Here is a 41,429-nt window from a genome sequence, read left to right on the forward strand (position 1 = left end):
TGTCTTGCACCACCATGTTGGGGCTGCGTGCTCCAGTCTCCAGCGCCGCTAAGGCCATGAATGGTTTGTAGGTGGAGCCAGGCGGGTAGGTGCCACGCAGGGCGCGGTTGAACAAGGGGCGATCGATGGATTCGTTTAGTGCCTGCCAATTCTCATGGTCAATGCCTTCGACGAAGAGGTTCGGGTCGTAGGTGGGCATACTGACCATAGCCAGAATTTCACCGTTGTTCGGGTCAATGGCCACGAGCGCCCCGCGGCGGTTGCCGTACAACTCCTCCACTAGCTTTTGCAGTTTCACGTCCAGCGACAACACCACTGTATTGCCTGAGCGCGCGGGCGAGGTGTCCATGACACGAATCGGGCGACCAGCCGACGACTTCTCCAGCTCTTCAACCCCGGTAATGCCATGTAATTCGCTTTCGTAGCGGTCTTCAATGCCTGTTTTGCCAATATGGGTGGAGCCGCGGTAGTTGGCTTCCTCTCCGCGTTCTTCTATCCGCTCTTCGTCACGTTGGTTGATGCGTCCGATGTAGCCCACGATGTGGCTGGCCGTCGTGCCCATGGGATAAGAGCGGAACAGGCGCGCGGCAATTTGAACGCCAGGGAAGCGATAGCTTTGCGAGGTGAAGCGCGCCACTTCTTCGTCGGTCAATTGGGTGCGTATGGGCAGCGAATCGTAGGGCCCGGCCTCGCTGCGCAAGCGGTCGAAACGGCGGCGGTGAATCGGTTGGATATCGACGATTTTGGCTAATTCGTTGATGGTGTTTTCCAGATTGCGCACGCGTGAGGGCCAAATCTCCAGCGTATAGGCGGAATAATTGCTGGCCAACAACACACCATTGCGGTCCACGATATTGCCGCGGTAGGGAATGATGGGCACCACTGCTGTGCGGTTGCTTTCAGCCCTTTGCATGAAGTCGTCGTGGCGAATGACTTGTAGGTAATAGGCGCGAATACCTAGCAAGCTAAGGCACAGTGCCACTGCCAAGGCAATCACCCATACGCGGGTCGTGAAGCGGTTGGCGCCGTGTTTGACCTCTTCAAAATCCGTCATAACGGACGCCGCTCTTTTTCAGTCAAGGCACTCAATTGGGGGGCCAGTAGCAACCGGCGCACAAAGGGCCATAAAACGGCCTGCAAAATCAGTGCGAAGACCGTGGTGACTTGCGGCAATACATGGCTGCTCAGCCAGCCTGTGAGGGCTTGCAGGGCAGCTGCGATGGCAAAGGGCACTAACAACAAAATGGCTTGCTGGATGCTGGATGGATACCACAGCAAACGGTTGCGCGCGCCTTGAATCCAGTAGACCGCCACTATGTAGGCCAGAGCATGCTGGCCAAGCAGGCTGGCTGCGTGCACATCCATGGCCAAACCTAGCAAAAAGGCTACCGTGATGCCCATCCGCTGGGGTTGGTAGAGTGCCCAGAATGCGATGACCACCAGCAGCACATCAGGGCGCCAGGGTAAGGGCCCCAGCGGCACTAGCTCAATGCAAAGTGCAAGCACCAAACTCATCACCATGAAACTGGTCTTGGCGGGGCGCAGGATTTGTTCGGTATGGCGGATGGTGACCATTAGCGACCTCGCGACAGGGCGGCCTCGGTGGCCGGTGTGCTTGATGGGGGCACAAAACGGTTGGTTGATGATGGCGTTTCTTGTGGCAATTCAGGTCCGTTTTCGCCGCGCAATCCTACGGGATCGAGCACCATCACGTAACGGGCGCTGTGTACTTGCGCCACGGGGCGCGCCAAAATACGGATAAAAGGCGCATCGTTATGCGCTTCGACAAAACTGATTTCTGCCACAGGAATGCCTTGTGGGTAGTAGCCATCAATGCCACTGGTGATGAGCATGTCGCCTTCTTGCACGTCCGAGCCCGCAGGCACAAAGCGCAGTTCCAGTCCATTTCCGGTGCGGTTGGAGGCTTCACCAAAAGCCACCATACGCAGCCCTGTTCGCAAGTTCATCACGGGTACAGATTGGTCGCGATCAGTCACGATGCGCACTTCGCTGGACAGCGGATAAACCTGCGTGACCTGCCCAAGAACACCAAACGAGTCGAGTACGGGCGCTCCTTCGCGCACTCCTGCAGCCATGCCCTTGTCAATAACCAGGCGGTTCGTAAAAGGATCGGGTGCTTCGTAGGCAATTTCGGCCGAGAGCGCATTGGTGGATACCCGTTCGCGCAATCCAAGCATGGCGCGCAGGCTATCGTTTTCGCGCTCCAGTGCTTCCATGTGGTTGATGCGTTCGGCCATGGTCACCACTTGGCGCTGTGCTTCTTGCGCAGCACTTTGGGCGTCTTGCACGTCGCGGGTATAGGTTTGGGCGATGTGCCAGCCTCGCACGGGCTGCCACATCAGCCATTGCAGCGGGTAGATGGCGCTGGCCAGGGTTTGCCGCACGGGCCCAGTGACCTGAAAGCGGGCGTCAACCACCATGAGCAGCAACGCCAGCGCGCCGAACACCAGAAGTTTGGCTACCGGCGATGGGCCTTGGGCGAAGATGTGGGGCGTGCGGCGCTCAAACATCAGATGCCCGTGGTTGCAAAGTTAAGTTAAGAAAGAGAGGGAGAGAGTCTGGACGAGCACATGGAAAAAATGTTGCGCGGTGCATTCCCATGTGCGGCAGGGCCTATCAACCTTCGTCAGTGAAAATGCTGGCCATATCGTCAAGGCGGTCCAGCGCCATGCCGCAGCCGCGCACCACACAGGCCAGCGGGGTTTCGGCCACCAACACTGGCAAGCCAGTCTCTTCGGCCAGCAAACGATCCAAGTCACGCAGCAGCGCGCCACCGCCGGTGAGCATCATGCCGCGCTCGGCAATGTCTGCGCCCAGCTCTGGCGGGGTTTGCTCAAGGGCAGTCTTGACGGCCGAAACGATTTGGTTGAGTGGCTCTGTCAAGGCTTCCAGCACTTCGTTGCTTGAGATGGTGAAGCTGCGTGGCACACCTTCACTGAGGTTGCGCCCCTTGACTTCCATCTCCAGCACTTCGCCACCGGGGAAGGCCGAACCAATGTTCTTTTTGATGGCCTCAGCGGTTTGCTCGCCAATCAACATGCCGTAATTGCGGCGAATGTAGTTGACGATCCCTTCGTCGAACTTATCGCCACCGACACGCACACTGCCTTTGTAGACCATACCACCCAGCGAAATCACGCCCACTTCAGTGGTGCCACCACCGATATCGACGACCATGGAACCCCGTGCTTCTGACACGGGCAGACCTGCGCCAATGCCCGCGGCCATGGGCTCTTCAATCAAATACACCTTGGAGGCACCAGCCTTGAGCGCGGCATCTTTAATTGCGCGGCGCTCGACCGGTGTGGAGCCACAGGGCACACAAATGATGATGCGTGGTTGCGGCGCCAGCATGGAGCGTGGGTGCACCATGCGGATGAATTGTTTAATCATCTGCTCGGTGATCACGAAGTCGGCAATCACGCCGTCCTTCATGGGGCGAATGGCCTCAATATTGCCGGGCACTTTACCCAGCATGGCCTTGGCTTCATGGCCAACGGCTTGAATCACCTTTTTGCCATTGGCGCCTGCGCCGTGGCGAATAGCAACAACCGAAGGCTCATCGAGCACAACCCCTTTGCCGCGGGCAAAAATCAGGGTGTTGGCAGTGCCCAAGTCAATGGCCAGATCGGTGGAAAAATAACGACGCAGTGGTCCGATCATCAAAAAATCCTTTGCCAGCTTCGGCATGCTGCGATAGCTTGGCGTGCGCAAATACGTTTAGAGGGGTTGTTCGCCAGCAGCCAGTATCTAGCAACAAAGTTACCAGTCTGCGCCACGAACAAGCCCTCAAATGTTCTGAAAATGCATTAAAGGGCAGATAATACCCCATCCCTTGATCCTTTTGGCCCTTTGCCGGGGATTTCAATCGCCTACCTGATCAAATTTACATCCTGTTGATTTGTCAGAGATTTGTCAAAATTCACCATGTCTTTATCTCTCGAAGAAATCCAGCGTATTGCCAACCTTTCCAAGCTCTCGTTTGATGAGCCGCAAAGCATTGCCATGCAGGGCAAAATCAATAGCTTTTTCAAGCTTGTAGAGCAAATGGATTCGGTGGACACCGAAGGTGTCGAGCCGCTGTTTCACCCCGTCTCTGTGGTGCAGGACATTACCTTGCGCTTGCAAGACGATGTAGCCGATACCGGCAATCACCGCGAAGGCAATATGCAAAATGCTCCTGCTGCACAGGGCGGTTATTTCTTGGTGCCCAAGGTCATTGAATAAGCGCCAACACCTGCCATGAACAGGTGAAGCTCTTTTGTTGCCGCTTGCCTGATCAGGCGGATGATTTGTTTTCTCTTTGTTTTTGAGCGATCTGGCACAAGCTTGCACTGGCCGCACGTACCACACGTATGACTGGCGAGCCTGTTCAAGCCTCGGATTGCATGGATTGACTATGAGCCAAGCTCCTTTGCACCACCAAAGCGTACGCGCGTTAACCACCGCTTTGCGCCAGCGCGATGTTTCCGCCACTGAAGTGGCGCAGCACTTTCTTGCCCGCAGCCAAGCCCATCCAGAACTGGGCGCCTATTTGGCGATTGATGAAGACGCGACACTGGCGCAGGCCAAAGCCGCCGATATGCGCTTGGCCGCAGGTACCGCGGGCGCTTTGGAAGGTCTGCCATTGGCGCACAAAGACATCTTTGTAACCAAGGACTTTCCATCGACTGCGGCATCCAAAATGCTCGCCGGTTATCGCTCGCCATTTGATGCCACCGTGGTCAGTAAACTCGCTGATGCTGGTGTGGTCACACTGGGAAAACTCAGTTGCGATGAGTTCGCCATGGGCTCTGGCAATGAGAACACTGCGGTTGCACCAGTCGGTGCCGAAGCGGCTGCGCCAGTACGCAACCCGTGGGATACCAGCCGCGTGCCTGGTGGCTCATCCGGCGGCAGTGCTGCTGCTATTGCGGCCGGTTTGGCCCCTGCGGCCACGGGCACCGATACCGGCGGCTCCATCCGCCAGCCTGCTGCGTTTTGCGGCATTACCGGTATCAAGCCGACATACGGCCGCATCAGCCGCCACGGCATGATTGCTTTTGCATCCAGCCTCGACCAAGCAGGCCCAATGGCGCGCAGTGCTGAAGACTGCGCTTTGCTGCTGTCGGCGATGGCAGGGCCTGATCCTGAGCGCGATTCCACCAGCCTGAGCGCACCGGCCGAAGACTTCAGCTTGCAACTGAACCAGTCGCTCGAAGGCCTGCGCATTGGTGTGCCCGCCGAGTTTTTTGGCGATGGCATTGAAGCTGATGTGCGCACGGCGATTGATGCGGCCTTGAAAGAATACGAAAAACTCGGCGCGAAGCTCGTGCCCGTGGCCTTGCCGCGCACCGAATTGTCGATTCCGGTCTACTACATCATTGCGCCCGCCGAAGCCTCTTCTAACCTCAGCCGTTTCGATGGCGTGAAGTTTGGCCACCGCGCCAAAGAATATGCAGATCTGCAGGAGATGTACACCAACACCCGCACCGAAGGCTTTGGTGACGAGGTCAAACGCCGCATCATGGTGGGCGCGTATGTGCTCTCGCACGGCTACTACGACGCTTACTATCTGAAGGCCTTGAAAATCCGCCGCATCATTGCCAACGATTTCCAGCAAGCCTTCAAGGACTGCGATGTGATCGCCGGCCCTGTGGCCCCGAGCGTGGCCTGGAAAATCGGTGAGAAAGCCGATGACCCGGTGGCGAACTACCTGGCCGACATCTTCACCTTGCCAGCCTCTTTGGCTGGTTTGCCAGGCATGAGCCTGCCGGTGGGCTTTGGCGCAGGCGGCATGCCGGTGGGCCTGCAGCTCATTGGCAATTACCTGCAAGAGTCCAAGCTGCTGAATGTGGCGCACCGCTTCCAGCAAGCCACAGACTTCCATCTGCAACGTCCAAAGGGATTTTGAATGGGAAAAGGCATGATGGCTTTGCCAAGTTTGCTAACCCCATATGCCTGCCCACACCGTTCGGACTGAGCTTGTCGAAGTCCACTCTTAACAACCACCGCCTGAGCCCTTCGACAGGCTCAGGGCGAACGGAGTCAATCACTTGCACAGACCTCAGTTGTGACGCAATTAGATGACCCCGTTCCAAAAACTGTATGACCTGAGAGGCCACCGACCATGACTGCAAAACTCATCAACGGCTACGAAGTCGTCATCGGCTTTGAAACCCACGCCCAACTGGCCACCAACAGTAAAATTTTCAGCCGCGCCGCCATCGGTTTTGGTGCCGAGCCCAATACCCACACCAGCGTGCTCGACTGCGCCTTGCCCGGCACCTTGCCGGTGATGAACAAGCACGCAGTGGCCCATGCCATTCGCTTAGGCCTAGCGCTGGGAAGCCACGTCGCGCCCGTGAGTATTTTTGCGCGCAAAAACTACTTCTACCCTGATTTGCCCAAGGGCTACCAGATCAGCCAGTTTGAAATTCCCGTCGTGCAAGGCGGCGAGGTCAGCTTCTTCTTGGGCGATGAGAAGAAAACCGTGCGCCTGGTGCGCGCCCACCTGGAAGAAGATGCGGGCAAATCCGTGCACGACCAATTCCCCGGCGAGTCTGGCATTGACCTGAACCGCGCTGGCACGCCGCTGTTGGAAATCGTCACCGAGCCCGATATCCGCTCGACCGAAGAAGCCGTGGCCTACGCGAAAGAACTGCACAAAATCGTCACCTGGATTGGCATTTGCGACGGCAATATGCAAGAGGGCAATTTCCGCTGCGACGCCAACGTCTCGGTGCGCAAACCGGGCCAGCCACTGGGCACGCGCCGCGAGATCAAAAACCTCAACAGCTTTCGCAATATGCAAATTGCGATCGACTACGAAATCCGCTGGCAGATCGAGCAAATCGAAGACGGCTACGACATTCAACAAGCCACTGTCTTGTTCAACCCCGACACGGGCGAAACCCGCGCCATGCGCACCAAGGAAGACAGCGCAGATTACCGCTACTTCCCCGACCCGGATCTGCCCCCACTGGTGATCGCGCCGGAATGGGTTGAACAAGTCAAGGCCGAGATGCCCGAATTGCCACGTCAAATGGCCGAGCGGTTTGTGCGTGACTTTGGCTTGCCGGAATACGACGCCACCACGCTTACCCAAAGCCGCGCCATGGGCGCGTATTTTGAAGAAGCCGCCAAACTCAGCGGCCAAGCCAAACTGGTCAGCAATTGGATCATGGGTGAAGTTTCACGTCGTTTGAACAGCGAAGAAGTCGCCATCGAAACCGCACCAGTCCAACCCCCACAATTGGCCGCCTTGATTGGCCGCATCGTCGACAACACCATCAGCAACAACGCCGCCAAACAGGTGTTTGATGAGTTCTGGGTGACTGGAAACGTGTCCCTCGGACAAATAATTGTGTCTGGCAGTATTGAAGTTGATGCACAAAAGCAGGTCGATGCCATCATCGAAGCCAAAGGCCTCAAGCAAATGAACGACACCGGCGCGCTGGAGGCCATCATCGACGAAGTGATCGCCAACAACGCCGCCAACGTCGAACAATACCGCGCAGGCAAAGACAAAGCCTTCAACGCGTTGGTGGGTCAGGTGATGAAAGCCAGCAAAGGCAAGGCCAATCCGGCGCAGGTGAATGAGTTGTTGAAGAAAAAATTAGGTTGATTTTTTATGAAAATCCAAGAGTTTCTCGGAAGATATAAAAACCATCCGATTATTTTCATTGGAAGCGGTATGAGTCAGCGCTATCTAACTGGTTCGTATGGTTGGTATGCATTGCTGGAAAAAGTAGCACTAGACGTCTTTCCTAATGACGAACCTTTTTTAGACCTTAAAGCGCAATGCACAACAGGAGATGATGTTGATTTGCCGTTGCTTGCTGAGAAGCTAGAAAAAGCTTTTGACGATGTTCTTAGTAAGGATAGGAATGGTGCATTCTCAAATATCAATGAAAAATTTTATGGCCTACAGAGAAATGGAGTTTCGACGACTAGATTTAAAATATACATAGCTCATTTATTGTCTGACTGTAATTTTATTGAAGGTAAAGAACAAGAACTGGCAGAGCTTAGAGGGGCCTTGAAAAATATATCGGCAGTCATAACAACAAATTACGACATTTTGTGTGAAAAAATATTTGATTTCCAGCCTCTTGTTGGGAATGAAATCCTTTTGAGTAACCCTTATGGGTCAATATACAAAATTCATGGAAGCATAGAGAGGCCGGAGTCAATAATAATTACAAAAAGAGATTACGATAAATTCAAAAATAAGTATGAGCTAATAAGGGCGCAGCTGTTATCTTTATTCATACATAATCCAATTATATTTTTCGGATACTCTATTGGAGATGAAAACATTAGGGCAATATTGACAACAATATTTTCTTATATACCTGCAAAATCAGATGAGGCTGAAAAAATTCGCGCTAATTTTTTATTGGTTGAACGCGCTAGCGGTGGGGCTTCTGATATCGTTTTGGATCATGATGTTGTTATAGATGGCGGCATTAATGTAAAAATCAATAAAATTAGAACTGATAATTTTACAAAGATATATCAATCCATCGGATCTCTGCAGCTTCCAGTTTCTGCCATGGATATTAGAAAAGTTCAGAATATAGTAAAAGAGATTATTGCAGGTGGCGATATAAAAGTCAGCGTAGCTGATGATATTGATGAAATTAAAAATGGAGACAAAATAGTCGCAATAGGTTCGGTTCATAAAATAAAATATGAATACCATAATGAGACTGATCTTATTTCTAATTATTTCAGTATAATTTCATCGAAAAATATGGCGATCGTTGGCATCTTGGATAAATTAACCATTCCAAAAACCAGATGGTTTCCTGCGTTTGGGTTTTCCAATCTAAATAACAGTATTGAATGCAGCGAAAAACTAAAGAGAAATATTTTTAACAAAATAGAAAGTCACTACAATTCCATCGTTCCATCTTCCAAAAAATCATTTAAATCAATTTCAGCAATAATAGCAAATCAATCCATCTCAGATACAAATAAAGCTGACTGTATATTTTATAATTTTTACAAGGGTGCAATTAATATAAATGATCTAGAGGTTTATTTGAAAACCGGAGGCCTTTCAGGAACAAAATACAAGATGTTGCTGTGTATTTATGACTACAAAAAATATGGAGTCGGGTACTCATGATCAATATCAATGTTATTGACGTAGAGTCTGTTAGCAAACGCTTCGATCTCCCCGATGGCCGCACTTTTGATGCCGTCAAATCCGTGTCTCTACAAATCCCCAAAGGCAGCATTTACGGCCTGATTGGCCAAAGCGGCGCAGGCAAATCGACTCTCTTGCGCATCATCAATTTGCTAGAGCGCCCTGACAGCGGGCGTGTGGTGGTGGATGGGCAGGATTTAACGGCTTTGCCCAAATCGCAACTGCGCCAGGCGCGGCAGAACATCGGCATGATTTTTCAGCAGTTCAATTTGCTGCAAAACGCCACGGTGTTTGAGAACGTCGCCTTTCCGCTGAGTCTGCATGGCAAGCGCAGCAAGCAAGACATTGCGGTGCGCGTGGCCGAGTGCTTGGCCTTGGTGGGCTTGACAGAGAAAGCGCAAAGCTACCCCGCGCAGCTCTCGGGTGGACAAAAGCAGCGCGTGGCGATTGCGCGTGCTTTGGCGCCGCGCCCACAGGTGATGCTGTGCGATGAACCCACGTCTGCCTTGGATACCGGCACCACACGCACGGTGTTGCAAACGCTGCGCGAAATCAATGAAAAGCTGGGCGTGACGATTGTGATCGTGACCCATGAATTGGCGGTGGTGCAAGACCTGTGCGACCGCGTGGCAGTGGTGGAAGGCGGTGAAGTGGTAGAAGAATTTGCCGTAGCCGATGAAACTACCCCGCGCCATAGTGCATTGGGCAAAGAACTGCTTTTAGAGCAGCAGCGCCAGCATGTGTTGCGTGATTGGGAGGCGCAGCAGCCAGTGGTTTGATGGCTTTTTGAATGGTGGCTGGTTTTTTTGCAGGTGATGATAGAGAAATGGTTTGGTGTAATCCGGCTTCGACAGGCTCAGCCTGAACGGTCTTGGACGAGTCAGGCAAATCTAGGCGTTGTATTTGTCATATTCCGAGCACCTGCGGAGATTTAATTCTTCAAGAGAGCCTCCCAAAACCGTTCGGACTGAGCCCTTCGATAAACTCAGGACAGGCCTGTCGAAGCCCAATTCAGCCGCAACCCACTTGCCTCTGATTCGACCTTCCCCATGCCCTCACTCTTATTTTGATTCTCGATATGTCTGAAAACTTGATTGCGTTAATGCCCGAATTGTGGATCGCCCTAGGCCAAACCGGCTTGATGCTGGGCATTGGCTTGGCTGCTGCGATTGTGATTGGCGGGCCTTTGGGTGTGTTGTTGTTCTTGCTAAGTCCCGGCCAGTCGATGGCGCACCGTGGGTTTTATGTGGCGCTGAGCTGGGTGGTGAACACGGTGCGTTCATTCCCTTTCATCATTTTGTTGGTGGCTTTGGTGCCGTTTACACGTATCGTCGCAGGCACCTCCATCGGGCCATTGGCGGCGGCGGTGCCATTGTCGGTCGCGGCGATTCCCTACTTCGCGCGCTTGGTGGAACAAAGCATTCGCGAAGTGCCGCGCGGCGTGATTGAGGCGGCGCATGCCATGGGCGCATCTGAGCTGCAAATCGTCTGGCGCGTGTTGGTGCGCGAAGCACGCTCGGGCCTGATTCTGGCGCTGACGGTGCTGGCTGTGAGCTTTTTGTCGTACTCGGCGATTGCCGGTGTGGTCGGCGGAGGCGGCATTGGTGATTTGGCCATTCGTTATGGCTATTACCGCTTTCAAACCGATGTGATGCTGCTGACCGTGGGCTTGTTGATTGTGTTGGTGCAAATCATCCAGTTCGGGGGCAATGCGCTGGCTGCGCGTTTGGATAAGCGTTAAAACCCTGTTGACGTGCTGTGGGGCGGCATGCTTTTCTCAATCAGATGGGGTTTGGTGTCAACCAATGCATCAATCTGGCATTGAAAATGAGGTGCTTGCCCCTAGATAGGGAAGCTCGCCCTGTAAGCGAGCGCCCTGCAGTCTTTATTTGAAACCAGCGTGGCATGGTGAGATGCCATTTGAGGAGTATGTATGTCTTTTCTTCGTCGTCAATTGTTGTTGGCTGCTGCGGCTACGGCCTTCGGTTTGGCTTCCAGCGCCTATGCCGCTGACCCTGCTAAAACCAACCTGACTTTGGGCGCAACAGCCGGCTACAACTACGATGTGCTCAAGCTCGCCATCGCTCCGCAGCTCGAAAAAGAGGGCTACAAAGTCCGCTTGGTCGAATTCAACGACTATGTGCAGCCCAATATGGCGCTGGCACAAGGCTCTTTGGATGCCAACCTGTTCCAGCACATTGCTTATTTGAACCGCTTCAAAGAAGACCAGAAGCTCGATTTGATTAACCTGGTGCAAAGCACGACAGCGCCCATGGGCGTGTATTCGGAAAGCGTGAAAAGTCTGGCCGAACTGCCCGATGGCGCCCGCGTGACCTTGCCCAATGACCCCAGCAACCTGGCCCGTGCTTTGCAATTGTTGGTGCAACAAAAGCTCATTACCGTCAAAGCTGACGTGGACCCGCTGCGCGTGAGCGAGCGTGATGTTGAGCAAAACACCAAAAACCTTAAATTCGTGCCGATTGAGGCAGCCCAGTTGCCACGTACCTTGGGCGATGCCGCTATTGCCATCGTGCCAGGCAACTTCGCGACTTCTGCAGGGCTGAAATTCACCAGTGCACTGGCGCTGGAAGTGCCTCCTGTGAACTACCAACAAGTGGTGGCAGTGCGCACAGCAGATGCCAACAAGCCTTGGGCGCAAGATGTGAAGGCGGCGTTCCAGTCACCGTTTTTCAAACAGGTGTTGGACAAGGAGTTTCCTGGTTACACCCGCCCTGCTGGTTTGTGATTGCAAGGATTTTGATTGCGACGAAGCGGTGCTGATGCACCGCTTTTTTTATGTTTGATCAACGGGCTGAGGCCGGTGGATTTTGCTTAATCAATGGTATAGGGTTAACCCCATGTATTGGTCTTTTTGAGCTATCGTTATGGTATTGCAGCGTTGTGCTGTGCATTCGATGATGGCGTTTATGGGTATTCGCACTTTTTTCACTGAAGCTTGGCGCGCGGCGCCATTTAGAACTGTTCCGGCGTTGATTACTACGGCTGTTCTGGTTGTCTTGTTGTGCCTTCCTACCCCTGAAGGTTTGAGCGACCAAGGTTGGCAGATGCTGGCCATTTTTTTGACCACGATTGTGGCCATCATCTCCAAGGTCATGCCGATTGGGGTGATGGCGTTGATGTCGCTGGTGATTGTGGCGTTTTCGAAAGTCACCTCGAATACCTCTAAAGGCGCGGTCACGGATGTGCTGGCCAGCATGGCCAACCCGCTCATTTGGTTGATTGTGGTGGCTATTTTGATCTCGCTGGGGTTGAAAAACACAGGGCTGGGGCGACGACTTGGCATGCTGTTTATTGCGGCATTGGGTAAACGCACGATTGGTATTGGCTATGGGTTGGCCTTGTGCGAGTTGCTGTTGGCGCCTGTCACCCCTTCGAATACCGCACGGGGCGGCGGCATCATGCACCCGATCATGAAGTCGATTGCTGTGGGGTTTGATTCAGATCCGGCCAAAGGCACTGAGCGCAAGGTGGGCACGTATTTAGCGCTGGTCAATTACCACGCCAACCCCATTACCTCTGCGATGTTTTTAACGGCAACGGCCCCCAATCCGCTGGTGCAGAGCTTTGTGAGCAAAGCCACTGGCGGAGCCATTACCTTGACGTGGACCAGCTGGGCATTGGCCATGCTGATGCCGGGGGTGGTGGCGCTGCTGCTGATGCCGTTGGTGATTTATTTGCTGGCGCCTCCAGAGCTCAAACACACGCCTGATGCGGTGACCATGGCCAAGCACGAGCTCAAAACCATGGGGCCATTGTCAACGCCTGAAATCGTGATGTTGGGCACTTTCATTTTGCTGCTGGTGTTGTGGGCGAATCTTCCCGCGATGGTCTTTGGCCCTGCGTTCACGCTGGACCCGACTGCTGTGGCGTTGTTGGGGCTGTTCATCTTGGTGATCAGCGGTACAGTCCAATGGAGTCAGGTATTGGCTGAGAAAAGCGCTTGGGATACGCTGATCTGGTTTGGTGCGTTGGTGATGATGGCCGAGCAGCTCAACAAGCTCGGTGTGATCAGCTGGTTCTCCAAACTGATGGAGAACGGCATTGTGTCTTCAGGCCTGCCTTGGGAAGCCGCAGCGCTGGTGCTGGTCTTGGTGTTCGCCTTGAGTCACTATGCTTTTGCCTCGACCACTGCGCACATCAGCGCGATGATGCTGGCCTTTCTTACTGTTGGACTGGCGTTGGTGCCGGCCCCATACCAAGGCTTGTTTGTGCTGATGATGGTGGCAGCTTCGGCCATCATGATGACACTGACACACTATGCAACTGGCACATCACCCATTATTTTTGGCAGTGGCTATGTGACCATGGGCCATTGGTGGGGTGTTGGCTTGGTGATGTGTGTAGTGGAACTGCTGGTGTTTGCTGTGGTGGGTGGACTTTGGTGGAAGGCGCTGGGTTATTGGTAAGGCTGATGGTGTTAAGGCTGATGGGGTGGCGCTGGTTTGTGGCGTGGTCAGCACCATAACCCCATTAGCGCAGCACTTTGGAAGGCACTTCGTGCGTGAGTTGCAGCATGCCGTCGAGGATGAAGAAGTGGTCATCAAAAAAGCGCTCTGGCATGTCGCCCAACTCGCTGATGGGCACCCACAAAGCGGCTTTGGCATCGTCTGCGCCCAGCACTTTGGGCAAGGCGCCGTAGCCTAAATCAAAGTGAAAGACGTGTGTGACCGTGCGCCCGCGCAGGCTGCGGTCGGGGTGGTCAAATACGCGGCTGGTGCGCAGCGCTTGGCGCCAGGTGTCGTCGCTGATGTCCAGAGAAGTTTCTTCACGCAGCTCGCGCAGGCATGACTGCCACAGCGTATCGCGTGGTTCCAGATAGCCGCCAGGCAAGGCATACAAGCCTTTGCCAGGCATTTGCCCGCGCTCGACCAGCAGCACATGCCCCTGGCATTGCACCAATGCGTCAACCGTGATGAACATCGGCGGGTAGGGGGCACTGGCCCATGACTGGTGGTAGCTTTTAAGCATGTGCCATTCTTGTTGCAACTGCACAAAATTCGGATCTTGGCGCCATTGCAGCAGCCACTGCGCGACGGCTGCAGGCACATGCTCGAGCAGGATGGATTGCAGGCGGTCGAGCTCAGCGGTTGTGGCGTATTGTGGTGTAGCAAAGCACGCTTCGCGCACGACCGTGGCATCGGTGCCGCCTTGGCGGGGGTAGTTGAGCAATTCCCAATTGGGAAACTGGGCCAGATAGGCGCTACTGGCATCTTTGAAATGGCCAACCAAGGCCACGCGGGCGGCAGCGTCGGCATTGGCTTGCTGTGCCAACAGTCCATCGACCCCATTGCGCACGGCCTGAACCCAGCGTGCGTCATCGTAAAAATCGCGCATGGCAATGCATTGCACGCGTGCACGATCGGCCTCGGGTAAAGCCGCTAGCAGCATGTCGCGGCGTTCTTGCCAAGTGAATGGGTTTTTGGGTGTACGCGATTGGAAGGCAGAACCCAGCACAATGATGACGCGTTTGGCCGCATCAAGTGCATGCTGCACCATCGCCAAATGGCCTGAATGTGGCGGTTGAAAGCGGCCAATGAAAATAGCAGCGTCAAAAGGGTGTGGCATGCAAATGTCCCTGAATATTTTTGTGCGCCACGGGTTCAGTGAGTTCCTGACTCATTGTGGCGTGCGGCAGTCGATTGTGCATGCGAAAACCCGCTATGGGTTGCTTCTTGGTTGACGGCACAGCATATCCACATGGGGAATGCCGTCCTCCAGGTATTCAGGGCTGTCAGCGACAAATCCCAAAGAACCGTAAAACCCTTGTAAATGGCTTTGCGCACTGAGGCGAATGGGCTGACCAGGGTAGGTTCGCATAGTCAGGTCAATGGCCTCTTGCATCAGTGCGCGGCCATATTGGTGGGCACGAAAGGCGTGCGCGACCATGACGCGACCGATGGAGGGTTCGGCAAACTTCAGGTTGGGGCCAATGATGCGTGCGTAAGCAGCCAGCGCGCTGCCTTGCCAACCGAACAGGTGCAATGCACTGGCATCGTACGCATCGACTTCTTGATAGGGGCAGTTTTGCTCAACGACAAAGACGGCAATGCGTGCGCTAACCATTTCCAGCACTTGCGCAGGGGTGAGTTGCGCAAGTGGTGACCACGTAAAGTGCAGGGTGGGAGCGTTCATGGGCGTTTGACCTGAAAGACCTGCGTCAAGTAGTTGAGGAAGGTTTGGTCATCGCACAGCAATTTGCCGGGGGAATCGGAAATTTTGGCCACGGGCTGGCCATTGGCACTGGTGAGCTTCATCACAATCGATAGCGGTTGCAGGCCCATGTCGTTGGTTAGCTGCGTGCCGATACCGAAGCCGCATTGCGTGCGGTCAGCAAAGTGGTGGTAAATGCGTAGCGCTTCGGGCACGTTGAGCCCATCTGAGAACACCAAGCGTTTGGTGTGTGCGTCAATGCGCAGCTTGGCGTAATGGGCCAAGGCTTTTTCGCCCCACGCAATCGGGTCGCCGGAGTCGTGGCGCAAACCATCGAACAGTTTGGCAAAGTATAGGTCGAAGTCTGCGATAAAAGCATCCATGCCGATGGTATCGGTCAAGGCAATACCCAAGTCGCCACGGTACTCTTGTACCCAGCTCTCCAGTGCCGCTTTTTGGAAGTTGCGCAACTGCACTACGCCCAGCGCCTGGTAGGTCTGAAAGTATTCGTGCGCCATGGTGCCAATGGGCACAATGTCTAAATCCATTGCCAAGAGCACGTTCGAGGTGCCTTTGAACCATTGCGGAGTTTCTTGTGCGAATGTCTTGACGACATGGTGTTGCCACTGGCGCGAATAACGCCGGCGCACACCAAAATCAAACAACTCAAACGGGTGGCGCAGTGCGGCTTCGCGGCCAAGGGTTTTCAGTTCTTCGACCTTGATGGCAAGGCGCTTTTTACCTTCGGCAAGGGCAGCCTGTGCGTCGTATTGGCGGAAGTACAGCTCGTTGACGATGGCCAGCACAAAAATCTCGAACCCCATGACATGCACTTGTGGCCCTTTGGCCTCAATGTGCAACTCATCGCCTTCTGCATAGGCCTGAATAAAAGCCCGTTGGAATTGGAAGATGCGCAGGAAATCAATGAAGTCCGATTTGATAAAGCGCAACGCCCCCAAGTAGCGGAGTTCTTTTTCCGTAAACCGCAATTGGCACAAATGGTCCAGTTCCCGGTTGACGGCATCGAGCAGGCTGCTGAGTGGGAACTCGGGTTTTTTGCGGCAAACAAAACGGTACTCCGCCTGCGTTTGCGGATGGCGATGCAGCATGGCCTGCCACATGGTGAATTTGTAGAGGTCAGTATCGAGCAGGCTGGTGATGATGGGTTCGTCAAACTGCTGGGCGCTTACTGTGTTCATGGTGTCTCCGGCTTCCCCGGATGCATGCATGTTGATGGCGTAGTCCATACGTTTTGCATGCGGGAAAGAACAATGGTGTCAATCGTGCGCCGCTAGTGTAGCCCGCAAGCGCGCAGCCGTTGGCCACGCGTGCCGATGGCTGGGCTGCAAAAGTGGCCGTTGTGGTAGCACTGCCCACTGGATCGGCTTGGCGTGCCCTGGCCGCAACGTGGTCACCTCTTGGGCTGGGGCATACCAGCATGGCTGCGCCTATAATTGGCGGTTTATCTGCGTTTTACTCTTTCTGTGTGGTTGAACTCGCATGCCGATCTATGCTTACCAATGCAGCCAATGCCACTTTCGCAAAGATGTGCTGCAAAAAATCTCAGATGCGCCTTTGACCGTGTGCCCGGAATGTGGCGCTAGTGCATTTGGAAAGCAACTCTCCGCCCCTAGCTTTCAGCTCAAAGGAACAGGCTGGTACGCTACTGACTTTAAAAACAGCGGCAAACCTGCAAGCCAGAGTGCGAGTGGTGCGGCCAGCGCGTCGAATGACGCCAAGAGCGAAGGTGGTGCCGCTGCGGAAACAGCGGCCAGTGCTCCTGCTCCTGCTGCAGAGAAAGCCAGCACTGCGCCTGCGAGCAAAGCTGCGGCATAAGCTGGGCTGCTTTTTTGCGTTTTAGGCACACGTTTTCACACAGTACATCTACCAAGGCTGCAAACCAGCCAGAAACGGATTTCATTATGGCAATGCGCACCCAATACTGTGGCTTGGTCACAGAAGAATTGATTGGCCAGACCGTCACCCTGTGCGGCTGGGTTAACCGCCGCCGGGACCACGGTGGCGTGATTTTTATCGACCTGCGCGACCGCGAAGGCTATGTGCAAGTGGTGTGCGATCCTGATCGCCCAGAGATGTTTGCCGTCGCCGAGTCCGTGCGCAACGAGTTCTGTCTGCAAATCAAAGGCGTGGTGCGTGCGCGCCCTGAAGGCACGACCAACGACAGTTTGGTTAGCGGCAAGATTGAAGTGCTCGCGCATGAAGTGGCCGTGCTCAACGCCTCGGTCACGCCACCATTTCAGCTCGATGACGACAACCTGAGCGAAAACGTGCGCCTGACCCACCGCGTGCTGGACTTGCGCCGTCCTTACATGCAGAAAAACCTGATGCTGCGCTACAAAACCTCGATCCAGGTGCGCAACTACCTGGACGCACTGGGCTTTGTGGACATCGAAACCCCAATGCTGGGCAAAAGCACACCTGAAGGCGCGCGCGACTACCTCGTGCCATCGCGTGTGCATGACGGCCATTTCTATGCGCTGCCCCAGTCGCCCCAGCTGTACAAGCAAATGCTGATGGTGGCCGGCTACGACCGTTATTACCAGATCACCAAGTGCTTCCGCGACGAAGACTTGCGCGCTGACCGCCAGCCTGAATTCACCCAGATCGATTGCGAGACCTCGTTTCTGAACGAAGAAGAAATTCGCGCGATCTTCCAGCAAATGGTCGTTGAAGTGTTCAAGAAGCAATTGAACGTCGACCTGGGCGAATTCCCCATGATGACGTACCAAGAAGCGGCCTTCCGCTTTGGCTCGGACAAGCCGGACTTGCGCGTCAAGCTCGAATTCACTGAGCTGACCGATGTGATGGCCGATGTGGACTTCAAAGTGTTCTCTACCCCCGCGACCACCAAAGGAGGCCGTGTGGTGGCTATGCGTGTGCCAGGCGGCGCGGCCATCAGCCGTGGTGAGATCGACCAGTACACCGAATTCGTCAAAATCTACGGCGCCAAAGGTTTGGCCTGGATCAAGGTCAACGAAGTGGCCAAAGGCCGCGATGGCCTGCAGTCGCCCATCGTCAAGAACTTGCACGATGCTGCATTGGCAGAAATCCTCAAACGCACCCAGGCTCAGGACGGCGACTTGCTGTTCTTTGGTGCGGACAAGGAAAAAATCGTCAACGACGCCATTGGTGCCTTGCGCCTGAAAGTCGGCCACAGCGAATTTGGCAAGGCCAACGGCTTGTTTGAAGACCGCTGGGCACCGCTGTGGGTGGTGGACTTCCCGATGTTCGAATACGACGAGGAAAATGACCGCTGGGCGGCCGTGCACCATCCATTCACATCGCCAAAAGACGGCCATGAAGAGTTGATGACCTCCGACCCTGCCAACTGTCTGGCTAAAGCCTACGATATGGTGCTCAACGGCTGGGAACTGGGCGGTGGCTCGGTGCGTATCCACCGCGCGGACGTGCAAAGCAAGGTGTTTGACGCACTGAAAATCGGCCCTGAAGAAGCCCGTGCCAAGTTCGGTTACCTGCTCGACGCGCTGCAATACGGCGCGCCGCCACATGGTGGTTTGGCCTTCGGTCTGGACCGCTTGATCACTTTGATGACCGGTGCAGAGTCGATCCGCGACGTGATTGCGTTCCCGAAAACACAGCGCGCACAAGATTTGCTCACGCAAGCCCCATCGCCCGTGGACGAGAAACAATTGCGCGAGTTGCACATTCGCTTGCGTAACACACAAGCGGCTGCGCAATAAGCCCCAGAGGGCAAAGCGTTGTGGTTTTCCGCAACGCTTTGCTGTACCAATACAAAAGCCACCTACTACAGGTGGCTTTTGTATTGGTAGCGCCCAGTGGGTGCGGGGATGTATGCAGGTCGGGCTATGGGGCTACACGCCCTTTGATGGCGTTGGCGCGGGCACTGTATGTAATGCGGCCGTCCGCATCGGCAGGCAGGCGGGCGAAGACGCGTTCACGCACAAGCGTGCGGTCTGCATCAGACAGTGCGGCAAGTGTTTGTCCAACACTTGGGGCGCCAAGAGCCGTACTCCAGAAATCCTCGAAATCATCAAATACGCGGTAGACCGTAATGGCACGTGCTTGAACGTCTTGCAGGCCTGCTTCACTCCACAGGCGCTGCATGACTTCCATGCGGGAGGCGTCAGGGCTGGAAGGTTCAGGAATGGTGATGCCCAAGGCGCGAATTTCTGACAGCAGAATTTCATACGGAAAACCGCCGCCGACCATGTCCCATGCATAAGCACTGACCGTGCCACCGGGGCGAACTACGCGCTTCATTTCAGCCACACCTTGTTCGGGCTTGGGGACAAAGAAGATCACCAAAGGCATTACGGCGGCGTCGAAGCGATCATCAGGGTAGGGCAGGGCCATGGCATCGGCCTGTTCCAGCACAACATGGGCCAACGCTGGGCGCTGGCGCGCGTAGGCCAGTTGTGGCTCCGATGGGTCAATGCCGTGCACGGATGCAGGTTGGCATTGGTTAATGAGCATTTCGGTGAATGCCCCGTTGCCACAGCCGACATCGAGCCATTGCAATTGGGCTGGAGCGGCCAACCAGTCCAGAAAGCGTTGCCCAACCAGTTGGCTCCATTTACCCATATAACGTTCATAAGAGGCGCCGTTCTGAAAGCGGATGGAGGCGGTGGTTTGCATGCAATGTTCTCAGTTGGGGAATGGGGCTGGGGGCGTGATTGTCGGTCGTGTTCAGTGGCCTTGTGGCAGTAAAGGCTTCTGCGCTTCGGTGAGTTGCTCGCGGGCTTCTTGTAGCTTGGCTCTGCGTTTAGCCATTTTTTCTGCATCGCCTTTCGCCTGCGCTTCGCTCAGCTCTTGTTCACGCTCTGCGACTTTCTGTAGTGCTTGCTGAATGTCCTTGTCACGTTCAGCCGCCAATTGCGCATCGGTGCAATGCGCTTTGTTGGCTGCTAGGGCTTTTTCGAGTCCTGCCACTTGCTGAGTGCGGCCTTGGGCGTTGGCCTGTGTTATTTGCGCCTCAATGGCTGCGCGTTTGGCTTCGCATGCGGGCGAAGCTTGTGCAAGCGCAGCAGAAGTTGCTGCGCTTGCGATGAACAGGGCAAAAATCTGTGCGGTGTGTTTCATCAAGGCTCCTGAAAAGGGATGGGTGTACAGCGTAGAGTGTCGCACGCTATGGCTTGGGTTCCTGACCCTCCTGTGATGCAAGGGCTGCAGAGCATTGGGATGGGTGATGCACTTCGCGTCAGTGCAAATGGGGAAATGCCTATGCGTTTTGCAGTGCGTGATGGTGAATGCGGTTTTTTCCAATAGGTACGAAGCAACCATGACGAGGTTTTGGTGGCATACAAGCCCGCTGACATGGATGTAAACGGAAGGTGTTCCTGCTAAAAATTCCTTCTAAATCAATTGCTTGTATTTGATTTGCTGATGAGTTATTACTTCGGGTTGATGCTTGAAACGTCAATATAGGGTAAACACTAACAAGAAAAAAAGGCGTGGTGGCCATGGAATTTATATCGTTTTGAGCAAGGGCGGAGCCTGCCGTTTAATGACGCCTGTCTTCAACGCAGCAGGTTTGCTTCTTGTCCCATGAGCACTTTTGGATTCAGAATTTTCCCCAGCCCCATTGCTGAACAGGATGCGCAGATCCTGGCAGAGTTTGCCCAGATCGGCGTGGCCCAGATCAGCGATTGCATGCAACGTTTATACGGCATTGTTGGCCTGCGACCGTTGCACGCTTGCCGTACGCGGATGGTTGGGTTTGCGGTCACCGTCAAGGCACGTCCGGGCGATAACTTGATGATTCACAAAGCCATTTCATTGGCTGGTGAGGGCCAGGTCATCGTCGTCGATGGCAAGGGCGAGACCAGCAATGCGCTGGTTGGCGAGCTGATGATGCTTGACGCGCAACGCCGTGGCATTCGCGGTTTTGTGATTGATGGCGCTGTGCGCGATTCAGATGTGTTCGCAGCCAACGATTTCGGCTGCTTTGCTCGTGGCATTTCGCACCTTGGGCCATACAAAGACGGTCCCGGCGAGATCAATGTGCCCGTCAGCATTGGTGGTCAGGTGGTGCAGCCGGGCGACATTTTGGTAGGGGATGCCGATGGCGTGATCGCTATTCCGTATGCAGCAGCAGCAGAGGTGCTGAAACTGGCGCAAGCCAAAGAAGCCGCTGAAGCAGTGGCCAAAGAAAAAATTGCCAATGGCACATACGCCAAACCCTGGATGGACAAGACCATCACAGAAAAGTCGGGAGCCTGACATGTCAATCATTGCCCAACGTATTCAACGCATCAAACTGTCCCCCAGTGTTGCGGCACGCACCATCATTGCTGAGCTGCGTGAGCAAGGCCGTGAAATCATTGACCTGACGATTGGTGAACCAGATTTCACAACGCCACTGCACATCCGTGAGGCGGCCAAACGCGCCATCGACCAAGGCCAAACCAAATACCCGCCGGCGCAGGGTGTCGTAGCACTGCGCCGCGCCATTGCTGCGCGGTTGCAGCAGGAAAACGGCATTGACTACCCGGTCAAGCAAATCATTGTGAGCACGGGTGGGAAACAGGTTTTGTTCAATGGGTTGGCTGCGACCTTGAACGATGGCGATGAGGTCATCGTGCCCGCACCTTACTGGGTGTCCTATCCGGATATGGTGTTGGTCAATGGTGGTGTGCCGGTGATTGCGAAGACTACGGTTGAGTCCCAGTACAAACTTACGCCTGAAATTCTTGAAGCCAGTATTACGCCTCGAACCAAATGGTTGTTGTTCAACGCCCCCAGCAATCCGACAGGTGCGGTATACAGTGGCGAAGAGTTGCGCGCCTTGGCTGATGTGTTGCTGCGCCACCCGCATGTGTGGGTGATGACCGATGACATGTATGCCCGGCTGAACTTCACAGATGCACCGCCACGCTATATTCTTGAAGTAGCGCCAGAGCTGGCGCCGAGAACTTTGCTGGTCAATGGTGTCTCCAAGGCCTATGCCATGACGGGCTGGCGCATCGGTTATGGTGCGGGTCCTGCCGAGTTGATTGCCGCTATGGCGATTCTGCAGTCGCAAAGCACCTCGGGTGCGTCGTCGATCAGTCAGGCCGCAGCATTAGAGGCGTTGACGGCTTCGCAGGATTGCGTTGAGCAATTCAGTGCCATTTTCAAGCAGCGTTGTGAACTGGCATTTGGCTTGCTTAGCCAAGTGCCTGGCCTGAAGCTGGTCAAGCCTGACGGCGCGTTCTATGTTTTCCCGGATTGTTCTGGTTTGATTGGCAAACGCACACCCTACGGTGATGTGATCGCTAATGATGGCGACCTGGTTTTGTACTTCCTGAAACAGGCCGGCGTAGCTGTGATTGGCGGAGATGCCTATGGTGCGCCGGGGACATTCCGCCTGTCCTTTGCTGCGTCACTTGACGATATTCGCGCAGGTTGCGAAGGTATTCGAGCCGCCTGCGATGCATTGAAGTGACTGTATTGCTGTCATCAGGCGCCTATTGGCGAATTTGGTGGCAGCCCTTAACACTGAACCCACACACTTTCTTTAGAGGTAAACAATGAAGCAAACCATCATCGCTCCTGTTTTCTTGGCCTTGGCAGCATTGGCCGCGACCACAGCCCGTGCCGATCAATTGGCCGATATCCAGGCCAATAACAAGTTGGTGTGTGGAACGTTGGGTACTTCCCAGCCTTTCAGTTTTCAGGATGCGTCCACACGCACTTTGGTGGGCTACGACGTTGATGTTTGTAAGCTCGTTGCTGACAAATTGGGCGTGCCGGTGGAGTACAAGCTGCTGTCCGTGGCTGCGCGCGTGCCCGAGCTCAATGAAGGCCGTGTTGATATCTTGGCGGCTAACTTGGGCTATTCGCCCGAGCGCGCCGAACAGATTGCTTTTAGCCATGCGTATTACGTGAGCCCGCAAAAATTGCTGGTCCGCAAGGATGCCGGACTCGACACCATTGCCCAAGTGGATGGGCGTCGTGTTGGGGCTACTAAAGGCTCCAGCTCAGAGCGTGAAATCAAGCGCATTCTGGCCAAATCGAATGTGATTGGCTATGCCGACAGCTCGGCTGCTTATTTGGCGCTGCAGCAGAAAAAAGTGGATGCCCAGTTCGCTTCTGAATTGGTGCTGGCGCGTTTGATGCTGCAAAGCCCACCTACGGCACCTGTGTCGATCATCAAAGAGCCTGTATTCATGGAATATTGGGGCTTGGGCATGCGCAAGGATGAGACGGCCTTCATCGCCAAGGTCAATGGCATCCTGGACGAAGCCGAGAAAGATGGCGCAGCTGCGGCGTTGTTTGACAAATGGTTTGGCGCACAGACGCCTTACAAGCTCGAGCGCGGTTTCACCATCGCGCCCATTGCTGAGTAATGAGTAAGCCAGTCTGTTGGACACACTGATGCTTCAATCTGTTTACTTGCTGCAACTGCTTGACGGCGTGGCGACAACACTCAAGTTGTTCGCAATTGGCTGGGTCATGGCCTTTTCACTGGCCGTGATTCTGGTGATTGTGCGAACAACCAATGTGGCTGTTTGCCGCTGGTTTGTTGATATTTACGTGGAATACCACCGCAATGTTCCATTAATGGTGCAAGTGCTGTTCTGGTATTTCGGCATGCCCGAATTGCTGCCCGAGAGTGTGCGTACCTGGCTTTATGCGCACAATGCGGAGTTGTCGCTGGCTGCCATTGCGCTGGGGTTGGGCTCTGCGGCCTATATCGCTGAAGATATTCGCAGCGGCCTGCGTGCTATTCCCGCCACGCAATTCGAGGCTGCTCGTGCACTGGGCTCAAGCTACATCCAGTGCATGCGTTACATCATCGTGCCGCAAGCGCTGCGCATTGCCATTGCTCCCCTTGTCAGCCGCGCCCTGTTGCTGTTTAAAAACACGAGTGTGGCCATGGCCATTGGTGTGGTCGAACTGACCTACCAGACCCGTGAGATTGAGAACGAGACATACCGTACGTTTGCCACATTTGGTGCTGCCACCATTCTCTATTTGTGCGGCTCGTTCCTGATCATGTTCATCGGATCGCGCGTTTATGCGCATTTCGCTTTGAACAAGGAGGTGCGTCGTGCTTGAAATTCTGGCGCAATACTGGCCCACTTTGCTGGTGGGCCAATACCCCAACGGCCCACTAGGCGGCTTGGCCCTGACGCTGATTCTGGCGGCATGCGGGTTGTTGATGTCGTTTCCGTTGGCGATTCTTCTGGCTATTGGCAGTGTCAGCCCGTATCGGGCGGTGCAGCGTTGCTCGCGTGCTTTTGTCAATGTGGTGCGGGGGATGCCCCTGCTGATGCTGATTTTCTGGGCGTACTTCGTGGTGCCCAAAATTACAGGCCATTCCATCAGCGGATTCTGGACCTTGATTTGCGCGCTGGTTGTTTATGAAAGTGCGTATTTGTGCGAGGTCATTCGTGCTGGGATTGAGGCCATTCCCAAAGGTCAGATTGAAGCATCGCGCTCTTTGGGGGTCGGATACTGGACCACGATGCGCAAGGTGATTTTGCCGCAAGCGCTGTTTAACGTGCTGCCCGGCATGACCAGTCAGTTTGTCTCGACCATCAAGGAAACGTCACTGGGTTACGTCATCAGCGTCAACGAGCTGACTTTCTCGGCCAACCAGGTGAACAACATGGTGCTGACGCAGCCTTTGCAGGTCTTTGGCATTCTCGCGATCATCTACTTCATCGTCTGCTTCAGCTTGAGCCGTGGCGTTAGCTGGATGGAGCGTCGCATCCGCCGCAGCCGACAGATGGTGCTGGCGTGACCACCGCCACGTTCAATTCATAGGGATAGGGATTCATGATCCAATTCGATAAAGTCAATAAATGGTATGGCGAGCATCATGTCTTGACCGACATTGATCTGCACGTCAACAAAGGTGAGGTGGTGGTGGTGTGTGGGCCATCCGGGTCAGGCAAGTCCACGATGATTCGCACCATCAATCGCCTGGAAGAGATTCAGCAAGGCACCATTACCGTGAATGGCCAAGATGTGCATGCCAGAGGCGTCAACATCAACCATTTGCGTCAGGGCATCGGGTTTGTGTTTCAACAGTTCAACCTGTTCCCGCACATGAGCGCGATCGACAACGTCATGTATGCGCCGGTGCAGATTCAAAAGCAAAGCAAAGCACAGGCGCGAGCACTGGCTGAGCAACTGCTCGAGCGCGTGGGCCTTGCACACAAGGCTGATGCGTATCCAGGCTCCTTGTCAGGCGGGCAGCAGCAGCGTGTGGCCATTGCCCGTGCATTGGCACTCAAGCCTCCTGTGATGCTGTTTGATGAGCCTACGTCAGCGTTGGATCCGGAAATGGTGGGCGAGGTGTTGCAGGTGATGAAGTCATTGGCTCGCGATGGCATGACCATGATTTGCGTGACGCACGAAATGGGTTTTGCCCGCGAGGTGTCCGATCGCGTGGTGTTTATGGATGCTGGCAAGATCATTGAGGTGGATACGCCTGACGCATTCTTCAGTAATCCCAAACACCCGCGTGCGCAGAAGTTCCTCGCAGACGTGGTGCGTGCGCATTGAGCCGTGTTTGGCCAGAGACACGCTTGTTTGCATGGCAGCAAGGAGTATGGCTGGGGATAGTGCATAGCTTGGTGTGATAATGACCAGTCGTCCTCACTACACCTCTACTGCCGCTATGTACACCCTCAAGCAAATGGAGGCTTTTCATTGGAGCGCCGTGCTGGGTAGTTTCAATGCAGCATCCAAGCGGCTCTACACCACCCAGTCTGCTATTTCCAAGCGCGTAAGCGAGTTGGAGTCTTTTGCTGGCGCCCCATTGTTTGAGCGCGACAGCCGCAAACTGGTCTTGACGCAGCATGGTAGGCGGTTGTTTGAAATGTCCACCCAGTTGCTGGCATTGAACAACCGCATCGTGCGCGACATGGCTGATTCTTCGCGCTTCGAGGGGACCGTGCGCCTTGGCGTGACGGAGTTGAGTGGTCTGACTTGGCTGGCGCGTTTGATTCGCGACATGGGGCGGCGTTTCCCCAATATCCAATTGCTGCCTGAGATCGACGGCGGCATTACGTTGTATGAACGTCTGGAACATGACAGCTTGGATTTGGCCATCATGCCGGGCCCGTTCTGGAGTTACGAGTACGAAAGCGTGCCGCTAGGGTTCGTTACGAACGCATGGATGGCCAGCCCCGATCTGGACATAGATTTTGAGGCCCGACTCACACCCCAAGATCTGGAGCCATTCCCGGTGATTTCGCAGCCCACAACCTCAGCCCTGTCGCATCTGTACGATGCTTGGTTTGCCGAGCAGGGCCTTGCACTCAAACGCGTACTCACGTGCAATAGTCTGGACATGATGGCGCGTTTGACCGTGATGCGCCAAGGCATCAGCCACCTGCCGCGGGGGTATTTTGGCCCCTTGGTTGAGCGCGGTATTTTGCGCGAGCTCGAAGTCTCGCCAGCCTTGCCGCAAATTCAGTATTACGCCGTATTCAAGCGCAGCCTTATCAGCCACCAAGTCTCGCTGGTGGTCGATATGATCCGGGAAAATTGCGATTTCGAAGCGGGCGACACCTTGCTGACTTTCTTGCAAGCTTGATGGTTTGCGCGCCATGATGCGCTCTTGGCTTCAGGGCGTGTGGTGCAGGTTGGCTGGGGCACAAGCGCGTAGTGCTTGAACGTCGCCAGCGACAATATCCGCAAGGTGCGCAGTAATCGTTTCAATGGGCCAATCCCACCATGCAATGGCATTGAGGGTGTCCACTACCTCAGGCGCAAAGCGCTGCTTGAGCGGTTTGGCCGGGTTGCCGCCGACGATGGTGTAGGGCTCCACATCCGCAGTAACCACTGAGCGCGAGGAAATAATCGCGCCATTGCCAATTTTGATGCCAGGCATGATCAATGCTTGGTAGCCAATCCAGACGTCATGGCCAATCACGGTATCGCCTTTGTAGGGCAAATCGCCGGGTGCGGGCATGGCCTTTTCCCAGCCGTTGCCAAAAATCTGGAACGGGTAGGTCGAGATGCCCGACATTTTGTGGTTCGCCCCATTCATGATGAATTGCGCGCCCCGCGCAATCGCGCAGAACTTGCCAATCACCAGCTTGTCGCCAATAAAAGGAAAGTGGTAGAGCACATTGCGCTCGAAATCCTCGGAGTTCTCCGGATCGTCGTAGTACGTGTAGTCGCCGACGATGATGTTGGGATTGTCGATGGTGTTTTTGATGAAACACACCTGTGGAAAGCCCGCCATTGGGTGTTTGTTTTTCGGTTCTGGTCCGTGCATTCATCTCTCCTGTTTTTTTATGGGAACGCCGTGCACTTGCGAGTGTCAGCGCGTAAAGGGGGCGCTTCAATAAGCGCGCATATTGCGCGCTTGGGCCTTGATGCATTCCTTGAAGCTGGCTACAACTGCTGGCGCTTGCACGCCTTGGCGCACCACCATTCCGTAAGGCTCGGCGTTGGAATGAATCGTCAGATTCAAGCGTCGCAAGCTGCCAGTTTTTTCAAAAAACTCGACGGTTTCGCGCGATAGCAAGGCCACCAAGTCCGGGCTTTTATTGAGCAATAAGGCGGTCGCAAAGGTGGACGAGGTTTCAATGGCTTTGCGTTGAAAGCTCACATTCAGGCTGGCCGCTTCGCGCTCCAGCAAGGTGCGCAAAGGCATATGGCCGGGAAACAGAATCCATGGGTATTGTGCCGCTTGCGCCAGCGTCACCTTGGCCTGCCCGGCCAAGGGGTGCACGGGCGAGACGGCCACGTAAGCTTCTTCGTCACTGATCCATTCAAAGTGGAACAGCTCGGACTGCGTCGCCACCGAAGTGCGGCACAGCGCAATGTCCAGGGTGCCGCTTTGCAAGCCTTCGAGCAAATGCGCGCTGGTGCCTTCGTGCAAATCCACCACCACCTCGGGGTGCTGTTTTTGGAATGTCAGCAGCGCATCGGCTACGACGGCGGCCAGGGCCCCGGCAATCGTGCCGACCGATATACGCACACCTGCGGCACGCGAGAGCGCAGCCATTTCATTGTGCATATGCGCCAGACTCGACAGCATCAGCCGCGCATGGCGAATCACGCACTGGCCCATGTCGGTGGCCACCAGCCCTTGCGGTGTGCGGGCAAACAGCACCACGCCCAGTGTTTCTTCAATTTCTTTGAGGGCCTTGCTGACACCGGGTTGGGACATGTGCAATAGCGCCGCCGCCTGGTGCACCGAGCCCATGTCCTGCACGGCAATCAAGAGCTTGAAATGGCGAAACTTCAGGCGCGAATTGACGGCGTGCAAGGTGGCTAACTGAGGGTTTTCCTGAGCGGGTTTTTCCGGAGATTCCATTTTGGTGATTGCCTGCGAACAAGTCGCATAGGTGCAGGGCCTGAAAGTTTCTACACTGCCCAGACTGTTTTAACGATAGCAAAAGGTAGCCATGAAGTTCTTGAGATACGGGCCCGCAGGCCAAGAAAAACCCGCTGTGTTGGATGCACAAGGCCAGTTGCGCGACCTCAGCGCCTGGACCCAGGATATTGATGGCGCTTTCCTGTCCGGCCCGCTGGTCGCTGCGCTCAAAAGCCAAGACTTGACTGCGCTGCCATTGGTTGAAGGCCAGCCACGCCTGGGCGCTTGCGTGGGCCGCATTGGTAAGTTTATCTGCATTGGCCTGAACTATGCAGACCACGCTGCAGAATCGAATATGGCCATCCCAACCGAGCCGGTGGTGTTCTCCAAATGGACTTCGGCTGTCGTGGGCCCGAACGACGATGTCAAAATCCCGCGCGGCTCGCTCAAGACCGACTGGGAAGTCGAGCTGGGTGTGGTGATTGGCAAGCAAGCCTCGTATGTCGAAGAAAGCGACGCCATGGACTATGTGGCCGGCTATTGCGTGGTCAATGACGTGTCTGAACGCGCCTACCAAATCGAGCGTGGCGGCACCTGGGACAAGGGCAAGGGCTGCGACACCTTTGGCCCCACCGGCCCCTGGCTGGTGACAGCCGATGAAGTGGCTGATCCGCACCAACTCAATCTGTGGCTGGAAGTCGATGGCAAGCGCTACCAGAACGGCAACACCGCGACGATGATTTTCAAGGTGCCAGAAATCATTGCCTACCTGAGCCAGTTCATGACCCTGAATCCGGGGGATGTGATCTCGACCGGCACGCCACCGGGCGTGGGCATGGGCATCAAGCCTGAACCCGTGTTCCTGCGCGCTGGCCAAACTATGCGTTTGGGCATTGATGGTTTGGGCGAACAACAACAAAAAGTCGTGGCCGCGTAAGGAGTACCCGCATGAATACATACGATTACAAGGGGCAAGTGGCCGTCGTGACCGGTGGCGCACAAGGCATTGGTTTGGCCGTGGTCGAGCGCCTGCTCGAAGGCGGAGCGACTGTGGCAATTTGGGACTTTGATGTGCAAGCCTTGGCTGCCGCGCAGCAGCACTTGGCGGGCAAAGGCCAAGTAGCCGTTTACCAGGCCAATATTGCCGAGCTGGCCTCGGTGCAGCAAGCGCACCAGCAGACCGTCGATGAGTTGGGCCCGATTGCCATTCTAGTCAACAGCGCAGGCATTGCCGGTGCCAATGCACCCGTGGTGGGTTATCCGGCTGCCGAGTGGAACCGCGTTATTGATGTGAACCTGAATGGCACCTTCCACGTCAACCAGGAAGTGGTCAAAGGCATGATCGCCAGCGGCTATGGTCGGGTGGTGAATGTGGCCTCGATTGCAGGCAAGGAAGGCAACCCGAATGCTTCGGCCTACAGCGCCTCCAAAGCCGCGGTGATTGCCTTGACCAAGAGCCTGGGCAAGGAAACTGCGGGCCTCAACATCGCCGTCAATGCGATCACACCAGCAGCGGCCAAAACCAAGATTTTTGAGCAAATGGCCCAGCAGCACATCGACTACATGCTGTCTAAAATCCCGCGCGGGCGTTTTGTGCTGGTCAATGAAATCGCGGCCATGGTCGCCTGGTTGGTGAGCGAGGAAAACTCGTTTACTACCGGCGCGGTGTTCGATCTCTCGGGTGGTCGGGCGACTTACTAAGAGCAATTAACACAACCCTTGATACGTCGTTGCAAAACCTTGTCGTACTACTCGTACTACCTGCGGTTTTGCGCCTAGTCTTAACTGCAAACCTTCGGTTTGCTGGGTTGTGTTGGCTGCCCTAAAGCAGCAAAAAAATGGCCCATGCGCCCATAGACGGCGCAGGCGCAAATCAATTCACGGAGACAGTTCATGAGTGTCAACACAAGCATCGGCGGTGCATCTGCCGCAAATGCCGCTAGTGCAGCGAATGCCGCCGCGTCCGCTTCGCGTGAGCAAGAGGTCTACAGCAAAGTTTTCTGGCGCTTTATCCCCTTGCTGGTGGTGTGCTGGGTGGTGGCGTATCTGGATCGCGTTAACATCAGTTTTGCCAAGCTGCAAATGCAAAGTGAGCTGGGTTTTTCGGATGCGGTCTATGGCCTGGGCGCCAGCGTGTTTTTCATTGGCTACTTCTTGTTTGAAGTGCCCAGCAACATGATCTTGCACCGCGTCGGCGCACGGGTGTGGATCATGCGCATCATGGTCACTTGGGGCATTGCGTCGGCCTGCACGATGTTTGTGACCAGCGAGATGGGTTTCTACATCATCCGCTTTCTGGTCGGTGCACTGGAAGCCGGTTTTGTGCCTGGTGCCTTGTACTTCTTCACCAAGTGGTTTCCAGCGACTCGCAGGGCGCGCATCAATACCATCTTCATGTCCGGTATCGCGTTTTGCGGCATCATCGGCGGCCCGATCTCGGGCGGCATCATGAAGTTCAGCGATGGCTGGCTCAACCTGTCGGGCTGGCAATGGCTGTTCTTGCTCGAAGGCATTCCTTCGGTGATTTTGGGCGTGGTGGTGTGGAAGTTCCTCGACGATGAAATCGCCGATGCCCGCTGGCTCAGCAAAGACGACAAAGCCTTTTGGCATGCCGAAGTCAACCGCGATGCCAAGGAAGCGCAAGCGCACAACTTCCTGGCCGCTTTGAAAGAGCCTGCAACCTACACCTTGTCCTTCATTTACATGTGCCTGGCTGGCGGTATTTACGGCCTGGTGTTCTGGATGCCGCAGCTGATCCGTTCGGCAGGCACTGAAGACACCTTCGTGATCGGTTTGATTTCTGCGCTGCCGTATTTGGTGGCCGGTATCTCGATGATCCTGCTGGGCAAAAACTCCGACCGCACCGGCGAGCGCCGCTGGCACCTGGCCTTGACCGTGCTGGCTGGCGGCATCGGCTACTTCTTGTGCGGCGCGTTCAGCACTAACACCGTCGCCTTGTTGTTCGGTTTGACGGTGGCTGCTACCGGCATCATCTCGGCGATTGGCCTGTTCTGGGTTTTCCCACAGCGCTTCTTGACCGGCATGGCCGCGGCTGCAGGCATTGCCTTGATCAACTCGATTGGCCAGCTCGGCGGCATCATCAGCCCCTACATGGTGGGCAAGGTGCGCGATCTGACTGGCAGTGCGACGCTGGGCTTGTACGCGCTGGCCGCAGCCTGTTTGGTTGCTTTTGTGCTGGTCGCCTGGGGCTTGCCAAAACGCTTTTACCAAAAAGTCTGAAACGACAGAGTCTGGTGAGCAATTTTGTTTTTCAGGCTGGTATACCTTCTCCATTTATCGCGTTTGAATTTATTGAGAGCCGATTGGTGGTACGACCCACAGTGCCTTGCCAACTAAGTGGTCGGCGGGCACAAACCCCCAGACTCTGCTGTCGTAGCTATTGTCCCGATGATCCCCCAGCATGAAATAGTGGTCTGCAGGTACGGTGCAGGTCAGGCGGTCTGTCTCAAAAGTGCATTGGTTGCGATAAGGAAAATCCAGTGGCTGGGGCGGACTACGCTGCATATCTTCATTGATCAAAATGTCATGAGTCACCCCCATCAAATCTTCAGACCGAACCGATAGGCTCTGCATGCTGGTGTAGTCAAAGTACGCTTGCTGGTGGATTTTTTGGGGTATTGGCTGGTTGTTGATGATGAGTTGTTTGTGCTCATAGCGGATCGTGTCACCAGGCAAACCAACCAAACGAGCAATCAAAGGTACAGATCTCTTTGGAGGGAACTCAAAAACGACAATACTGCCGCGCTCCAATACGGCAGAAATGGGAGTTCGCGAGAGCGTGATGCCATAAGTGCCATAGTTGCCATACCCCCATTTCTGGACGATAACCGAGGAATGTGGGGCAATGGAGGGCAGCATCGAGCCTGATGGGATGCGGAAAGACTCTACGAAAAAAGAACGAACCCCGAAGAAAAGCAGAAATAAGCCAGCAGCAACTGCCAGCAGAACGTACCATCGGCTATAGGTAGGGCGCTGCAGAGCAGCGCGACGCGTGCGATGCGCCAAGCGAGCGGCATGCAAGGCACACAAGCCATGAAACAAAAGTGGAATAACAGGAGCCAGAGGAGATGCTGCGCTAAGGTACAGACCGTAGATTAGACCAATAGCTAACACCGCGATGAAATAGATACTTGCCCATTTGCGCTGACCGACATAGAGCATGCCGATGGGGGGCGCAATAAACCCCAGCACAGTTGCAATCCAAGTTTTTGGATAAGTGTTCATATGTGGTCTTGGTTGAATGGTCGTTTCAAAACCGAGATTACACATAAGGGTGTAGATGTGAATACACCCTCTTTGAATAAATTGTTTCTGTAGTACAGATGATGCGAGCAAGAAAAAAGGACTTAGTCTGTTCAGACTAAGTCCTTGTTCTATTTTGGTGGGCGGTACAAGGTTCGAACTTGTGACCCCTGCCGTGTGAAGGCAGTGCTCTACCACTGAGCTAACCGCCCAAAATTTTGACGGTTTGGAAATTCATTCCGATGAACGATTTCGCGAAGGGCTGAACTTTACCATTGTTTTTCGGTGTGAAAAGATAAAACGGTGCTTTTTTCAAATATTTGTGCTTCTGGCGCGCGCGTAGTCTTCAATGGTGTTCAGCGGGGTGGAGCATTGTGCGCACAATGCTCCACTCGTCAGAAACAGAAGTAAACTACATGTTTAATTACATGTGATAATTAAAACTTCTTTGAGGAGAAGACAATGTCGACTACTGCTATTGTTGTGATTGCTGTTTTGGTTGCGCTGGTGCTGTGGTACGTGGTGACGTACAACCGTTTTGTGGGGTTGCGAAATGAAGTGAAGAATGCGTTTGCCCAAATCGATGTGCAACTCAAGCGGCGCTACGACTTGATACCCAATTTGGTGGAGGTTGCGCGCGGTTATATGCAGCATGAGCGTGAAACGTTGGAGGCTGTTGCTGCCGCGCGCAGTAACGCCGTAACTGCCGCGCAGCAGGCGCGTGCCAATCCTGCTGATGGCGGTGCATTGATGGCGTTGGCTGGGGCTGAAGGAGTGTTGGGGGCAGGTTTAGGGCGTTTGATGGCATTGTCGGAAGCGTACCCTGAACTCAAAGCTGACCGCGAAATGCAGCGTTTATCAGAAGAAATTGCGAGCACGGAAAACCGCATTGGTTTCGCGCGTCAAGCGTACAACGATACGGTATTGGCTTTCAATACGGCTACGGAGGAATTTCCCTCGAACATCGTGGCAACGCTTAACCGTTTCCCCTCATTGCCGATGCTGCAATCGACGACGTCGGAGCAAGAGCGTCAGGCGCCGCAAGTGCGCTTTGGGCAATAAGCGCTGCGCGCTGGTATTGACTGCATCGCACCAATTATGGGGTTTCGTAAACAGCAGCAGCAAGCGCGCCAAACCACCTGGATTTTGCGTTTAGGGTTTTGGTTGATGGTGCCCTTGGTGGCGTTGAGTGTGCATGGGATGCTCAGTATTCCGTTGTGGTTGGCGCATTGGTTTTTTGGTGTCGATGGGCTGCCTAGAGGTTTTTTCTGGGCAAATGTCGGCACGGCCATGTTTTTGATGATCGGGGGATGGTGGTTGGAGTCCAGCCATTTGCACCAGGGCGGTGGTATTGCCTTGGCGAAACGGCTGGGGGCACGCCTAGCGAAGCCTGACGTGACTAGCGAAAAGGTCTATATCAACGTGGTGCAGGAGCTGTGTATTTCGGCCCGCATGCCAGTTCCAGCCATCATGGTCAAAGATCGTGGGGAGCAAATCAATGCGCTGGCTGCTGGGTGGGAGCGTGGGGATAGGGCGGTGGTCGTGACAGCGCAGGCTATTGCGCAGCTCAGCCGTGATGAGTTGCAAGCTGTAATGGCGCATGAGCTTAGCCACATTCGTGAGGGGGATACCTATCTGAACATGCAATTGGCCGCTATGGTCTATGGTCTGCAAATGATTTTTGGCTATGGTCGCAGTCTGGCGGGTACAGAGTTGGTGCTGCTGCGTGTATTTGGTGGTTTGGTGATGTATGCGGGCTTGGTAGGCTGGTTTGCGGGATGCTTGTTGCAAGCGGCTATTTCGCGTCAACGTGAATTTCTGGCTGATGCGCGGGCTGTGGAATGGACACGCCAAACCGATGGATTGACCGGTGCATTAGAGAAGATCGATGCCCAGGCGATGCCTTCATTCCAAGCGCGAATGGTCATGGATGATCTGGAATTGATGGGCAACCGTACGGAATGCAGTGCGATATCACACCTGTGGATGGCACCGCCCCTTGATACCTTGAACCTTTTTGGGCAGTGGCTTGATAGCCACCCAAGTGTGGATGAGCGGCTCAGGCGCTTGCGTCGCACAATCTCTTTTTAGCGCGTGGTTTTGTATTTGGGGTGCAGATGGAAAGCGTCCCGATGCATATGGAGCATCTCTCTCGTTTTTAGTGCTGTGCAGGGGGCGCCTTCGCGAGAGTTGCAGCTATGCCCGTGTTTTTCTTTTTGCCGTGCATTAGGCATAAAAAAAGCGCTGCAACGGTTTGCAGCGCTTTTTGTACTTTCAAAGTACCTGGTTATTTCTTGATTTCAGCCGGGGCTTTTGATGTTGGATCGGCAGCATCAGCTGCAGCTTTGCCTTCTGCGTTGGCGACTTTTTCCGTGTTTTTGGCTACTTGAACGGGCTGCCCTTTGAGCTGCCTGATCGCTTGTTGCAGCTGGAAATCCTCAGCAGTACCAAATTGAGGCAGGCGGCGTGCAACCTGCCCTTCGTTGGCTTTGGTTTCGTCCTGCAGGCGTTTGAGGGCTTCTTCACGCTCTTTCTCTTTACGTGCTATTTCCTCTGGCGTTTCATCCTTGCCTAAGTGTTTGGCCAAATCCGCCTCGCGCACGCGCAATGAAGCGTAGGGGCTGCCATCGGCGGTTTCATCCAGAGTAATATCTGGTTCAATGCCCTTGGCTTGGATGGAGCGGCCATTGGGTGTGTAATACAGCGCAGTGGTCAGCTTGATGCCGGTGTCTGGGCCCAGTGGGCGCACGGTTTGCACAGAGCCTTTGCCAAAAGTCTGGCTGCCCATGATGGTGGCGCGTTTGTGGTCTTGCAGGGCGCCAGCCACAATCTCGCTGGCTGATGCGGAGCCCTCGTTGACCAGAACCACCAGCGGCACGTCTTTCAGACCTGCAGGCAGGCGGCGCAGCGGATCACCCCCGCCGATGGGGAGGCGGCGCGGCATATAGTCAGCCGCATTGGCGGAGAACAAGGCCTTGCTTTCTGGCAGTTGACCATCTGTGGTAACGACAACCGAGTCTTTAGGCAAGAAGGCTGCAGAGATAGCTACAGCCGCATCGAGCAAACCACCTGGGTCATTGCGCAAATCCAGCACCAAGCCTTTGAGCTTGGGTTCTTTGGCATAAATCTCGATGGCCTTGTTGACGAAATCATCGACCGTGCGGTCTTGGAATTGCGATAGGCGCAGCCATGCGTAGCCCGGCTCAATCACCTCGCCCTTGACCGAGCGGGTTTTGATTTCTTCACGCGTGATATTGACGGTAAAGGTGCGGCTTTCGTCTTTGCGGAACACAGTCAGCACCACTTGGGTGTTGGGTTCACCGCGCATGCGCTTGACAGCTTCAGTCAAGCTCAACCCTTTGACGGCTGCATCATCAATCTTGGTGATCAAGTCGTTGGGCATCAGGCCTGCGCGGTCTGCGGGGGAACCTTCGATGGGGGAGACAATGCGAATGAGCCCATCTTCCTGGGAAATTTCAATACCAACGCCGACAAAACGTCCTGTTGTGCCTTCGCGGAATTCGGCGAAACTGGTTTTGTCGAAATATTGCGAGTGAGGATCGAGACTGGAAACCATTCCTGAGATGGCATCAGTAATGAGTTTTTTGTCGTCCACCGGCTCCACATAGTCGGTCTTGATCAGGCCGTATACCGCAGCCAGTTGCTGCAGTTCTTCCAGTGGCAGCGGTGCAACCGTATTGCGTGCGATGGTTTGCACCGAAAAGGTAGCCAGCGCGCCGGCTAGCACCCCTGCGCTGACCCATCCAACGGTTTGCATTTTGTTTCCCATATACCCAGCCAATCTAAAAATGTTCCAGTAATTGATGGCGCTTATGCGCGCATGCAAAGCTGCGCGCCTATTCCCTCGGCCATCGGGTGGTTGATCAAGACTCTAAATAGTAACTGCGAATGGGTTTGAGCGCTTCGTCCAACTCATAAACCAAAGGCGTACCGTTGGGGATATTGAGCGAGACGATGGCTTCATCCGAGATGCCATCCAAGTATTTGACCAGCGCACGCAGCGAGTTGCCATGCGCTGCAATCACTACACGCTTGCCTGAACGAATATCGGGTGCAATGTGGCTTTCCCAGTAAGGCAAGACGCGTGCCACAGTGTCCTTGAGACATTCGGTCAGAGGAATTTGTTCCGCTGCCAAGCCTTGGTAGCGGCGATCGCCACGTTCACTGCGAGGGTCATTGGCCTGCAATGCTGGAGGTGGTGTGTCATAGCTGCGACGCCACACCAGCACTTGCTCATCGCCATATTCTTTGGCGGTTTCTGCTTTGTTTAGGCCTTGCAAACCGCCGTAATGGCGTTCGTTGAGGCGCCATGATTTTTCAACCGGCAACCATGTGCTGTCCATGCCATCCAAGCAATGCCACAGCGTATGAATGGCGCGCTTGAGCACACTGGTGTATGCCTTGTCGAATTCAAAACCCGCAGCCTTGAGGCGTTGACCAGCTTGTTGTGCCTGGGCAATGCCGGTGGCGGTCAATTCCACATCGGTCCAACCGGTAAAACGGTTTTCCAAATTCCAGGTCGATTCACCGTGACGGATCAAAACGAGTTTGTACATGGGTGGGCAGTTCTCAACAGAAGATGTGGATCAAAAAGCAGCCTGCAATGCCCCTTAGGGGGCCATCACAGTGGGTGCTTACGCAATACAGCCGCTTATTTTAGTGGCGATGATGCGGGCTTTTCTCTCAGGCATTGCGCTCTTGGTGTCTTGGCACCGTAAAATGCGTGCCTTTGCTCGCTCTGGGTGCTGCGTGTCCCCTCTCTGACTGGCGAGTTGTAGGTGTTTTTGTCGTTGTGGCTGCCTGTGAATAGGGCCTTGCCTTGGTGTGCCCTTTGACTGCCGCAGGGATGCTGGCGTTGCCTTTGCGACGCAGCCTTTTTGCATTTTTCTGAACTTTACTTTGCGAGCGACGTTGTGAACTTCCTTCTTGAGAACTGGTATCTGTTTGTGGTGGCCCTGGTATCTGGAGCCATGCTGTTTGTTCCCGCGCTGAGCAAAAGTGGCTCAGCCAGCGTGACGCCTGCGCAGGCGGTGCAGAAAATGAATAGTGAAAAAGCTGCTGTGGTGGATATTCGCTCAAGCGAGGACTATGCCGCAGGCCATATCAAAGGCGCCAAGCATGTCAGCCTTGATCAAGTGGAGCAGCAACTGGGCAATGTGGCGAAAAACAAAGCCACGCCCGTGCTGTTTGTGTGTGCAACAGGCACGCGTGCTGGCAAAGCTGTTGCTGCGGCGAAAAAACTCGGTTACGAGCAGGCGCAAGTGGTTTCTGGTGGAATGAAGGCTTGGAAAGAAGCGGGCCTGCCACTCACCACGGGTGCGAAGGCATAACAGCGTGCATTTGAAGGAGAGCCCTTATGCAAACGGTCACCATGTACACCACTGCAGTTTGCCCTTACTGCATTCGCGCAAAACAGTTGCTCAAAGCGCGTGGGGTTGAGGCAGTTGACGAAATTCGCATCGATCAGAACCCCGATGAGCGCGATGCCATGATGGCGAAAACCGGACGGCGTACTGTGCCCCAAATTTATATCGGCCAGACGCATGTTGGTGGCTTTGATGATTTGGCCGCGCTTGATGCCCAAGGCGGCTTGATGCCGCTGCTTGGACAAACCAGCTGAGTCCACCATCCTCAGGCTTGCCTTTGCGCACTGTGGGTCTTGATCTGGCGCAGTATTGTGCATGGGCCATGCAATAGCCATAAATAAAAAAAAGCCGCCACATTGTGCCTGTGAGCGGCTTTTTTATTGGGATGCATTCACATAAGAGAGTGATCGACGGTGTTGATCAGCATCCCATTTGGGAGAACATGGGCGTGAGTTGCTGCTCCACTTGCGTGCAGGCTTGAGCCATTTTCTCCAGCTCTTCTTTGCTGGCTTTTTTCAACTGCTCAGTCATTTGTTTGGCTTGCTCTTCCATTTGCTTTTCCATGGCGGCCATGGCTTCGTTGCCGCTCATCTTTTTGACACAGGCCTGGGTTTTCTCCAAATACGTTTTGCAGGCAGGTGGCATGGCATTCATGGCCTGCTCCATCGCGGTCTCTTTTTTGCCGCAACCGGCAGCAGCCACAACGCACGCCAAAAATATGGTAGTGCGAACGGTTTTTACAGCAAAAGAATGCATGGTTTTCCCTCTGGTTTATGGTTGATTTTTTTAATGGGCACGGCCTGAATGCACTGAATAAGTGCGGGCATGCACAGTCGGCGCAAGTGTAGGTGCGCCATTAGGTTTCGGCAAGCATCAAAGTGGGCTGTTTATGACGAGAAGCCTGTATGGACACGCTGACTCAGGGTTTGTGTTTACGACTATCAGCCAATTGTTCTGCTTGAGCAGATGCGGTACAACGACCGCCAGTTGTCTATTCATGAAAATCAGGAGATAAGCGCGATGAACCCCTACAGCCAGCATCTGGATCGCAATGCGGCGAATTTTTCGGCCATCACTCCACTGGACTTTATTCGTCGCAGCGCCGAGGTGTATCCCACACGCTTGGCGGTGGTGCATGGTGATATCCGGCGCAATTGGCAACAGACGTATCAACGCAGCCGCCAATTGGCCAGCGCATTGCAGCGTGCAGGTGTAGAGAAAAACGATACCGTGGCCGTTATCTTGCCCAATACCCCGCCCATGGTCGAAGCCCACTTTGGTGTGCCTATGGCTGGTGCGGTGCTGAATGCGCTCAACACTCGGCTTGACCCGGAAACCATTGCTTTCATGCTCGACCATGGCGAGGCCAAAGTCTTGGTGGTTGACCCCGAGTTCGCCAAGCTGATTGCACAAGCGTTGCCATTACGCAAAACCCAGCATTTGCGCACCATCATCACTGTTGAAGACGCGCTGTATGGTCCAGCCCCGGTGCAGCTTGAAGGTGCAATCGATTACGAAGCCTTCATTGCACAGGGCGATGCGCAATTTGACTGGCAACGCCCTGCGGACGAGTGGGATGCCATTGCCTTGAACTACACCAGTGGCACCACAGGCGATCCCAAAGGCGTGGTTTACCACCACCGGGGGGCAGCACTCAATGCCATTTCCGCCATTCTTGAATGGGACATGCCCAAGCACGCCGTGTATTTGTGGACTTTGCCCATGTTCCATTGCAATGGCTGGTGTTTCCCTTGGGCCGTGGCTGCGCGCGCAGGCGTGAACGTGTGTTTGCGCCGCGTGGAGCCAGCGGCCGTATTCAATGCCATGCGTGAGCACGGCGTTACGCATTATTGCGGCGCACCGATTGTGCATGGCATGTTGGTCAACGCCCCTGTCGCTCTGAAAGAAGGCGTGCCTGCAGGCGTGAAAGCCATGGTGGCTGGGGCTGCTCCGCCTGCCTCCATGATTGAAGGCATGGAAGAAATGGGCTTTGACCTCACCCACGTTTATGGTTTGACCGAGGTATACGGCCCCGCCACCGTTTGCGCTAAGCACGATGCGTGGCAAACACTCGATATTGGCGAGCGCGCCCAGCTCAATGCCCGCCAAGGCGTGCGCTACCACTTAGAGCAAGATGCTCAAGTGCTCGATCCAGAAACCATGCAGCCTGTGCCCTGGGATGGTGAAACCATGGGCGAGATCATGTTCCGTGGCAATATCGCCATGAAAGGCTATTTGAAAAATCCGGCAGCGACAGAAAAAGCCTTTGCGGGTGGCTGGTTTCACTCTGGCGATCTGGCCGTGCAATACCCAGACGGATACATCAAAATCAAAGACCGTAGCAAAGACATCATCATCTCCGGGGGCGAGAATATTTCGTCTATTGAAGTGGAAGACGCTCTTTACCGCCACCCCGCTGTTCTCGCCGCAGCCGTGGTGGCCAAACCCGATCCCAAGTGGGGCGAGACACCATGTGCTTTTGTTGAACTCAAAGATGGCGCTGACGTCACCCCGGAAGACATCGTGCTCCACTGCAAGAAGCACTTGGCGGGTTTCAAGGTCCCTCGTGCGGTGGTGTTTGGTCCCTTGCCAAAAACCAGCACCGGCAAAATCCAGAAATTTGAATTGCGCAAGCAAGTGGGCTCAGCGCAGGCCATTGATGTGTGAGGGGCGTTGTCTCGGTTATGGAGCTGAATTTTGGTTGAAGTTTTGCTCTTCCAGCCAGAAGGTATAAGAACATAACTATTCTGGCGAATGCGGGACACACCCAACGCCGCGTTGCACACTAAGATGCACTTTCTCAGTGTCCACCTCGTGTGGACTTGTTGTATCTGAATACAGAAAGTGGAACATATGCGCAGTGAGATGTTGGCGCTGGCCTTGGTGGCAAGTTTTGGACTTGTTGGAACATCGCAGGCACGTGTAACCCAATGGGAAATGGTGCCCAAGGCCCTGCGTTTGACGGCCAAAGCTTTGGGGACATCGGTTCATATGTTTTGATTTTGATACTTTTGCAGAGCTTCCGTAGGGTAGCAGGTTCGATTCCTACCAGGCGCGCTAAATGTTCGATTAAGTAAGGCTAGACTCGGCAAAAGTTCTTGTGAATTGTGAAGATTTTTTTAATATTTAAATGTAGTTGGATTTTTTTGGTGTTATAGTAGCGGGCTTGGCTGATGAGGTGTTT

Annotated in this window: 41 protein-coding genes and 1 tRNA gene (1 of these 42 only partly in view); 26 read left to right on the forward strand and 16 right to left on the reverse strand. The window is 54.6% G+C overall.

The genetic code is table 11. The annotated features are described in order from the left end of the window. From mrdA to E9531_RS12385, 4 genes are all read right to left on the reverse strand, one after another. Positions 1-1,054, reverse strand: the 5' portion of a protein-coding gene (mrdA, locus tag E9531_RS12370) for a penicillin-binding protein 2 (RefSeq protein ID WP_136574075.1). The gene continues 986 nt to the left of window position 1, outside the view; only the first 1,054 of its 2,040 coding nucleotides appear in the window; it begins with the start codon at positions 1,052-1,054; its stop codon lies off the left edge, out of view. Further along, a complete protein-coding gene (mreD, locus tag E9531_RS12375) occupies positions 1,051-1,575 on the reverse strand; it encodes a rod shape-determining protein MreD (RefSeq protein ID WP_136574076.1) in 525 nt (174 codons plus the stop codon). Before mreD ends, mrdA begins: the two co-directional genes overlap by 4 nt. Continuing rightward, the gene (gene mreC, locus E9531_RS12380; protein ID WP_136574077.1) at positions 1,575-2,531 is read right to left on the reverse strand and encodes a rod shape-determining protein MreC; all 957 of its coding nucleotides are present in this window, start codon (positions 2,529-2,531) and stop codon (positions 1,575-1,577) included. The genes mreD and mreC overlap by 1 nt, the downstream gene beginning before the upstream one ends. 106 nt (positions 2,532-2,637) lie before the next feature. Next, a complete protein-coding gene (locus E9531_RS12385) occupies positions 2,638-3,684 on the reverse strand; it encodes a rod shape-determining protein (protein WP_136574078.1) in 1,047 nt (348 codons plus the stop codon). Between the two features lie 264 nt (positions 3,685-3,948). Between E9531_RS12385 and gatC the strand changes: the two genes are divergently transcribed. From gatC to E9531_RS12425, 8 genes are all read left to right on the forward strand, one after another. Next, the gene (gene gatC / locus E9531_RS12390) at positions 3,949-4,248 is read left to right on the forward strand and encodes an Asp-tRNA(Asn)/Glu-tRNA(Gln) amidotransferase subunit GatC (protein WP_136574079.1); all 300 of its coding nucleotides are present in this window, start codon (positions 3,949-3,951) and stop codon (positions 4,246-4,248) included. Positions 4,249-4,420: 172 nt separating this feature from the next. Then, positions 4,421-5,914 (forward strand): Asp-tRNA(Asn)/Glu-tRNA(Gln) amidotransferase subunit GatA, encoded by a 1,494-nt coding sequence (gatA, locus tag E9531_RS12395; RefSeq protein ID WP_136574080.1) that lies wholly within the window; start codon positions 4,421-4,423, stop codon positions 5,912-5,914. Between the two features lie 216 nt (positions 5,915-6,130). After that, complete coding sequence (gene gatB, locus E9531_RS12400; protein ID WP_136574081.1) at positions 6,131-7,627, forward strand: Asp-tRNA(Asn)/Glu-tRNA(Gln) amidotransferase subunit GatB; 1,497 nt, start codon at positions 6,131-6,133, stop codon at positions 7,625-7,627. 6 nt (positions 7,628-7,633) lie between these two features. Continuing rightward, positions 7,634-9,136 carry an SIR2 family NAD-dependent protein deacylase gene (locus tag E9531_RS12405; RefSeq protein ID WP_136574082.1) on the forward strand — a complete coding sequence of 501 codons (1,503 nt, stop codon included), beginning with the start codon at positions 7,634-7,636 and terminating at the stop codon, positions 9,134-9,136. Next, the gene (locus E9531_RS12410) at positions 9,133-9,936 is read left to right on the forward strand and encodes a methionine ABC transporter ATP-binding protein (protein WP_136574083.1); all 804 of its coding nucleotides are present in this window, start codon (positions 9,133-9,135) and stop codon (positions 9,934-9,936) included. The genes E9531_RS12405 and E9531_RS12410 overlap by 4 nt, the downstream gene beginning before the upstream one ends. A 299-nt stretch (positions 9,937-10,235) precedes the next feature. Then, entirely contained in the window at positions 10,236-10,898 is a 663-nt protein-coding gene (locus tag E9531_RS12415) for a methionine ABC transporter permease (protein ID WP_136574084.1), read from the forward strand. 192 nt (positions 10,899-11,090) lie between these two features. Further along, entirely contained in the window at positions 11,091-11,903 is an 813-nt protein-coding gene (locus E9531_RS12420; RefSeq protein ID WP_136574085.1) for a MetQ/NlpA family ABC transporter substrate-binding protein, read from the forward strand. Positions 11,904-12,084: 181 nt separating this feature from the next. After that, positions 12,085-13,584 carry a DASS family sodium-coupled anion symporter gene (locus E9531_RS12425; RefSeq protein ID WP_136574086.1) on the forward strand — a complete coding sequence of 500 codons (1,500 nt, stop codon included), beginning with the start codon at positions 12,085-12,087 and terminating at the stop codon, positions 13,582-13,584. Between the two features lie 64 nt (positions 13,585-13,648). On the opposite strand, the gene E9531_RS12430 is transcribed toward E9531_RS12425, so the two are convergent. The 3 genes from E9531_RS12430 to pncB form a co-directional block, all read right to left on the reverse strand. Next, positions 13,649-14,743 carry a bifunctional nicotinamide-nucleotide adenylyltransferase/Nudix hydroxylase gene (locus tag E9531_RS12430; RefSeq protein ID WP_136574087.1) on the reverse strand — a complete coding sequence of 365 codons (1,095 nt, stop codon included), beginning with the start codon at positions 14,741-14,743 and terminating at the stop codon, positions 13,649-13,651. Positions 14,744-14,836: 93 nt separating this feature from the next. After that, the gene (locus E9531_RS12435; protein ID WP_136574088.1) at positions 14,837-15,310 is read right to left on the reverse strand and encodes a GNAT family N-acetyltransferase; all 474 of its coding nucleotides are present in this window, start codon (positions 15,308-15,310) and stop codon (positions 14,837-14,839) included. Beyond that, positions 15,307-16,527, reverse strand: coding sequence for a nicotinate phosphoribosyltransferase (gene pncB, locus E9531_RS12440; protein WP_136574089.1), 1,221 nt, complete (start codon positions 16,525-16,527; stop codon positions 15,307-15,309). The genes E9531_RS12435 and pncB overlap by 4 nt, the downstream gene beginning before the upstream one ends. A gap of 301 nt (positions 16,528-16,828) precedes the next feature. Here pncB and E9531_RS12445 point away from each other — a divergent pair, with 301 nt between their 5' ends. Continuing rightward, a complete protein-coding gene (locus E9531_RS12445) occupies positions 16,829-17,164 on the forward strand; it encodes an FmdB family zinc ribbon protein (protein ID WP_136574090.1) in 336 nt (111 codons plus the stop codon). A gap of 86 nt (positions 17,165-17,250) precedes the next feature. Then, the gene (gene aspS / locus E9531_RS12450) at positions 17,251-19,050 is read left to right on the forward strand and encodes an aspartate--tRNA ligase (protein WP_136574091.1); all 1,800 of its coding nucleotides are present in this window, start codon (positions 17,251-17,253) and stop codon (positions 19,048-19,050) included. 124 nt (positions 19,051-19,174) lie between these two features. On the opposite strand, the gene E9531_RS12455 is transcribed toward aspS, so the two are convergent. Together E9531_RS12455 and E9531_RS12460 are read right to left on the reverse strand one after the other, a co-directional pair. After that, positions 19,175-19,966, reverse strand: a complete 792-nt coding sequence (locus E9531_RS12455; RefSeq protein WP_136574092.1) for a class I SAM-dependent methyltransferase — start codon at positions 19,964-19,966, stop codon at positions 19,175-19,177. A gap of 51 nt (positions 19,967-20,017) precedes the next feature. After that, on the reverse strand, positions 20,018-20,410 hold the full coding sequence (locus E9531_RS12460; RefSeq protein WP_136574093.1) for a DUF1090 domain-containing protein: 393 nt from the start codon (positions 20,408-20,410) through the stop codon (positions 20,018-20,020). 465 nt (positions 20,411-20,875) lie between these two features. On the opposite strand from E9531_RS12460, the gene E9531_RS12465 reads away from it, so the two are divergent. The 7 genes from E9531_RS12465 to E9531_RS12495 all read left to right on the forward strand — a co-directional run bounded on the left by E9531_RS12465 (position 20,876) and on the right by E9531_RS12495 (position 26,861). Further along, positions 20,876-21,550 (forward strand): RraA family protein, encoded by a 675-nt coding sequence (locus E9531_RS12465; RefSeq protein ID WP_136574094.1) that lies wholly within the window; start codon positions 20,876-20,878, stop codon positions 21,548-21,550. A gap of 1 nt (position 21,551) precedes the next feature. Then, entirely contained in the window at positions 21,552-22,754 is a 1,203-nt protein-coding gene (locus E9531_RS12470; RefSeq protein ID WP_136574095.1) for an aminotransferase class I/II-fold pyridoxal phosphate-dependent enzyme, read from the forward strand. A 187-nt stretch (positions 22,755-22,941) separates the two neighbouring features. After that, positions 22,942-23,658: an ABC transporter substrate-binding protein gene (locus E9531_RS12475; protein WP_425293592.1), complete on the forward strand. Its 717-nt coding sequence runs from the start codon at positions 22,942-22,944 to the stop codon at positions 23,656-23,658. 28 nt (positions 23,659-23,686) lie between these two features. Next, positions 23,687-24,370 carry an amino acid ABC transporter permease gene (locus E9531_RS12480; protein WP_136574097.1) on the forward strand — a complete coding sequence of 228 codons (684 nt, stop codon included), beginning with the start codon at positions 23,687-23,689 and terminating at the stop codon, positions 24,368-24,370. After that, a complete protein-coding gene (locus E9531_RS12485) occupies positions 24,363-25,058 on the forward strand; it encodes an amino acid ABC transporter permease (RefSeq protein ID WP_136574098.1) in 696 nt (231 codons plus the stop codon). The genes E9531_RS12480 and E9531_RS12485 overlap by 8 nt, the downstream gene beginning before the upstream one ends. 35 nt (positions 25,059-25,093) lie before the next feature. Next, entirely contained in the window at positions 25,094-25,825 is a 732-nt protein-coding gene (locus E9531_RS12490) for an amino acid ABC transporter ATP-binding protein (protein WP_136574099.1), read from the forward strand. 115 nt (positions 25,826-25,940) lie between these two features. After that, positions 25,941-26,861, forward strand: a complete 921-nt coding sequence (locus E9531_RS12495; RefSeq protein WP_136574122.1) for a LysR family transcriptional regulator — start codon at positions 25,941-25,943, stop codon at positions 26,859-26,861. Between the two features lie 30 nt (positions 26,862-26,891). On the opposite strand, the gene E9531_RS12500 is transcribed toward E9531_RS12495, so the two are convergent. Together E9531_RS12500 and E9531_RS12505 are read right to left on the reverse strand one after the other, a co-directional pair. Then, positions 26,892-27,548 carry a Vat family streptogramin A O-acetyltransferase gene (locus E9531_RS12500; RefSeq protein WP_136574100.1) on the reverse strand — a complete coding sequence of 219 codons (657 nt, stop codon included), beginning with the start codon at positions 27,546-27,548 and terminating at the stop codon, positions 26,892-26,894. 66 nt (positions 27,549-27,614) lie between these two features. Continuing rightward, positions 27,615-28,595 carry a LysR substrate-binding domain-containing protein gene (locus E9531_RS12505; protein ID WP_136574101.1) on the reverse strand — a complete coding sequence of 327 codons (981 nt, stop codon included), beginning with the start codon at positions 28,593-28,595 and terminating at the stop codon, positions 27,615-27,617. A 91-nt stretch (positions 28,596-28,686) separates the two neighbouring features. Here E9531_RS12505 and E9531_RS12510 point away from each other — a divergent pair, with 91 nt between their 5' ends. The 3 genes from E9531_RS12510 to E9531_RS12520 all read left to right on the forward strand — a co-directional run bounded on the left by E9531_RS12510 (position 28,687) and on the right by E9531_RS12520 (position 31,835). Beyond that, on the forward strand, positions 28,687-29,532 hold the full coding sequence (locus tag E9531_RS12510) for a fumarylacetoacetate hydrolase family protein (RefSeq protein WP_136574102.1): 846 nt from the start codon (positions 28,687-28,689) through the stop codon (positions 29,530-29,532). Between the two features lie 11 nt (positions 29,533-29,543). Then, complete coding sequence (locus E9531_RS12515) at positions 29,544-30,296, forward strand: SDR family NAD(P)-dependent oxidoreductase (RefSeq protein ID WP_136574103.1); 753 nt, start codon at positions 29,544-29,546, stop codon at positions 30,294-30,296. Positions 30,297-30,488: 192 nt separating this feature from the next. Beyond that, positions 30,489-31,835, forward strand: a complete 1,347-nt coding sequence (locus E9531_RS12520; RefSeq protein WP_136574104.1) for an MFS transporter — start codon at positions 30,489-30,491, stop codon at positions 31,833-31,835. Between the two features lie 69 nt (positions 31,836-31,904). On the opposite strand, the gene lepB is transcribed toward E9531_RS12520, so the two are convergent. Next, positions 31,905-32,840, reverse strand: coding sequence for a signal peptidase I (gene lepB / locus E9531_RS12525; protein WP_158291779.1), 936 nt, complete (start codon positions 32,838-32,840; stop codon positions 31,905-31,907). Between the two features lie 155 nt (positions 32,841-32,995). Then, positions 32,996-33,070, reverse strand: a tRNA-Val gene (locus E9531_RS12530). Between the two features lie 250 nt (positions 33,071-33,320). On the opposite strand from E9531_RS12530, the gene E9531_RS12535 reads away from it, so the two are divergent. Both E9531_RS12535 and E9531_RS12540 read left to right on the forward strand, forming a co-directional pair. Continuing rightward, a complete protein-coding gene (locus E9531_RS12535; protein WP_136574106.1) occupies positions 33,321-33,920 on the forward strand; it encodes a LemA family protein in 600 nt (199 codons plus the stop codon). A 36-nt stretch (positions 33,921-33,956) separates the two neighbouring features. Beyond that, a complete protein-coding gene (locus tag E9531_RS12540) occupies positions 33,957-34,949 on the forward strand; it encodes a M48 family metalloprotease (RefSeq protein WP_136574107.1) in 993 nt (330 codons plus the stop codon). A gap of 196 nt (positions 34,950-35,145) precedes the next feature. Here E9531_RS12540 and E9531_RS12545 read toward each other — a convergent pair whose 3' ends face one another. Together E9531_RS12545 and gpmA are read right to left on the reverse strand one after the other, a co-directional pair. Then, positions 35,146-36,648: a S41 family peptidase gene (locus E9531_RS12545; protein WP_136574108.1), complete on the reverse strand. Its 1,503-nt coding sequence runs from the start codon at positions 36,646-36,648 to the stop codon at positions 35,146-35,148. 94 nt (positions 36,649-36,742) lie between these two features. After that, positions 36,743-37,435 carry a 2,3-diphosphoglycerate-dependent phosphoglycerate mutase gene (gpmA, locus tag E9531_RS12550; RefSeq protein WP_136574109.1) on the reverse strand — a complete coding sequence of 231 codons (693 nt, stop codon included), beginning with the start codon at positions 37,433-37,435 and terminating at the stop codon, positions 36,743-36,745. Between the two features lie 357 nt (positions 37,436-37,792). On the opposite strand from gpmA, the gene E9531_RS12555 reads away from it, so the two are divergent. Continuing rightward, on the forward strand, positions 37,793-38,209 hold the full coding sequence (locus E9531_RS12555) for a rhodanese-like domain-containing protein (RefSeq protein ID WP_136574110.1): 417 nt from the start codon (positions 37,793-37,795) through the stop codon (positions 38,207-38,209). Between the two features lie 26 nt (positions 38,210-38,235). Continuing rightward, entirely contained in the window at positions 38,236-38,499 is a 264-nt protein-coding gene (grxC, locus tag E9531_RS12560; protein WP_136574111.1) for a glutaredoxin 3, read from the forward strand. Between the two features lie 166 nt (positions 38,500-38,665). Here grxC and E9531_RS12565 read toward each other — a convergent pair whose 3' ends face one another. Then, a complete protein-coding gene (locus E9531_RS12565; RefSeq protein WP_136574112.1) occupies positions 38,666-39,001 on the reverse strand; it encodes a hypothetical protein in 336 nt (111 codons plus the stop codon). A 264-nt stretch (positions 39,002-39,265) separates the two neighbouring features. Between E9531_RS12565 and E9531_RS12570 the strand changes: the two genes are divergently transcribed. Both E9531_RS12570 and E9531_RS17520 read left to right on the forward strand, forming a co-directional pair. Then, a complete protein-coding gene (locus E9531_RS12570) occupies positions 39,266-40,912 on the forward strand; it encodes an acyl-CoA synthetase (protein ID WP_136574113.1) in 1,647 nt (548 codons plus the stop codon). A 186-nt stretch (positions 40,913-41,098) separates the two neighbouring features. Continuing rightward, the gene (locus tag E9531_RS17520; protein ID WP_158291780.1) at positions 41,099-41,245 is read left to right on the forward strand and encodes a hypothetical protein; all 147 of its coding nucleotides are present in this window, start codon (positions 41,099-41,101) and stop codon (positions 41,243-41,245) included. The last annotated feature ends 184 nt before the right edge of the window (positions 41,246-41,429 follow it).

The sequence above is a fragment of the Lampropedia puyangensis genome (genome assembly GCF_004833285.1).
In the GTDB taxonomy this organism is placed as follows: Bacteria; Pseudomonadota; Gammaproteobacteria; order Burkholderiales; family Burkholderiaceae_C; genus Lampropedia; species Lampropedia puyangensis.

Coding starts and splice junctions, on each gene's coding strand:
- mreD (WP_136574076.1), bottom strand. CDS start 1,575: ATGGTCACCATCCGCCATACCGAACAAATCCTGCGCCCCGCCAAGACC.
- mreC (WP_136574077.1), bottom strand. CDS start 2,531: ATGTTTGAGCGCCGCACGCCCCACATCTTCGCCCAAGGCCCATCGCCG.
- E9531_RS12385 (WP_136574078.1), bottom strand. CDS start 3,684: ATGATCGGACCACTGCGTCGTTATTTTTCCACCGATCTGGCCATTGAC.
- gatC (WP_136574079.1), top strand. CDS start 3,949: ATGTCTTTATCTCTCGAAGAAATCCAGCGTATTGCCAACCTTTCCAAG.
- gatA (WP_136574080.1), top strand. CDS start 4,421: ATGAGCCAAGCTCCTTTGCACCACCAAAGCGTACGCGCGTTAACCACC.
- gatB (WP_136574081.1), top strand. CDS start 6,131: ATGACTGCAAAACTCATCAACGGCTACGAAGTCGTCATCGGCTTTGAA.
- E9531_RS12405 (WP_136574082.1), top strand. CDS start 7,634: ATGAAAATCCAAGAGTTTCTCGGAAGATATAAAAACCATCCGATTATT.
- E9531_RS12410 (WP_136574083.1), top strand. CDS start 9,133: ATGATCAATATCAATGTTATTGACGTAGAGTCTGTTAGCAAACGCTTC.
- E9531_RS12415 (WP_136574084.1), top strand. CDS start 10,236: ATGTCTGAAAACTTGATTGCGTTAATGCCCGAATTGTGGATCGCCCTA.
- E9531_RS12420 (WP_136574085.1), top strand. CDS start 11,091: ATGTCTTTTCTTCGTCGTCAATTGTTGTTGGCTGCTGCGGCTACGGCC.
- E9531_RS12425 (WP_136574086.1), top strand. CDS start 12,085: ATGGGTATTCGCACTTTTTTCACTGAAGCTTGGCGCGCGGCGCCATTT.
- E9531_RS12430 (WP_136574087.1), bottom strand. CDS start 14,743: ATGCCACACCCTTTTGACGCTGCTATTTTCATTGGCCGCTTTCAACCG.
- E9531_RS12435 (WP_136574088.1), bottom strand. CDS start 15,310: ATGAACGCTCCCACCCTGCACTTTACGTGGTCACCACTTGCGCAACTC.
- pncB (WP_136574089.1), bottom strand. CDS start 16,527: ATGAACACAGTAAGCGCCCAGCAGTTTGACGAACCCATCATCACCAGC.
- E9531_RS12445 (WP_136574090.1), top strand. CDS start 16,829: ATGCCGATCTATGCTTACCAATGCAGCCAATGCCACTTTCGCAAAGAT.
- aspS (WP_136574091.1), top strand. CDS start 17,251: ATGGCAATGCGCACCCAATACTGTGGCTTGGTCACAGAAGAATTGATT.
- E9531_RS12455 (WP_136574092.1), bottom strand. CDS start 19,966: ATGCAAACCACCGCCTCCATCCGCTTTCAGAACGGCGCCTCTTATGAA.
- E9531_RS12460 (WP_136574093.1), bottom strand. CDS start 20,410: ATGAAACACACCGCACAGATTTTTGCCCTGTTCATCGCAAGCGCAGCA.
- E9531_RS12465 (WP_136574094.1), top strand. CDS start 20,876: ATGAGCACTTTTGGATTCAGAATTTTCCCCAGCCCCATTGCTGAACAG.
- E9531_RS12470 (WP_136574095.1), top strand. CDS start 21,552: ATGTCAATCATTGCCCAACGTATTCAACGCATCAAACTGTCCCCCAGT.
- E9531_RS12480 (WP_136574097.1), top strand. CDS start 23,687: ATGCTTCAATCTGTTTACTTGCTGCAACTGCTTGACGGCGTGGCGACA.
- E9531_RS12490 (WP_136574099.1), top strand. CDS start 25,094: ATGATCCAATTCGATAAAGTCAATAAATGGTATGGCGAGCATCATGTC.
- E9531_RS12495 (WP_136574122.1), top strand. CDS start 25,941: ATGTACACCCTCAAGCAAATGGAGGCTTTTCATTGGAGCGCCGTGCTG.
- E9531_RS12500 (WP_136574100.1), bottom strand. CDS start 27,548: ATGCACGGACCAGAACCGAAAAACAAACACCCAATGGCGGGCTTTCCA.
- E9531_RS12505 (WP_136574101.1), bottom strand. CDS start 28,595: ATGGAATCTCCGGAAAAACCCGCTCAGGAAAACCCTCAGTTAGCCACC.
- E9531_RS12510 (WP_136574102.1), top strand. CDS start 28,687: ATGAAGTTCTTGAGATACGGGCCCGCAGGCCAAGAAAAACCCGCTGTG.
- E9531_RS12515 (WP_136574103.1), top strand. CDS start 29,544: ATGAATACATACGATTACAAGGGGCAAGTGGCCGTCGTGACCGGTGGC.
- E9531_RS12520 (WP_136574104.1), top strand. CDS start 30,489: ATGAGTGTCAACACAAGCATCGGCGGTGCATCTGCCGCAAATGCCGCT.
- lepB (WP_158291779.1), bottom strand. CDS start 32,840: ATGAACACTTATCCAAAAACTTGGATTGCAACTGTGCTGGGGTTTATT.
- E9531_RS12535 (WP_136574106.1), top strand. CDS start 33,321: ATGTCGACTACTGCTATTGTTGTGATTGCTGTTTTGGTTGCGCTGGTG.
- E9531_RS12540 (WP_136574107.1), top strand. CDS start 33,957: ATGGGGTTTCGTAAACAGCAGCAGCAAGCGCGCCAAACCACCTGGATT.
- E9531_RS12545 (WP_136574108.1), bottom strand. CDS start 36,648: ATGGGAAACAAAATGCAAACCGTTGGATGGGTCAGCGCAGGGGTGCTA.
- gpmA (WP_136574109.1), bottom strand. CDS start 37,435: ATGTACAAACTCGTTTTGATCCGTCACGGTGAATCGACCTGGAATTTG.
- grxC (WP_136574111.1), top strand. CDS start 38,236: ATGCAAACGGTCACCATGTACACCACTGCAGTTTGCCCTTACTGCATT.
- E9531_RS12565 (WP_136574112.1), bottom strand. CDS start 39,001: ATGCATTCTTTTGCTGTAAAAACCGTTCGCACTACCATATTTTTGGCG.
- E9531_RS12570 (WP_136574113.1), top strand. CDS start 39,266: ATGAACCCCTACAGCCAGCATCTGGATCGCAATGCGGCGAATTTTTCG.
- E9531_RS17520 (WP_158291780.1), top strand. CDS start 41,099: ATGCGCAGTGAGATGTTGGCGCTGGCCTTGGTGGCAAGTTTTGGACTT.